Annotated in this window: 43 protein-coding genes (1 of these 43 cut by a window edge); 19 read left to right on the top strand and 24 right to left on the bottom strand. The window is 68.5% G+C overall.

Features of this window, described 5'->3' with window-relative positions; genetic code table 11:
• The first annotated feature begins 175 nt into the window (after nt 1-175).
• The 3 genes from ACWF0M_RS16015 (at nt 176) to ACWF0M_RS16005 (ending at nt 2,574) form a co-directional block, all read left to right on the top strand.
• Nucleotides 176-700 carry an EXLDI protein gene (locus ACWF0M_RS16015; protein ID WP_452236412.1) on the top strand — a complete coding sequence of 175 codons (525 nt, stop codon included), beginning with the start codon at nt 176-178 and terminating at the stop codon, nt 698-700.
• Nucleotides 701-832: 132 nt separating this feature from the next.
• Entirely contained in the window at nt 833-1,777 is a 945-nt protein-coding gene (locus ACWF0M_RS16010) for an ATP-binding cassette domain-containing protein (RefSeq protein ID WP_452236411.1), read from the top strand.
• Entirely contained in the window at nt 1,774-2,574 is an 801-nt protein-coding gene (locus ACWF0M_RS16005; RefSeq protein WP_452236410.1) for an ABC transporter permease, read from the top strand. The genes ACWF0M_RS16010 and ACWF0M_RS16005 overlap by 4 nt, the downstream gene beginning before the upstream one ends.
• Here the strand turns inward: ACWF0M_RS16005 and ACWF0M_RS16000 are convergent.
• The 3 genes from ACWF0M_RS16000 to sigJ all read right to left on the bottom strand — a co-directional run bounded on the left by ACWF0M_RS16000 (nt 2,571) and on the right by sigJ (nt 5,522).
• Nucleotides 2,571-3,251, bottom strand: coding sequence for a pyridoxamine 5'-phosphate oxidase family protein (locus ACWF0M_RS16000; RefSeq protein WP_452236409.1), 681 nt, complete (start codon nt 3,249-3,251; stop codon nt 2,571-2,573). The two genes, ACWF0M_RS16005 and ACWF0M_RS16000, sit on opposite strands and share 4 nt — an antisense overlap.
• Nucleotides 3,252-3,304: 53 nt before the next feature.
• Nucleotides 3,305-4,495 (bottom strand): NAD(P)/FAD-dependent oxidoreductase, encoded by a 1,191-nt coding sequence (locus ACWF0M_RS15995; RefSeq protein WP_452236408.1) that lies wholly within the window; start codon nt 4,493-4,495, stop codon nt 3,305-3,307.
• Between the two features lie 82 nt (nt 4,496-4,577).
• A complete protein-coding gene (sigJ, locus tag ACWF0M_RS15990) occupies nt 4,578-5,522 on the bottom strand; it encodes an RNA polymerase sigma factor SigJ (RefSeq protein WP_452236407.1) in 945 nt (314 codons plus the stop codon).
• Nucleotides 5,523-5,540: 18 nt separating this feature from the next.
• Here sigJ and pdxR point away from each other — a divergent pair, with 18 nt between their 5' ends.
• Nucleotides 5,541-6,905 carry a MocR-like pyridoxine biosynthesis transcription factor PdxR gene (gene pdxR / locus ACWF0M_RS15985; protein ID WP_452236406.1) on the top strand — a complete coding sequence of 455 codons (1,365 nt, stop codon included), beginning with the start codon at nt 5,541-5,543 and terminating at the stop codon, nt 6,903-6,905.
• 825 nt (nt 6,906-7,730) lie between these two features.
• Here the strand turns inward: pdxR and ACWF0M_RS15980 are convergent.
• The 4 genes from ACWF0M_RS15980 to arfA all read right to left on the bottom strand — a co-directional run bounded on the left by ACWF0M_RS15980 (nt 7,731) and on the right by arfA (nt 13,295).
• A complete protein-coding gene (locus ACWF0M_RS15980) occupies nt 7,731-8,603 on the bottom strand; it encodes a hypothetical protein (protein ID WP_452236405.1) in 873 nt (290 codons plus the stop codon).
• Nucleotides 8,604-8,698: 95 nt separating this feature from the next.
• Entirely contained in the window at nt 8,699-9,583 is an 885-nt protein-coding gene (locus ACWF0M_RS15975) for a glycoside hydrolase family 43 protein (RefSeq protein ID WP_452236404.1), read from the bottom strand.
• Complete coding sequence (locus tag ACWF0M_RS15970; protein ID WP_452236403.1) at nt 9,584-11,788, bottom strand: family 43 glycosylhydrolase; 2,205 nt, start codon at nt 11,786-11,788, stop codon at nt 9,584-9,586. It abuts the gene before it with no gap.
• Between the two features lie 19 nt (nt 11,789-11,807).
• A complete protein-coding gene (arfA, locus tag ACWF0M_RS15965; protein ID WP_452236402.1) occupies nt 11,808-13,295 on the bottom strand; it encodes an arabinosylfuranosidase ArfA in 1,488 nt (495 codons plus the stop codon).
• Nucleotides 13,296-13,586: 291 nt separating this feature from the next.
• Here arfA and ACWF0M_RS15960 point away from each other — a divergent pair, with 291 nt between their 5' ends.
• Complete coding sequence (locus tag ACWF0M_RS15960; protein WP_452236401.1) at nt 13,587-14,585, top strand: LacI family DNA-binding transcriptional regulator; 999 nt, start codon at nt 13,587-13,589, stop codon at nt 14,583-14,585.
• Between the two features lie 233 nt (nt 14,586-14,818).
• Here the strand turns inward: ACWF0M_RS15960 and ACWF0M_RS15955 are convergent, their stop codons facing one another.
• Nucleotides 14,819-15,961, bottom strand: coding sequence for an FAD-dependent oxidoreductase (locus tag ACWF0M_RS15955; RefSeq protein WP_452236400.1), 1,143 nt, complete (start codon nt 15,959-15,961; stop codon nt 14,819-14,821).
• Nucleotides 15,962-16,079: 118 nt separating this feature from the next.
• On the opposite strand from ACWF0M_RS15955, the gene ACWF0M_RS15950 reads away from it, so the two are divergent.
• Nucleotides 16,080-16,640: a TetR/AcrR family transcriptional regulator gene (locus tag ACWF0M_RS15950; protein ID WP_452236399.1), complete on the top strand. Its 561-nt coding sequence runs from the start codon at nt 16,080-16,082 to the stop codon at nt 16,638-16,640.
• Here ACWF0M_RS15950 and ACWF0M_RS15945 read toward each other — a convergent pair.
• The 3 genes from ACWF0M_RS15945 to ACWF0M_RS15935 all read right to left on the bottom strand — a co-directional run bounded on the left by ACWF0M_RS15945 (nt 16,607) and on the right by ACWF0M_RS15935 (nt 20,423).
• On the bottom strand, nt 16,607-17,389 hold the full coding sequence (locus ACWF0M_RS15945) for a sugar phosphate isomerase/epimerase family protein (RefSeq protein ID WP_452236398.1): 783 nt from the start codon (nt 17,387-17,389) through the stop codon (nt 16,607-16,609). The genes ACWF0M_RS15950 and ACWF0M_RS15945 overlap by 34 nt on opposite strands.
• A gap of 12 nt (nt 17,390-17,401) precedes the next feature.
• Nucleotides 17,402-19,468 carry a DUF4328 domain-containing protein gene (locus ACWF0M_RS15940; protein ID WP_452236397.1) on the bottom strand — a complete coding sequence of 689 codons (2,067 nt, stop codon included), beginning with the start codon at nt 19,466-19,468 and terminating at the stop codon, nt 17,402-17,404.
• A 229-nt stretch (nt 19,469-19,697) separates the two neighbouring features.
• Entirely contained in the window at nt 19,698-20,423 is a 726-nt protein-coding gene (locus ACWF0M_RS15935; protein WP_452236396.1) for a DUF4328 domain-containing protein, read from the bottom strand.
• 109 nt (nt 20,424-20,532) lie between these two features.
• On the opposite strand from ACWF0M_RS15935, the gene ACWF0M_RS15930 reads away from it, so the two are divergent.
• Together ACWF0M_RS15930 and ACWF0M_RS15925 are read left to right on the top strand one after the other, a co-directional pair.
• On the top strand, nt 20,533-21,006 hold the full coding sequence (locus ACWF0M_RS15930) for a methylated-DNA--[protein]-cysteine S-methyltransferase (protein WP_452236395.1): 474 nt from the start codon (nt 20,533-20,535) through the stop codon (nt 21,004-21,006).
• 130 nt (nt 21,007-21,136) lie between these two features.
• Nucleotides 21,137-21,451, top strand: coding sequence for a hypothetical protein (locus ACWF0M_RS15925; RefSeq protein ID WP_452236394.1), 315 nt, complete (start codon nt 21,137-21,139; stop codon nt 21,449-21,451).
• A 98-nt stretch (nt 21,452-21,549) separates the two neighbouring features.
• On the opposite strand, the gene ACWF0M_RS15920 is transcribed toward ACWF0M_RS15925, so the two are convergent.
• Nucleotides 21,550-22,407, bottom strand: a complete 858-nt coding sequence (locus tag ACWF0M_RS15920) for a hypothetical protein (RefSeq protein WP_452236393.1) — start codon at nt 22,405-22,407, stop codon at nt 21,550-21,552.
• Between the two features lie 238 nt (nt 22,408-22,645).
• Here ACWF0M_RS15920 and ACWF0M_RS15915 point away from each other — a divergent pair, with 238 nt between their 5' ends.
• The 3 genes from ACWF0M_RS15915 (at nt 22,646) to ACWF0M_RS15905 (ending at nt 25,483) form a co-directional block, all read left to right on the top strand.
• A complete protein-coding gene (locus ACWF0M_RS15915; protein WP_452236392.1) occupies nt 22,646-23,188 on the top strand; it encodes a peptidylprolyl isomerase in 543 nt (180 codons plus the stop codon).
• 60 nt (nt 23,189-23,248) lie between these two features.
• Entirely contained in the window at nt 23,249-23,992 is a 744-nt protein-coding gene (locus ACWF0M_RS15910; protein ID WP_452236391.1) for a rhomboid family intramembrane serine protease, read from the top strand.
• A 972-nt stretch (nt 23,993-24,964) separates the two neighbouring features.
• Nucleotides 24,965-25,483 (top strand): GNAT family N-acetyltransferase, encoded by a 519-nt coding sequence (locus ACWF0M_RS15905; RefSeq protein WP_452236390.1) that lies wholly within the window; start codon nt 24,965-24,967, stop codon nt 25,481-25,483.
• Nucleotides 25,484-25,787: 304 nt separating this feature from the next.
• Here the strand turns inward: ACWF0M_RS15905 and ACWF0M_RS15900 are convergent, their stop codons facing one another.
• From ACWF0M_RS15900 to ACWF0M_RS15890, 3 genes are all read right to left on the bottom strand, one after another.
• Entirely contained in the window at nt 25,788-26,789 is a 1,002-nt protein-coding gene (locus ACWF0M_RS15900; protein ID WP_452236421.1) for an S-adenosylmethionine:tRNA ribosyltransferase-isomerase, read from the bottom strand.
• On the bottom strand, nt 26,789-27,508 hold the full coding sequence (locus ACWF0M_RS15895) for an SDR family NAD(P)-dependent oxidoreductase (protein WP_452236389.1): 720 nt from the start codon (nt 27,506-27,508) through the stop codon (nt 26,789-26,791). Before ACWF0M_RS15895 ends, ACWF0M_RS15900 begins: the two co-directional genes overlap by 1 nt.
• A gap of 118 nt (nt 27,509-27,626) precedes the next feature.
• Complete coding sequence (locus ACWF0M_RS15890) at nt 27,627-29,204, bottom strand: FAD-binding oxidoreductase (RefSeq protein WP_452236388.1); 1,578 nt, start codon at nt 29,202-29,204, stop codon at nt 27,627-27,629.
• 118 nt (nt 29,205-29,322) lie between these two features.
• Here ACWF0M_RS15890 and ACWF0M_RS15885 point away from each other — a divergent pair, with 118 nt between their 5' ends.
• Genes ACWF0M_RS15885 through ACWF0M_RS15875 form a run of 3 tightly spaced genes read left to right on the top strand, consistent with a single transcriptional unit; the run spans nt 29,323 to nt 32,454 of the window.
• Nucleotides 29,323-29,943 carry a TetR/AcrR family transcriptional regulator gene (locus ACWF0M_RS15885; protein ID WP_452236420.1) on the top strand — a complete coding sequence of 207 codons (621 nt, stop codon included), beginning with the start codon at nt 29,323-29,325 and terminating at the stop codon, nt 29,941-29,943.
• Nucleotides 29,940-31,472, top strand: a complete 1,533-nt coding sequence (locus ACWF0M_RS15880) for a glycerol-3-phosphate dehydrogenase/oxidase (protein WP_452236387.1) — start codon at nt 29,940-29,942, stop codon at nt 31,470-31,472. The genes ACWF0M_RS15885 and ACWF0M_RS15880 overlap by 4 nt, the downstream gene beginning before the upstream one ends.
• Nucleotides 31,473-31,503: 31 nt before the next feature.
• Complete coding sequence (locus ACWF0M_RS15875; protein ID WP_452236386.1) at nt 31,504-32,454, top strand: DUF4328 domain-containing protein; 951 nt, start codon at nt 31,504-31,506, stop codon at nt 32,452-32,454.
• Here the strand turns inward: ACWF0M_RS15875 and ACWF0M_RS15870 are convergent.
• Both ACWF0M_RS15870 and ACWF0M_RS15865 read right to left on the bottom strand, forming a co-directional pair.
• Nucleotides 32,442-33,197 carry a protein phosphatase 2C domain-containing protein gene (locus tag ACWF0M_RS15870; RefSeq protein WP_452236385.1) on the bottom strand — a complete coding sequence of 252 codons (756 nt, stop codon included), beginning with the start codon at nt 33,195-33,197 and terminating at the stop codon, nt 32,442-32,444. The genes ACWF0M_RS15875 and ACWF0M_RS15870 overlap by 13 nt on opposite strands.
• Nucleotides 33,175-34,086 (bottom strand): NAD-dependent epimerase/dehydratase family protein, encoded by a 912-nt coding sequence (locus ACWF0M_RS15865; RefSeq protein WP_452236384.1) that lies wholly within the window; start codon nt 34,084-34,086, stop codon nt 33,175-33,177. The genes ACWF0M_RS15870 and ACWF0M_RS15865 overlap by 23 nt, the downstream gene beginning before the upstream one ends.
• Before the next feature lie 92 nt (nt 34,087-34,178).
• Here ACWF0M_RS15865 and ACWF0M_RS15860 point away from each other — a divergent pair, with 92 nt between their 5' ends.
• Nucleotides 34,179-34,790 (top strand): pentapeptide repeat-containing protein, encoded by a 612-nt coding sequence (locus tag ACWF0M_RS15860; protein ID WP_452236383.1) that lies wholly within the window; start codon nt 34,179-34,181, stop codon nt 34,788-34,790.
• A 61-nt stretch (nt 34,791-34,851) separates the two neighbouring features.
• Here the strand turns inward: ACWF0M_RS15860 and ACWF0M_RS15855 are convergent, their stop codons facing one another.
• The 4 genes from ACWF0M_RS15855 to ACWF0M_RS15840 form a co-directional block, all read right to left on the bottom strand.
• Nucleotides 34,852-35,505 carry a VanZ family protein gene (locus ACWF0M_RS15855; RefSeq protein ID WP_452236382.1) on the bottom strand — a complete coding sequence of 218 codons (654 nt, stop codon included), beginning with the start codon at nt 35,503-35,505 and terminating at the stop codon, nt 34,852-34,854.
• Between the two features lie 261 nt (nt 35,506-35,766).
• Nucleotides 35,767-36,378, bottom strand: a complete 612-nt coding sequence (locus ACWF0M_RS15850; protein ID WP_452236381.1) for an FMN-binding negative transcriptional regulator — start codon at nt 36,376-36,378, stop codon at nt 35,767-35,769.
• A 68-nt stretch (nt 36,379-36,446) separates the two neighbouring features.
• Nucleotides 36,447-37,238: an LLM class flavin-dependent oxidoreductase gene (locus tag ACWF0M_RS15845; protein WP_452236380.1), complete on the bottom strand. Its 792-nt coding sequence runs from the start codon at nt 37,236-37,238 to the stop codon at nt 36,447-36,449.
• An 87-nt stretch (nt 37,239-37,325) separates the two neighbouring features.
• On the bottom strand, nt 37,326-37,976 hold the full coding sequence (locus ACWF0M_RS15840; RefSeq protein WP_452236379.1) for a cutinase family protein: 651 nt from the start codon (nt 37,974-37,976) through the stop codon (nt 37,326-37,328).
• Between the two features lie 179 nt (nt 37,977-38,155).
• On the opposite strand from ACWF0M_RS15840, the gene ACWF0M_RS15835 reads away from it, so the two are divergent.
• Nucleotides 38,156-38,632 (top strand): NUDIX hydrolase, encoded by a 477-nt coding sequence (locus ACWF0M_RS15835; RefSeq protein ID WP_452236378.1) that lies wholly within the window; start codon nt 38,156-38,158, stop codon nt 38,630-38,632.
• A gap of 39 nt (nt 38,633-38,671) precedes the next feature.
• Nucleotides 38,672-39,208: a DinB family protein gene (locus tag ACWF0M_RS15830; protein ID WP_452236377.1), complete on the top strand. Its 537-nt coding sequence runs from the start codon at nt 38,672-38,674 to the stop codon at nt 39,206-39,208.
• Between the two features lie 137 nt (nt 39,209-39,345).
• On the opposite strand, the gene ACWF0M_RS15825 is transcribed toward ACWF0M_RS15830, so the two are convergent.
• On the bottom strand, nt 39,346-39,684 hold the full coding sequence (locus tag ACWF0M_RS15825; protein ID WP_452236376.1) for a nucleoside triphosphate pyrophosphohydrolase family protein: 339 nt from the start codon (nt 39,682-39,684) through the stop codon (nt 39,346-39,348).
• 19 nt (nt 39,685-39,703) lie between these two features.
• Between ACWF0M_RS15825 and ACWF0M_RS15820 the strand changes: the two genes are divergently transcribed.
• Entirely contained in the window at nt 39,704-40,198 is a 495-nt protein-coding gene (locus ACWF0M_RS15820) for an NUDIX hydrolase (RefSeq protein ID WP_452236375.1), read from the top strand.
• A 5-nt stretch (nt 40,199-40,203) separates the two neighbouring features.
• Nucleotides 40,204-40,851 carry an alpha/beta hydrolase-fold protein gene (locus ACWF0M_RS15815; protein ID WP_452236374.1) on the top strand — a complete coding sequence of 216 codons (648 nt, stop codon included), beginning with the start codon at nt 40,204-40,206 and terminating at the stop codon, nt 40,849-40,851.
• A 3-nt stretch (nt 40,852-40,854) separates the two neighbouring features.
• On the opposite strand, the gene ACWF0M_RS15810 is transcribed toward ACWF0M_RS15815, so the two are convergent.
• Together ACWF0M_RS15810 and ACWF0M_RS15805 are read right to left on the bottom strand one after the other, a co-directional pair.
• Nucleotides 40,855-41,358, bottom strand: coding sequence for a DinB family protein (locus tag ACWF0M_RS15810; protein WP_452236373.1), 504 nt, complete (start codon nt 41,356-41,358; stop codon nt 40,855-40,857).
• 96 nt (nt 41,359-41,454) lie between these two features.
• Nucleotides 41,455-41,669, bottom strand: partial view of a YciI family protein gene (locus ACWF0M_RS15805; RefSeq protein ID WP_452236372.1) — the 3' portion only. It continues 160 nt past the right edge of the window; 215 of the gene's 375 nt are visible here — the last part of the coding sequence; the start codon falls outside the window, past its right edge — the gene reads right to left on this strand; its stop codon occupies nt 41,455-41,457.

The raw sequence follows: 41,669 nt of genomic DNA, 5'->3' as shown, positions 1-41,669 counted from the left end.
TGGGCTGTCTCTTTTTTTAAAATGCGCCGGGGCCTCACACCCCCAAATAACCACCCCCCCCCCCCGCGCCGCCCCCCCGGCCCCCCCGCCCCCCCCTTCTCCACTTCTACGTAGGGATATACGTAGACATGTGCGCACCCGTGTGCGTATAGTTCTACGTAGGAGGAGACAAGCGATGCCGAACAAGACGATCTACGTGTCCGACGACGACCTACCGCTGTACAAGCGGGCCCAGGAGCTGGCCGGGAACCTGTCCTCGGCGATCTCGATCGCACTTCGCAAGTACGTCGAGATGGAGGAAGGCCGGTTCGAGGGGTACGAGGAGATCACCGTGCGGGTGGGCCGGGGCACCGGCCGCAAGCAACGGTTCTCCGGCGTACTGCTCGCCGAAGGCGGCCGGTCGAGCAGTTCCGGGTACGAGGCCTTCAAGGTCTACCGCAGCCGGACCGGAAAGTTCGTCCTGCACGCCGACCGCCGCAGCCAGTTCAAGCAGAACGCCGACGACGAGCGCTTCCTCACCGGGTGGCGCTCCTGGGTCGGCAACTGGAGCAGCGACCAGTCCTGGAGCATGGCGCAGGGCGAGGCCACCCTGCACGTCGTGGACACGGTCGACGAACTCCGCGAACTGATCCCCGAGGACCTCTACCAACTCGTCGAGGAGGCCGCTGATCAGCCCGCGGTCGAGGATCTCGACATCTAACTGAACCCCACCCCACCACCGGGCACCGACAGTTGGCCGTCCGGCTGGTGCCGCACGCCCAAATCCTCCTTGCAGACCCGTCAACCACCCCGGGTCAGGTCCGCCCTGCCCGAAATCACCCAAGGATCACTCATGTCAGCAGCGATCGACGTCCGCGGACTGCGCAAGTCCTACGGCGAGAAACTCGTGCTCGACGGCATCGACCTGAACGTTGCCGAAGGCACCATCTTTTCCCTGCTCGGCCCGAACGGCGCCGGCAAGACCACCGCGGTGCAGATCCTGTCCACGCTGGTCGCCGCCGACGCCGGCGAGATCCGGGTGGCCGGCCACGACCTGCACCGGTCGCCCGAAGCGGTTCGTGCCGCGATCGGCGTCACCGGGCAGTTCTCCGCGGTCGACGGTCTGATGACCGGCCGCGAGAACCTCATCCTGATGGCCGATCTGCACCATCTCGGCAAGCAGGAGGCGCGGCGCCGGGCGGACGAGCTGCTCGAACAGTTCGACCTGGCCGACGCGGGCAAGAAGCTCGCGTCGACGTACTCGGGCGGTATGAAGCGCCGGCTCGACCTGGCCATGACGCTGGTCGGCAGCCCGCAGATCATCTTCCTGGACGAACCGACCACCGGTCTCGACCCGCGCAGCCGGCACCGCATGTGGACGTTGATCCGCGAACTGGTCGCCGGCGGCGTGACGGTCCTGCTCACCACGCAGTACCTGGAGGAGGCCGATCAGCTCGCCGACCGGATCGCGGTCCTCGACCACGGCCGACTGGTCGCCCAGGGTACGGCGGAAGAACTCAAGCGGCTCGCGCCGGGCGGGCACATCCGGTTGCGGTTCACGTCTCCGGAGGAGTTCAACCTCGCGGGTCAGGTGCTGCCGACCGCCGTACCGAATCCCGAAGCACTGGTTCTGCAGGTGCCGAACGACGGCAGCGTGCACGCGCTGCGCGACCTGCTGGCCCGGATCGACGACGCCTCGCTCGAGGTCGACGAACTGACTGTCCACACCCCCGACCTGGACGACGTGTTCTTCGCCGTCACCGGTCAGCCCAAATCCGAAGAGGTGACCGCACGATGAGCACTTCCGCAACCGTCCGCCCGATGGCCGACATCGGCACCATGCTGCGCCGCAACCTGCGGCACGCCCAGCGGTACCCGGGCCTGTCGCTCGGTGCCCTCGGGATGCCGGTGATCATGATCCTGCTGTTCGGTCTGGTCTTCGGCGACACCTTCTCGGCCGGGCTCGGCGGCGGAGGCGGGAGGGGCGAGTACATCAACTTCCTGACCCCGGGCATTCTGCTGATGTCGATCGCGTCCGGGACGATGTCGCCCGCGGTCGCCGTCTGCATGGACATGTCCGCGGGCATCGTGGCCAGGTTCCGGACGATGGCGATCTTCCGGCCGGCCGTGCTGACCGGACACGTGCTGGGCAACGTGCTCGTGACGATCGTCAGCCTCGCCCTGGTGGTCGGCTTCGCGGTCCTGATCGGGTTCCGCCCGAACGCGTCGATCGGAGAATGGCTGCTGGCGGCTGTGCTGCTGATCGGGCTGACCGTCGGCCTCACCTGGTTCGCGATCGCGCTGGGGCTGACCAGCAAGACACCGGAAGGCGCGAGCAACGTCGTACTGCCGATCAGCCTGTTGCTGCCCTTCCTGAGCAACACGTTCATCCCGCTGGAGGCGATGCCGAGCGGAATCCGGTGGTTCGCCGAGTACCAGCCGTTCACCCCGATCATCGACAGCCTGCGCCACCTGCTGCTGGGTACGCCGATGGACAGCAGCAGCGGCTGGCTCGCCGCCGCCTGGTGTGTGGTGATCGCGGTGGTCGGGTACTTCTGGGCCCAGTCCAGCTACAACAAGGGGACCGTGGCCTAGGAAGGTGCGCCCAGGAGGTTCGCTCGGGTACGGATGTGGGCGGGGACCAGTAGGTCGCAGTCAGGGTTGTTCTCCGGTTCGCCGGCGACGACGTGGAGCGGGATCACGCCTGTCCAGTAGGGCAGGTCGAGGTCCTGCTCCTCGTCGTTGGCGGGTCCGGAGCGGGTCTTCACCGAGGCCTCGGTGAGTGACAGCGCCAGCACCGATGTCTTCGCCAACTCCTTGCGGTTCGGTGGGCGGACGGCGAGCGACCGGCCGGGGACGAGGTGGTCGACGATCCGGTTGAGGGCGTGCAGCTTCTCGTCCGGATCGGTGAGCAGCCGCGGTACGCCGAACACGACCGCGGACCGGTAGTTCACCGAGTGGTGGAACGCGGACCGGGCCAGCACCAGCCCGTCGGTGTGCGTGATGGTGACGCACACGGTCTGCTGCGGCGCCGCGACCACGCTCCTGGCCGCGACCGAGCCGTGCAGGTACAGCTCCCCGTCCGGTCCGCGGTCCAGGTCCACGCCGTACGCCGTCGGCAGCACGAGCGGATCGCCGTCGACCACGACACCGAGGTGGCAGAACATGCCGTCGAGCAGTACGTCGTACAGCGCTTGCCGCTCGGTGGCGGCACGTTCCTTCGAACGACGCAACGAGGTCCGGGCAGTCGACTGCAACGGCGTAGTGGTCATGTAACTAGGTTCAACCGTGAGTGGACTGGCGGCACGGGCCATTCCGCATCGAATCAGCTAGTCCATTCGCGCAGTGGGACGGGCTGGCTGATCACGTGGCGGCGCCGGGTCGGCAGGCCCAGCGTCGGGTTCTCCGTGCCCCAGGCGGCGCCCTTGCAGATCAGCTCCTTGTAGACGGCGGCCACGTGCCCCCGCAGAGTCGCGTTGACGGCGCGGTCGTCGCTGGTGACGTACTGGATCAGTCCGTCCTTGCGCCCCAGCGAGATGCACTGGTTGAAGTAGGCCAGCGGCGCGTGCGGGAGCTTGCCACCGGTCAGCCGGGCCGCGATCGAGTCCGCGGCCTGCCACGCCATCGGCTGACCCGAGGCACACGACATCCGCAGCGGCTTGTTCTTCGAACCCATCGCGTACGCCGCGTCGCCGACGGCGTACACGTCCTGGTGCGAGACGGACCGCATGGTCCCGTCGACCGCGATCCGCCCGGTGTCGCTGACCTCCAGCGAGGTCGCCTGCACGATCGGGTGTACGGCGAACCCGGCCGTCCACACCGTCACCGCAGCGGGGATCGCGCCGCCATCGGCCGTCAGCAGCTGATCCGCGTCGACGCGCGTCACCGCCGCGTTCTCGTGCACGGTGATACCCAGCCGGTCGACGACCTTCCGGAGGTGCCGGCGTCCCTTGGGCGACAGCCAGTCGCCCAGCTCGCCGCGGACGGCGAACGCGACGTCGAGATCCGGCCGCGACTCGGCGAGCTCGGTCACGAACTCCACGCCCGTGAGGCCGCCACCGACGACCGTCACGGTCTGTCCGGCAGTCAGCGACGTCAGGCGCTCACGCAGCCGAAGCGCACCGGGACGACTCGCGATCTCGTAGGCGTGCTCCGCGACACCCGGAACGCCCTGCGGGTTCCAGCGGCTGCCGAGCGCGTACACGAGGGTGTCGTACTCCAGCTCTTCCATGTCCAGCTCTTCTGTGTCCAGCGCGACCGTCTTGCGGTCGACGTCCACCCCGGTGACGTGGGCCAGCTTCAGTACGACGCCAGTGCCGGCGTACATCTTCTCGAACGGACGCAGCTTGAGGTCCCGGCCGGTGGCCACCTCGTGCATGCGGACCCGCTCCACGAAGTCGGCTTCGCCGTTCACGAGCGTGATGCTGACCTCGTCGCGGTACAGCCGGGCGGCGAGGCGGCCGGCGGCGACGGCTCCGGAGTACCCGGCGCCGAGAACTACGATGCGGTGCGTCATCTTCGGACTCCTGTCTGATGCGTTGTCGCCCTTTGAACCGGGCAGGCAGGCGTTTCATGACAGGAACGCGTTGTGAAGCAGGTCACAGGATGGTCGTCAGCGGTTCCCCGTGATCGGACGCGGCGAACAGTTCGGTCGCGCGCGCCAGCTTGTCCGGGTTCGCCTGGGTGCGCACGGCGGTCACACCGTCGGCGGTGACCTCGAGGCACATGACACCGATGACCTCGCCGTTCACGACCACCACGAGGGCGGGCTCGCTGTTGGCCGGCCAGGCGTAGACGTCCGCCGGACCGCCGACGTACACACGCTTCGCCTCGGTCGGTTTGAACAGGCCGCGCAGGAAGCGGGCGACCGCGAGCGCGCCTTCGACCGCGGTGGTCCGGGCCGGGACCTTGCCGCCGCCGTCGCCGACCGAGATCGCGTCGGCGGTGAGCAGCCGCACGATCGAGTCGGTCTGGCCGCTGGTGGCCGCGGCGAGGAACTCGTCCACGATCCGCCGCGCCACGGCCTCGTCGACCTCGGTGCGCGCCCGGCCGTCCGCGAGGTGCTGCTTGGCGCGGCGGAAGATCTGCTGGCTGGATGATTCGCTGATCTCGAGGATCTCCGCGATCTCCCGGTGCGCGTAGTCGAACGCCTCCCGCAGTACGTAGACCGCCCGCTCGTTCGGCGACAGGCGCTCCATCAGCGTGAGTACGGCGTACGACACCGACTCGCGCTGTTCCGCGGTGTCCGCCGGGCCGAGCATCGGGTCACCGTCGAGGAGCGGCTCGGGCAGCCACTGGCCGACGTACGTCTCCCGCCGCGCGCGTGCGGACGCGAGTTGGTTGAGGCAGAGGTTGGTGAGCACCTTCGTCAGCCACGCCTCGGGGACCTCGATCCGGGCGATGTCCGCGGCCTGCCAGCGCAGGAACGTCTCCTGTACGGCGTCCTCGGCCTCACCCGCCGAGCCGAGCAGACGGTACGCGATGGCCTCGAGCCGACGCCTGGACGCCTCGAACCGAGACACGTCCTCCGCGGTCATGACCATGCTGCGATCCTAGTGTGCGTGCAGAGTTCGCTGCCGCTGACGATCGACCGGGACGCGGGACTGCCGTTGCACCTGCAGCTCGCGGAACAGTTCCGTGCGGCAGTGCTGGACGGGCGGCTCCAGGCCGGTCATCGGCTGCCGTCGACGCGCGATCTCGCGCGGGAGCTCGGCGTCTCGCGGTCCGTGACGCAGGCGGCGTACGACCAACTGCATGCGGAGGGGTGGATCGAGGGGCGCACGGGCGCCGGCACCTTCGTCACGGACGTGGTCCCGTTGCAACCCGCCGTACGACGTCGCGCGCCGCACCGACCCAACGCCGACGCGGAACTCCTGACGCTGCGTCCCGGCATCCCGTACATCGCCCCGACGCCTGACCCGGGCTGGCGGCGAGCGTGGCGTGAGGTGTCCACCCAGTCACCACCGCGCGGGTACGACGACGCAGCCGGGCTTCCCGCACTGCGCGCCGCGCTCGCGGACCACGTCGCCCGGGTCCGCGGAATCGCGTGCGGCCCGGAGAACGTGCTCGTCACCAACGGCACCGTCCACGGGCTGCGGCTGCTGCTCACGGTCACGCGGGAACCCGGCGACCGGATCGCCATCGAGGATCCCGGGTACCTGAACGCGGTCGTCGCCGCCCGCGACCACCGGCTCGAGATCGTCGACGTACCGGTCGACGAGGACGGCCTGCAGGTCGACGCGCTGACCGACGCCGCGGCCGTCTACGTCACGCCGTCACACCAGTACCCGCTCGGCGGCCGGCTGCCCGTTGCCCGACGCAACGAGTTGGTCCGCTGGGCACGCCGTACCGGGAGCCTGCTGATCGAGGACGACTACGACAGCGAGTTCCGGTACGACGTCGCGCCGTTGCCCGCTCTCGCGCAGCTGGACCTGGAGCGGGTCGTCCACCTGGGGACGCTGTCGAAGACGCTGAGTCCGGCGCTCCGACTCGGCTGGCTGGTCGCGTCCGAGGCGATGGTGGATCGGCTCGCCGCGTTCCGGGCCGACTCCGGCGACTGGCCCGGCTGGCCGATGCAGGCCGCAATGCTCGCCATGCTCCGCGACGGGTACCTCGACCAGGCCGTTCGCCGCGGACGCCGGCTGTACGCGGACCGTCGTACCCACACGTGTGCGGTCCTGTCGCCGTACGGTCAGATCGTCGGGCAGGACGCGGGGCTGCACATCACGCTGCTGCTGCCCGACGACGCCGACGATCTACGGATCGCCGCCGCGGCCCGCGAGGCCGGCGTCGTGGTCGCCCCGCTGTCCGAGTACCGCCGTACCGTCCCGGGCCCACCAGGCCTCGTGATCGGCTACGCGACCCCGTCAACATCCGACCTGCACCGAGCCCTAACAATCCTGACCAAAATCCTCACCCGCCCCTAAGGACCACCCCACCACACACGAGCGGATATCCGGCTCTTGTGACTGCTGTGTGGGTGGTCGACGAGTTCCAGGGCGGCGGCGGGGCTTGGTGTGATGTGCACGCTCGACAGGAGGTGTCGAGTGGACGGGTAGTGCACCTGAGCGTGAACGCGCCCGTGCGTACACCGTCTCACCGGTGCACTACCTGTCGAGCGTGCACATAACCCCCGGCGCGAGCACCCGTTCCGCCACCGGCCCGATCACCCAGCCACCCGTCCGCCAGAAGAACGGATATCCCATGGTGTTGTGGGTTCTCCCCTCTAGCACCAACGGAGAACCCACAACGCCGTCGGATATCCCCTCGTATGCGGGGCCTCCGGTCGTGCTTGGTCGGGCCCGGCCGGCGGGATGGACCGTGCGGTGCGTGCGGTGGTGCGGTGCGGCGGACGAGCGGTGGTGTGGTGCGGCGGGGGCTGGAGACAGGAGCTGGTGGGGGAAGGCAGGGAATGTCGGGTTCCAGGTCTCCACGGTCTGTTGCGAGTCACCGGATGCCGCCACCGACGCCCACGCATCTGACCGGAGCGGCGGATATCCGGTCTTCTGCCGGATGGGTGGGTGTTGTGGTGCCGGCTGGGTGATCGGGCTGGTGGTGGCACGGGTGCTCGCGGCGGGGTGGTGTGCACGCTCGACAGGTAGTGCACCGGTGAGACGGTGTACGCACGGGCGCGTTCGCGCTCAGGTGCACTACCCAGACGACCGACACATCCTGTCGAGCTGCAGACCACACCAGGCCTGGCACCCGTCGACCACCGCGCACCGGCCACGGCAGCGAAGATCCGCATCACGTCAGTCGCCGTTGAGAGGGTCGAGGTACCAGACGACGCCCCAGCGGTATTTGACGGGGTTCGGGAAGGTGCCGTTGAGCTTGCCGAGGCTGTTGATCACGGTTGACGTGCCGTTCGTGTGGCCGACGGCGTACACATAGCCGGAGCCGGTGTCCTTGTCGATGCCGAGCAGCAGCGTGCCGTAGTTGCCGCACTTGCTCGTGACCATCGCTTCGAAGCCCTGCCACGTCTTCGTGCGGACCGGCGTGACGATCGGCTTCATCGGCGACGTGATCGGGATCCGGATCGTGTAGAGCGCACCGCCGCGGGTGTTCGCGAGGAACGTGTCGTACGTCGGGGTCTTGCTGATCAGCACCATCGACTTGACCGCCGCGAACCCGGGCGCCGACCCGGCATTGCGCCACCCGCCGCCGACCGTCCAGCGGAACAACGTGCCGTCGTTGCGCAACCCGTACGCCATCCAATGCCAGATCTTGCTGTTGGGCTGCTCGAAATGCGACACCTCGAACGCGGTGAAGTTCGCCCAGCCGCCGCCGATCCGGCTGGTCTCGTCGATCCCCGCGTTCAAGTTGTAGGACCGGAAGTACAACGCGTCGCCTTGCACCACGTAGCCGGAGCGGTCCACGCCGGCGACGTTGGGCTCGGCCTCGAACGTGGAGCTCAGCCGAACCTGGCCCGCCGGGAAGACGGACGGGCCGACCGCGCCCGGGGTGGTCATCGTCGGCGGCGTACCAGCCGTGACCGTGGCGCCCGTCTGCGCACCGGACGGCGCGACCGAGCCGGCACCGATCCGGCACGCCTCGCTTGCAGCTCCTGACGCGGTGACCGCCGCTTGGGCCGGAGGTACGAACGCGGCGGCGGTCAGTGCCACCACCCCCGCAATGCTCGAGACAACGCTGCGTCGGTTCACGGGGGTCCCTCCCAGATCCGGTGCTTCCACAGACCTTGATGCGGGCCGGACCGGGAAGGTTATGGATTCAGCGGATTCTCTGCGAGTGGCGGTTGGACGACCGGGGTGTCGCCGTCCCAGGTCAGGTGCGAGAGCCACATCGTGCGGCCCTTCGGATCGGTGCCGACCTGCGCGGGATCCCATGCGTGGTAGACGAACCAGTTGCCGAGGACCATGTTGTGGCCGGGGCCGGCTGCGTCGGGGGAGGACTTCAGGATCGGATCACCCGTCTTCATACAAGGACCGATCGGCGATTCGCACAGCGCATGACCGACGGCGTACGTCGCCTTGTCGAACGCGTTGCCGGAGTAGAACAGGTGGAACTTCCCGTTCCGTTCGACCATGTACGGCGCCTCGACCAGACTGCCCTCCCACGGCAGGTCCTGCTTGATCATCCGATGCACCGGACCGGTCAGCCTGAGACCGTCCGTGGACAGCTCGGACACGTAGATCCAGGTGTCGACGCCGATCGCGTTGCCGTCGTTCTTCCAGTACAGCCAGCGCCGGCCGGTCGAGTCCTGGAACGGCGACGCGTCGATGGAGCCGCCCTCGTCGGGCTGACTGATGAGCGGCTTCATCGATTTGTCGACATATGGACCTGTGGGGGTGGACGCCACCGCGACGCCGACGGCCTGCCGATCCGCCGCCCGTGAGGTGTAGTACATGACGTACCGGTCGGGCGTGTGGACCGCGACCTCCGGCGCCCACACCCGTCCGGGGGACGTCCAATCCGGTAACGACGGCAGCGCGTCACCCACCGGTTCCCACGACACCAGGTCGCGAGAGGTCAGCGTTTGCACGTTACCCAGCGGACCGTTGGTCGCGAAGGCGTAGTAGTCGTTGCCGACCGCAATGATCTGCGGATCGGCGAAGTTGCCGTCGTACACCGGATTGGAGAATGCCATCTACTTGCTCTCGTAGAACTTCAGGTAGTCGAAGGTCGCGACCGGCGGCGGGTTCGCGCCGGTGAACTCGCCGTGTGCGTAGAGGCCGATGCGAGCCGCGTCCGGCAGCACCCACGACGCGCCCCAGGTCCAGTTCTTCCCGTCCACCGACGTACCGGCTCGGTAGACATGCTCACCGGCAGCGTTCTGGTGGTACGCGAGCCGCATCCACAAGGTCGGAGCGGAGCGCCCGATCGCGGCCGCGCCGTACGACGTCGCGCCGTCCGACGGCCGTGCCACGAGTTCCCGCCCGTACTCCGTTTGGCGGGTCTTCCAGATCGCCACGCTGCCGAGTCGCGCGAAGTCGCTGTCATTCAGGTACGCGATCATCCCGGCCTGCTGGTAGTTGCGGACGTCGCCCTGCCCCGTGTCGAGGTGGAGCTTGGTCTCCGCGATCCAGCTGGTACCGGCCGGTGTGGTGTGGAACAGCAACCCGGCGTTGTTCGACGTACCAGTCATATCGGCGTTCTCCAGCGGCCACGACAACTTGCCGTCAGCAACGGTCGCCTTGTCGTCCTGGCGCACCCACGACCAGTCCGCACCGAGCGGACCGTTGAAGTCGTCACTGGACAACAGATCCCCGGTCCGCGGTACGTCGGCCAGCTTCGTGACCGGCTTCGCCACCGGGCGGACGGTCAGGTTGTCCACCTCCGCCGACCCGATCCACCGCACCGGCGCCGCCTTCAACTGCACCCCGGGCAGTTGCGCCTCCGCGTAAACATCGCCTAGCCCCGCGTCGTTCAATCGTGCCGTGACAGTTGATTCAGAGGCTTGCACGGACAGCTTGTTCCACTGGGTGCGATCGAAGTCGGGCGGCAGGTTGACCGACGTCGTACGGCGACCGACCGTCAGCGTCACGCGGTTGTTCGCGACCGTCGCCACCACCTGATTGCCCAGGACCGTGGTGAACGAGCTGCCGAGTCGGACGTCCGCCTCCACCCGGAGCGAGCCGGCGGGTGCCGCGGCGCGGGTCTGGGCCGCTCCGTTGATGCTCGCGGTCCGGCCGCCGAGCGAGTCGCCCGGTTGTCTGATGGCGCCTTGGAGCCCCGACGCCGGGTCGGTCGAGTCGATGCCGAGGGACGAGCCTGTGGTCGGCGCGGGGACCGGGCCCTCGGACGGGCCGAGGCCGGCGCGGGTGCGCGGCCAGCCGTTGACCCAGTCGATCTTGTCGATCAGCATCGGGCGCCGGTTGATCCCGAACGGGTTCGTCAACCACGGCGTACCGCGGTCGATCGCGTGATAGACGATGTGGTCCTGTCCGGCCGCGTCGGTGATGAACGCGTGGTGGCCGGGGCCGATCCACTTGTTGCCGTTCTGCGTGATGACCGTCGTACCGCCGACGCGGGAGTCGGTCAGCGCCGCGCCGTCGGCGTCGACGAACGGGCCGCGTGGGGAGCGCGAGCGGCCCGCGAAGACGGAGTACCCGGTGGTCGGGCCGGCGCAGCAGTTCATCGACGAGCCCATGAAGTAGTACCAGCCGTCGCGGTAGACGACGTACGAGCCCTCGTAGCGGTCGCCGATCGTGACCTGCGTCGGCTCACCGACCGCGTGCATTCCGTCGGCGCTCAGTTCGGTGACGGAGATGCCGCCGTAGAAGCCGCCGTAGTACAGGTACCGCTTGCCGTCCGCGGCGGTGAGCATCGCCGGGTCGATGGTGCCGAAGAAGCCGCCGTTGCCGTCCGGTTTCGGGGCGACGACCGGGCCGCCGGTCGCGGTCCACGGTCCCGCCGGGGTCGAGGCGGTGGCCACACCGATCGCGGGATCGCCACCGGGGTTGGCCGCGGTGTCGGTGACGGTGAAGTACATGACGTAGTGACCGTCGAAGTACCGGATGTCGGGTGCCCAGAAGAACGAGCCGGGCGCGGCCCAGGCCGGCTTGGTCTGGTCGTCGAAGACCGTGCCGAGGTACTCCCAGGAGCTGAAGTCCTTGGTCCGGGCCATGTGCATCAGGCCGAACGCGCCGTTCGCCACCAGTGGATCGGAGGTCGCGTACGCGTACCAGTAGCCGTCGCGGCCCTGGATGATCGACGGGTCGGCGAACGTGTCGGCGAAGCTGGAGCTGATCGGGTTGGTCGTGGTCGCCACAGGTGCGGCGGTCGCAGCGGAGGTGCCGGCTGCCACGGCAGCCACAGTCAGGACTGCGGCAAGGAGTCGTTTCGAAGGCACGGGCGGGTCCCCTCTCGAATCAACTGCTGAGTTGAATCACGTGCCACGATGCGGGCGGCAGCGTGGCACGGCAGACACCGTCGACGACCTCGGTGGCGTCGACGGTCCGGGGCTGGACCCGGTCCGGATCGTCCGCGGTGTTCACGGCGGAGCGATCCTCGTCGTACAGGGCAAGGTGCCGGATCACTCGCCCGGACACCGGGATTTCCAGGTCGATCTTGTCCGTCTCGCTCCGGTTCACCACGAAGATCGCGGTCTCCCCGGTGCTTTCGTCGTACGTCGCTGTGCTCCACAGCGCCGGGATCCGGCCGAAGGCGGCCGTGTCGATCTCGGGACCGCCGCTCACGCCGGTCCGCAGCACGGTCGGACCGGCGTACTGCGCGGTCAAGGCGAACGGGTAGAAGATCGTCTGCCGCCACGCGCGCCCACCGGGCTCGGTGCGGATCGGTCCGATCACGTTCACCAGTTGCGCGAGGCAAGCGATCTTCACCCGGTCGGCGTGCCGGAGCAGCGTGATCAGCAGGCTGCCGACGACCACCGCGTCGTCGACCGTGTAGGTGTCCTCGATCAGCGGACCGACCTCGCGGATCGGCAGGCCGAGCTCGCCGGGGAAGTGCTGCTGGTACCAGACGTTCCACTCGTCGAAGGACAGCGTCAGCTCCTTGTCGCTGCGCTTGAGCGCCTTCACGTGGTCGGCGGTCGCGATCACCGCGGAGATCATCCGGTCCATCTCCTCGGCGGCCGCCAGGAAACTCGCCTGGTCGCCGTCGCGCGGCTCGTAGTACGCGTGCAGGCTGATGTGGTCGACCAGGTCGTAGGTGCGCTCCAGGACGACGCGTTCCCAGTCGCCGAACGTCGGCATCCCGGCGTTGCTCGATCCGCAGGCGACCAGTTCGAGGCCGGGATCGACGCGGCGCATCGCGTTCGCGGTCTCCTCGGCGAGTCGCGCGTACTCCTCGGCGGTCTTGTGGCCGATCTGCCACGGGCCGTCCATTTCGTTGCCCAGGCACCAGATCCGGATGTCGTGCGGCTCCGGGCTGCCGTTCGCGACCCGGCGATCGGCCGGCGCGGTGCCGGCCGGCAGGTTGCAGTACTCGAGCAGGTCGACGGCCTCGCGGATCCCGCGGGTGCCGAGATTGACCGCCCAGATCGGCTGTACGCCGGCCTTGCGCGACCAGGCGACGAACTCGTCGGTGCCGAACTGGTTCGGCTCGATCGCCCGCCAGGCCAGGTCGAGCCGCCGCGGCCGCTCGTCCTTCGGCCCGACGCCGTCCTCCCAGTCGTAGTTCGAGACGAAGTTCCCGCCCGGGTAGCGGATCGCGGTCACGCCGAGCTCCCGAACCAGCTCGAGCACGTCCTGCCGGAACCCGTCCGCATCGGCGGTCGGATGCCCTGGCTCGTAGATCCCCGTGTAGACGCAACGTCCCATGTGCTCGACGAACGATCCGAACACGCGACGGTCCAGGTCGCCAACGACGAACGCAGGGTCAACCACGAGCCGCGCCACAGGGCCTCCCCAGAGTCGTTTACAACGTTTAACGTGGATGTCTACAACGATTGACATCCCCTGTAAAGACCTCACCACCTCACCCCATTTCCCCGGCCGACCCACCAACTCGCGGGTTCCACACCCTGAGTGCGGCTCACAAACCCCCCGAACTGATGGGTCAGCCAGGCAAATCGGCACGGGACTCGGCGCGGTGGATCGGCGCGGTGGATCGGCGCGGCTGGTGGTCGGGCGGGAGGGGTGCTGGGCGTGGCACACTCGGGCGACGGGACGGTGACTGGAGGTTCTGCGATGGCGACCAGGCTGAGTGACGTGGCCGCGCGGGCCGGTGTGTCGGTGAAGACCGTCTCGAACGTGATCAACGACTACCCGCACATCACCGCGCGCACCCGCGCCAAGGTCGAGGACGCGATCGCCGCGCTGGACTACAAGCCGAACGTCAGCGCCCGCTCGCTGCGCAAGGGCCGCTCGGACTTCATCGCGCTGGCGATCCCGGAGATGGGTTCGCCGTACTTCGCCGAACTCGGAGCCGAGATCAGCCGGGCCGCGAAACGTCGCGGGATCACGGTGCTGATCGACCAGACCGAGGGCGAGTCGGCCGCCGAGCGGTTCGTCCTGGACGGCATGCGTGGACAGCTGATCGACGGCATCATCTTCTCCCCACTCGCCACCGCCCCGGCCAAGCTCACCTCGGCGGATACCGGGAAGCCGCTGGTCCTGCTCGGTGAACGACCGGCCGGCGGCCAGTTCGACCGCGTCGCGGTCGACTCGGTGCAGGCGTCGTACGACGCGACCACGCATCTGATCTCACTCGGCAAGCATCGGATCGCGGCGATCGGCGTCGGCGGGACGAGCACCGGTGCGGTACGGCGGAAGGGGTACCGGAAGGCGCTGAAGGTAGCCGGGATGCCGCACGACACTGCGCTCGAGCTCGCCGGCACCGGGTACCACCGGCTCGACGGAGCCGCGTCGATGCGCGAACTGCTCGCGCTGCCGGAGCCGCCGGACGCGGTGTTCTGCTTCAACGACCTGCTCGCCCTGGGCGCCCTGCGGACGCTGGCCGACGCGGGCCTGCGCGTACCGCAGGACGTCGCTGTGGTCGGCTTCGACGACATCGAGGACGGCCGGTACCACTCGCCGTCCCTCACCACGATCTCACCCGACAAGGAGTGGCTCGCCGACAACGCAGTAGCTCTCCTCCTCGACCGAATCGCCGGCAACGCCGAATCAACCCACCGCGACCTCACCGTCCCGTACACCCTGAAGATCCGCGAGTCGACCGCCGGCTGACACTCCGTACTCCGGTCTCCTGCCGCGGAGCACCACCCACACATCAGTGGATATCCCCTCGCGTTGTGGGTTCTCCGGTGGTGTACGAGGGGAGAACCCCCAACACGAGCGGATATCCACTCGCGTAGGAGAGGCGCGGGTCGTACTCCGCCCAGCGCAGCCAGCAGGTTGTCGTGCAACCGGCGGGTTTGTGCAGCCGGTGGGTTGTTGTGCGGCTGGATGGGTTGAATGCGTCAGCGGTTTGGGAAGCCGGCTAGTTGTTTGGCTAGGGCGGTTTGGGGCTTGGTGACTCGGCCGATGAGGGTGAGTACGGCGTTGCGGAGCGGGCGGATCGCGGGTGGGACGTTCGCGAGGCGCGTGAGGCGGTGGGCTAGGCCGATCACCCGGACCGCCTCGGCGCGGCAGTTCGTGGCGTACGCGTCGAGGCCCGACTCGTCTCCGGCCAGCGCGGTCGAGACTGCGTCCGCCAGGGTGACCGCGTCGCGCAGACCGAGGTTCATGCCCTGACCGCCGGCGGGGCTGTGCGTGTGGGCGGCGTCGCCGGCCAGCAGCACGCGGCCGGCGCGGTAGTTGTCCGCCACGCGCTCGTGGATGCGGAACCGGGAGCCCCAGACCACCTCGGTGACCTTCGGGTGCGCCTTCCGCGGACCGCGGTCGGCCAGCAACCGCTGCGCGTAGGCGAGATCGGGGTGCTCCGGTGCGTCGTGCACCTCGGCGACCAGGCGGAAGCTTCCGTCCGGCAACGGCGCCACCACGAGCAGTCCGGCAGAGGCGAAGTACAGCGCGACCTCGTCGACCGGCAGGCCGCCGTCGACGCGTACATCAACCAGGCTGCACGAGATCTGCAGGGTGTTGCCCGGCATCCGCAGTCCGGCGAGTTCGCGGATCGTGCTGTTCATTCCGTCGGCTGCCACGACGTACTGCGCCTTGATCACGTCGCCGTTGTCGAGCGTGACCTCGGCACCGTCGGCGGTCTGGGTCAGGCCGGTTGCGGCGTACGGACGGAGCACCGAGCCGCCGAGCTCCTCGAGGCGTTCGAGTAGTACCTGCTCGGTGACCGGCTGGGGGATCATCGTCACGAACGGGTAGTCGGTCGGTAGGTCCGCGAAGCCGACCGGGATCAGCTTGCGGTCGCCGGCGCGGATCGCGAAGTTCTCGAGCTCCAGGCCGAGGTCGACGAGCCTCTTGGTGACGCCGAGCTGCTCCAGCACCTCCAGCGTCCGCGGGTGGATCACGCATGCCCGCGAGGTGTTCGCCCCAGCCGCCTGCTGATCGACCACCACCACGTCATGTCCGTGCAGCCGGAGCCCGACTGCCACGGCGAGCCCGACCGGACCCGCACCCACCACCACAACCTCTGTTTGCTGCGGAGTCATCGTCGCTCCTCTCCCCACCCCGACTGAAGCGGGGGCTTGTTGTTTATCAACGCTTGTTGACTTTTACGCTAAGCCTGCTGCCGGCGAAAGTCAACAGGTGTTGGCATATGCTGGGGACATGGCGGAGAAGAAGTCCGATCGGACCCGGGCGGCGATCCTCGCGGCCGCACGTGAGCGATTCGGCGCGGACGGGTACGAGCGGGCGACGATCCGGGCGATCGCGGCGGATGCGGCGATCGACCCGGCGATGGTGATGCGGTACTACGGCAGCAAGGAGAAGCTGTTCGCGGCGGCAGCCGAGTTCGACATCACGCTGCCGGACTTCGGCGACGTACCGCTGGAGTCGCTGGGGGAGGTGCTCGCGCGGCACTTCCTGGAGCGCTGGGAGGCGGACGACTCACTCCGGGTGCTGCTGCGGACCGCGGTCACCAACGAGGTAGCAGTCGAGCGCATGCGCGGAATCTTCGCGGCGCAGCTCGCGCCGACGTTGCGGATGCAGGCAGTCGACCAACCCGACGTACGGGCCGGCCTGGTCGCGAGTCAGGTGCTCGGCTTCGCGCTCTGCCGGTACATCCTCGGCATCCCGCCGATCGCGACCATGCCCGACGACGAGGTGGTCGCCTGGCTCGGACCAACGCTGGCCCGCTACTTGACCTCGCCGGCTCCCAGCCAGGTGTGAACAGCCGGCAGCGTCTCGGCCAGTGACGGCAACTGCGGGTGCCACTTGAGCTCCCACTCGAGTGAGAGCGGGTAGTCGGTTCCGGCGAGCACAGTCAGCAACTCCCGGATCGGGAAGTCGCCGGCATCGATCGCGACCGGGCGGTAGTCCTGCGCCGAGTCAGCCTGCTTGAACTGGACGAGCTCGAGCCACGGGCGCAGCAGGTCGAACGACTCCGCCAGGGTCTCGCCGTGCGACCACGTGTGCGACGTGTCCCAGAGCGCCTTCACGTTGTGGCCGGGGACGTCGTTGTCGAGCAGCACACAGAACGCAGCGACCTGTCGCGCGGTCGAGTGCGAGTCGTGCGTCTCCAGCAGGATCGGGACGTCCTTCGGTGCGGTCGTCACGCGGTCGAGCGCGCGGATCTCACCGGCGCTCGGGCCATCCGTCGTACCCACGCCGGGATCGTCGCCGGGGAACACGCGAACGCCTCGGGCGCCGAGATCCGCGGCGAGTTCGAGGTGCGCCTCGAGTGGCTGCTCCTCGACCGCGCAGAGCTTCACGTAGCTGCTGACCGCGAAGATCTCCAGGCCGGCGTCCTCGATCCGGGTCCGTACATCCCGGCGCTGCGTCGCCGACAGGCCCGTGTTCGTGAACTCGTCCGGCGCGGCCCGCAACTCCAGACCGGTGAAGTTGTTGCCCTGAGCAAGATCTAGGACGTCGTCGAGTGCAGCTCCGGGACAGCCGAGGGTGGCGAAACCTAGACGCATACAGCTATCTGATCAGATCCAGCGGCCACGGCGCGGCTGGGTCCGCGGACTGGTCGGCTGCTCCGGGTCCGTCGGCTGCTCCTGCTCAGAGGCGTACGGCGTCTGCTGCTGGTACTCGGCCTGCTCCGGCTCTGGCGAGTACTGCGTCCCGTACGACTCAGTGGCGTAGTTCGGGCTGTAGGTCTCGTACGACTCAGTGCTGCTGTACTCCGAGCCGCCATTGTTGCCGTACGCGTCGTACTCGTAGTTGCCCGAGCTGTAGGACTCAGAGTTGTACGAGGACGAGTAGTCCGAGGTGTACGACGTCTCCTGGCTCGAGTAACCGTCACCGGACGAGTACGTCGGCTCCGGACCGTACGACGGCACCGGCGGGAGCGGCTTCGACGGAGTCAGGAAGTCGTCCGGCTCCTGGTAGCTCGTCGGGGCCGGCGCCGGCTCGTAGTACCCGGACGACGCGGACACGTGCGACGACGGCTGCGCGTGCTCGGACTGGCCGTAGACGTTGTGGTCCGAGTACGACGAGTACGTGTCGTGCGACTCGGCCTGGGTGTCCTGCGTCGAGTGGCTAGGCACCGCCGGCTGGATCGCCGACGGGCTGTCGACCGCGACCCGAGCGGCCCGGCGGCCAGCGCGCGCAACGGGCGCGGGCTCAGGCTCGGGTGCGGTCTGTGCCTCCACTGGGGAGGCCGTCGAGGTGAGGTAGTCGGACTCGTACGAGTACGGCTCGGAGGAGTAGCGCGCCGCCCACGGCTCCTCCGCCGGCTGCGGTTCCGGCTCGGGCTGGTAGGCGTACGGGTCGGGCTGCACAACAGTCATCGGAGTCGCCTCGTCGCGCCAGCTGCTCGTCGTACCGAGCACGTCCGCGGTGACCGAGCTCCGGTAGTCCTCCCAGCTCTGCTGCTGCGGCGCCTCGTACGTCGTCTCTGCGACCGGCTTCTCGTCCCGCCAGGTCTCGATCGGGTTGAACTGCTCGGTCGCCGGACCGGCCTCGTCGTCCTGCCAGCTCTCGGCAACCGGAGCGAACGGGCTCCATTTCGGCGCATCGCCGGACTGCTGACCGCCGGCGAACGCTGCCGCGCCGTCACCCGGGAAGCTCTGCGGCGCGAACGGACTCTGCACAGGCGCCTGCTCGTACGGCGCCGCCGGAGCATATGCGGCCGGGGCCTGCGGTGCCGGGGTCGGCGCGAACGGGCTACCCGCCTGCGGGCCACCACCAGCCATCTCCAACTGCGGCTGGCGGACCAGACCCAGCGCGGGCCCGGCGGCGATCGGCTCGGAGATCGCGGGCTGCTCATCGGTGTCGTCGTTCGCGTACGACGGAACCTGTGTCACCTCGTACGACGGGACGGCGCTGAGCTTCGGGCCCTGGTCCCACCACGGCACCCACGGGCGCGTGGTCTGCATGTGGTTGATCTTGCGGATCACCATCGTCGCGGCGACCGCGGACACGACCGTCAGCACGAGCGACGCCGAACCGGCCAGGGCGATACCGCGCAACGATCCGACGGTGGCTTCCATCCACATCAGGAACCGGCGGACCACCACGTCGAACGCGAGAGCGCCGATCCAGGCGACCCACCACACGGACGTGAGGGTCGGCGTCCTGAACCGGCGCAGGTCGTCGCTGTACACAGGGGTCTTCGGGTCGCTGGCGATCCAGACGTCGTCGACGATCTGTTTCGGGTACCAGAGGTTGGGGCCGGGGACGAACCAACTGGCCAGCACCCAGCCGTGGCTGCGGCGGTGGTCGGCCTGGCTGAACACCTCGGAGTTGACCCGGGCCCGCCACAACCAGATGACGAAGACGACCGCGGCGGCGACCGAGATGATCACGTTCGGAATCGCAGTGACCTTGGCGATCGCGTCGGCGCGGTTCAGATCCGCGTCGTCGACGTTCGGCATCCCGCCGAGGTAGCGGTGCACGACGGAGTACGTGTTCCAGTCAGACCAGGTGGACAGCAGGTGGGTGACCGTTGACGCGCCCAGCAGTCCGATCGCGATCTTGCCGACCGTCCCGACTTGCTGGAAGTCCTCAGCCGCGTGCGGCTGCCACTCTTCCTGGTCCTCGACAGCAGTCATCAATGCCTGCGGGTGGCTCACGTCTCGCGTCCCTCGCGTTGCTGGAACTCCGTCGTCTGTTCGGCGTCTCTGCCTGGCCCTGCCCCCGCGTGACCGAGCCACATTGATACCACGAAGTAGGTACGCCAGGGCAGTCGGCCCCAGCACAGAGGGTGTCGACTTAACGTGTTCTTTTCGTACGCCCATCACCAAAGGTAACGAGGCACCGGACGGGGCGTGACGCTTTGGTTTACCGCGCAGGTGGTTGGAAGCCACTCTGCGGTGTCCCGACCGCCCACCACGGCACCCACGGACGCATGCTCTGAAGCTCGTCGATCCGCTGGATCAGGATGACTGCGAGCACCGCCGCGCCGGTGGTGAACAGCGCCGAGACGGAGGAAAGTATGACGTTCGTGCGCAGATCTCCCAGCTCCGACGCGCCGACGAGAACACCTCTTTGCACGATGTTCCCGGTGACCAGGCCGGCCACCCAGGTCAGCCACCACGCCCAGACCAGTTGCGTGCCCGGAACGTCCTTGAGCATCGGGATCAACGGATCGGTCCGCGGGTCGCTGGCCGCGACGACATCGTCGACGACCTGCTTCGGGTACCAGAGGTTCACCACCGGGACGAGCCAGCACCCGAGCACCCAGCCGCGGGTGAACCGGTGCTCGCCGCGGCAGAACATCTCCGCGTTCCAGCGGACCCGCCACAGCCAGACGATGAACACCACCGCGGCCGCGAGCAGCGCCAGCGCGGCGACGATCCCGAGCGAGCCGGAGATCAGGTCCGCCTCGGCCAGTTTGTCCGGGTCGCCGCCGTACACCTTGCGGGTCCGGTACAGGTTCCAGTCCGACCACGCGGTCGACCACGTGGTGACGGTGACAACCCCGATCAGGATCGACGCACCGATACCCATCGCCCGCTCGGAACTGAACCACCGGTCCAGCGGTACTTGCGACGCCCGGCTCGGCATGGATCAGACATAGCACAACAGGCCGTGACCGAGCGAGAACATCCGGTTGCGGCCGCTCCGTGGCGCATTCCTGCCAGAAACTGTCGGTGGGGATGTGGAGGATGGTCGTATGGAATGGTCCGTGGTCGATTCTCCGATCGGCGACCTCACGCTCGCGGTCGACGAGACCGGGCTGTGCCGTCTGCACTTCGGGGCGACCGACCGACCGCTCGGCGCCGATCCGCTGCTCACCGAGGCCGCCGAGCAGTTGAAGGCGTACTTCGCCGGCGAGCTCCAGGAGTTCACGCTGCCGCTGTCGGTCCGCAACGGCTCCGACTTCGAGCGCGCGGTCTGGACCCAACTCACCCGGATCCCGTACGGCGAGATGCAGACGTACGGCGACGTCGCGAAGGTCGTCGGCGACGCGGGTGCCGCCCGCGCGGTCGGTACGGCGTGCAACCGCAACCCGATCGCGATCGTCGTGCCCTGCCACCGGGTCGTCGGCGCCGGCGGCAAGATGGTCGGCTTCGGCGGTGGCATCCCGACCAAGCGGCACCTGCTCGAACTCGAGGCCCGCGTCACCCTCGAGACGCTCTGGACCTGACCCGACCGCAGACCTGACGAAGATCTGACACTCGGTGCGGGCTAATCGAGGCGCGGTGACCAGCTATGGGCACTAACGTTTGAAGCGAGTGATTCACGCGTCCTCCCACCTGCTTGGAAGACACATATAAATGAACAAAGCCCGCACCACTGACCACCACCACCCCGACCTCAGTGCCCTGATGAACAAGAGCGCCGAGGAATGGTCCGCCCCCGAGATCCAGGACGCCGCCCGCGCGGCACTGAAGATGCACGCTCCGGACCGGGAGCCACTGACCTGGACCAAGCGGCTCAAGGTCGTCCCCTGGCTGCACCGCAACAACGCGGTCTGCCTGAGCTGCGGCGGCACCTACCCGTGCATCACGCACCGGTACGCCACTCAACTCCTGTCCGCCGGCCGCTACACAATCGCGAAGTCCGACGACCCGGAACCGCAGGTCAACTGACGTCGTTCGCGCAAGGCGACGTCCGGACAGACGAAGGTCCCGAATCCCAGCCGGGGTTCGGGACCTTCGCCGTTGCGGTGGTGTCAGTTGCGGTGGTGTCAGGAGTCGCTGGGCCTGGAATCGCCCGAGCCCGTCGACTTCCTGGTCGTGGTCTTCTTCGTGGCGCCGTTCGAGGCGGCCTTCACCTCGTCCTTGGCCGCTTCCGGCCGAGCCTCGGCCTTCGGCGCCTCGGCCTTGGGACCGTCCGCCGGACCATCGGTCTTCGGACCATCGGTCTTGGGCGCGTCAGTCTTTGCGGTGTCGGTCTTCGCGGTGTCGGCCTCCGGCTTGGCGTCGGACTTGCCGTTGGACGACGTGGTGTCGGTCGGGCGCGACGACGTACCCGCCGGGGCGGAGCTGTAGTCGCGACCGCTGGTCGGCGTGGACTGCCAGGCCGGCTCCGGCGGGGTCAGCAGCTTCTTCACCGCTGCCGCGGCCAGCGCGCCGAGACCCAGGAACAGCACCACGTTACGGAGCTTGTGGCTCTTCTTCGGCACCTCGAGCTCACCCTTCAGGGCGGCCTTGGTGGCCTTGCCGCGGCGGGCGGTCTCCTCGACGACCGGTTCGGCGGCGGCTGCCAGGGTCGCCAGCGCAGCGGTGACCTTCGGCAGTACGTCGTCGTTCAGCCGCTCGCGGGCCTTCTCGGCCGCGTGCTCGGTGGCCGGACCGACCTTGGAGAGCGCGTCATCGAGCACCGGACCGGCCTTCTCCACCGCCTGGTGGGCGAGGTGCGCGCCCCGCTCGACAGCCTTCTCGGCGTACGGCGACACCTTCTCCCGTGCGGTGCCCATAGCCGGTGCGAGATGGTCGCGGACCTGGCCGACGGCCGGTCCGAGCTTCTCCGACGCCGACTCGGCGAGCGGCCGGACGCGGCCCCTTGCGGCCTCGACCCGGTCCTTGGACTTCCTCAAACCCACGGTTCCCTCCTCGGTGCCGCCCGCGCCGCGGACAGCTCTCCCGCCCATCGGCGACATGGGCTTTTCTGGTGACGACTCTGGACAAACCCGGCTTCATCTGCATCGTACGACGTCCCAAGCCGATAACCCTGTGCCCCCACCGCACTCTGCGTACACATCCGCGTCAATGCCAGGGTTCTTGAACCGACATGACAGGATCGAGGGGTAAGCCGTAGTAATCCGACTAGGAGTGACTCCCGTGGCCGAAGAGCTGTACGCGACCCTGCAGACGAACAAGGGCGACGTCGTCATCAGGTTGTTCCCCAACCACGCGCCGAAGACGGTGAGCAACTTCGTCGGCCTGGCCGAGGGCACCAAGGAGTGGACCGACCCGGAGACCGGGGAGCAGGTCACCAAGCCGTTCTACGACGGCCTCGGGTTCCACCGGGTGATCGACGGGTTCATGATCCAGGGCGGCTGCCCGCTCGGTACCGGCACCGGCACGCCCGGGTACCAGTTCGACGACGAGATCCACCCGGAGCTCCAGTTCGACCGTCCGTACCTGCTCGCGATGGCGAACGCCGGCATCCAGTTCGGCCACGGCACCAACGGTTCGCAGTTCTTCGTGACCGTGGTCCCGACGCCGCACCTGAACCGCAAGCACACGATCTTCGGTGAGGTCGTCGACGACGACTCGAAGAAGGTCGTGGACGCGATCGCGACCGCCGACACCGCACCCGGCGACCGGCCGCTCGAGCCGATCGTCATCAACAAGGTCGTCGTCGAGCGCAAGAACGCCTGATTTTTCGGAGCGGGGCCGGGCACACCCGGTCCCGTTCTTTCACAGGAGGACGCAACCCGCGTGACCGAGACCGTCTGCTACCGGCACCCGGATCGGCCGGCCGGGGTGCGCTGCCAGCGCTGCGACCGGCCGATCTGCCCCGCGTGCATGAACAGCGCCGCCGTCGGCTTCCAGTGCCCGAACTGTTTCAACGAGGGCGTCCGATCGGTCCCGCGGACCCGTACGTCGCTCGGCGGCATCCAGCGCGCCGGTAGCCAGCAGGTCGTCACCTACACGCTGCTCGCGCTGAACGTCCTGGTCTTCATCGGTGTCCGCACCGGCAGCCCGCAGCTCCTCGGCGACCTGGTGATGGTCCCGGTGCTCGCCGAGAGTGAGCCGTGGCGCCTGCTCACGTCGGCGTTCACCCACGTGCAGTTCTTCCACATCTTCTCGAACCTGTTCATGCTCTGGCAGCTCGGCCCGATCCTCGAGCAGATGCTCGGCCGGCTCCGGTTCACGATCCTCTACCTGCTGTCCGCGCTAGGCGGCAGCATCGCGGTCTGGATCCTGTCGCCCCCCGGCGGCGCAACCCTCGGCGCGTCCGGAGCAGTCCTAGGCCTGGTCGGCGCCCTCCTGGTGATCAACCGCGCCCGCGGCCAGGACATCACCTGGATCATCATGTACGTCGCCGTCACCGCCTTCCTGTCCTTCGCCATCCCGAACGTCTCCTGGGAAGGCCACCTAGGCGGTTTCGTAGTAGGCGCCGCGGTCGCCTGGATCTACCTACAACTCTCCAACCACCGCCGCAACAAACAATCCGCCTAAACCGCGCCGGAAGACCCCCCGACCCGGTGCTCCCCCCACCCAACTGCGCGCGGCTACCGCCGCTCAGCGTGCGGCTACCGCCGCCATTCGACCGATACGTACACCGCCCCACCGCACCGCCCGGACTGGCTGCCCTACCTCAATCCGAACTCAGATACCCGAACCACCCCAGGCGCTGGCGCGCACCAACTCTGCGTCCGCAGGTCCGCGGAGGCGCTACTGGGGTTAATGGGCTCATGTGACAGATGTGTGGGTGGTCGACGAGTTCCAGGGCGGCGGCGGGGCTTGGTGTGATGTGCACGCTCGACAGGAGGTGTCGAGTGAACGGGTAGTGCACCTGAGCGTGAACGCGCCCGCGCGTACACCGTCTCGCCGGTGCACTACCTGTCGAGCGCGCACACCACCCCGCCCCGAGCACCCGTCCCGCCACCAACCCCATCACCCAGCCACCCACCCAGCACAAGAACGGATATCCCCTGGCGTTGTGGGTTCTCCCCTCTAACACCACCGGAGAAGCCACAACACCGACGGATATCCCCTCGTGTGCGAGGGCTCTCGTCGCGCCCGACCTCGGGGCCGGCCGACGGCATGGACCGGGCGGTGCATGAGGTGGTGCGGTGCATGTGGCGGTGCGGGCGGGCGGTGGTGCGGTGCATGGGGGTAGTGCGGTGTATGCGGGTGGTGCGGTGCATGCAGCGGTGCATGTTGCGGGCGGGCGGTGGTGCGGTGGTGCGGTGGTGCGGTGGTGCGGTGCGGGGCGGTGGTGCGGTGCATGCGGCGGTGCGGGCGGGCGGTGGTGTGGTGCGGTGGGAGTGGAGACAGGAACTGGTGGGCGGAGACAGGGTGTGTCGGGTTCCGGGCCTCCACGGCTTGTCTCACGTCTCCGGATGCGGCAGCCAACACCCACACATCGGACCGGAGGGCCGGTTAATGGTTCGTCTGGCGGGCCGGCTCGGGCTGAAGATGAGGGTGATGACTACTACTTCCTCCCGGGCGGTTCGCTTCGTCGAGATGACCGGTAGCGCGCTGAGCGCGTTGCTGGCCGACGACCGTCCCGCGGCACAGACCGAGCTCGGTTTCCCACTCGGCGACGAGTTCCTCACCGACAGGGCCAAGTGGCTCTGGCAGTACCGGCTCGATCAGCTGACCCGCGATCCCAGCACCTTCGGGTGGCTCGTCAAGCTCGCCGTGGCCGACGGGATCGTGGTCGGCTATGCCGGTTTCCACGGTCCACCCGACGAGGCCGGCATGGTGGAGATCGGCTACACAGTCGACCCGCTGCACCGGCGCCAGGGTTTCGCCAAGGCGATCGTGACCGCGCTCCTTGAACGTGCCGCGGCCGAACCCGCCGTACGGACCGTCCGGGCCACGATCAGCCCCACCAACGAGGCATCGCTGGCCACCATCGCCGGCTTCGGCTTCGTCGAGAACGGCGAACAGTGGGACGAGGAAGACGGCCTGGAACTCATCTTCGAACGCCCCAGCCGCTGACAAGTTGCGCGTGGTGCGGGTGGGGCTGTAGGGACAAGCGGCCTAGGCCACAACTTTTGCTCAGTTGGATAAAAGCTGGTGACAAGCGGGGTGGCGGGCTCGTCTAATCGAGTGACGTCCCGACGGGGGACCGAAGTGGTTAGGACATCCGTATGAGCCCACGCGCAGTGGACAAACGAGCCCGCCCGGGAAACGAACACCAGGTAGTGCGGCCCGCCCCACCGGAATCTCCGAGCGCGGTCACCGCCCTACAGACCACCAACCGCATCTCACAGCAGAAACACCCCGCCAAGGCCTCCTGAAGTCAGCGCAGTAGAAGGCAGCTGTCGCCGAATTCGTGCCAGAGGTAGTGCTCTTGGATGGCGGCGTCGTAGGCGCGTTGGACCTGGTCGGGGGTGGCCACGGACTCGAGGAGGAGTAGGTGGGACGCCTCGGGGGCGTGCCAGCCGGTGATGAGCCCGTCGACTACGTACGGCGGGCGGTCCGGGCCGAGGATGAGGTCGGTCCAGCCGTGGGACGGGGTGACGGTGCCGTCGGGGGTCGTGGCTGATTCGATGGCGCGTACGGCGGTGGTGCCGACCGCGATCACCCGGCCGCCGTTGGCCTTGACCCAGTTGACGAGACGAGCCGTGTGCGCGGGTACGTCGTACCGCTCGGGTTGGGGTGGCTCGTGGCTCTCCAGTGAGGACACGCCGCAGTGCAGCAGGATCGGTGCGATCAGTACGCCCTGCGACGCCAGGTAGCTCACCAGCTCGAAGCTGAACGGTCTGGCGGCGCTCGGCATCTCCGCACTACCAGGGTCGCGAGCAAAGACGGTCTGGTACGACGCCAGCGGCCACTGCTTGCCGACGTAGTTGTAGGTGATCGGCCGCCCGTGCCGCTGCAAGTACCCGAGTACGTCGGCAACCGGCGGCTCGGCGATCCACAGGCGACGCGAGTCACGGTATGGCGCCAGCAACGTCAGCGCGCCTCCCGGCAGCTCCACCCGGTCGCCCGCCGTACCGTCGAACATCGGTGCACCGCCGTTGCGTAGCTCGACGATCCAGGTGCCGTCGTCGAGCGGTGCCGAGAAGTGCACGGTGTACGACGAGCTGTCGACCGCGGCGGCCAACGTGCTGGACGTGTTCACCAGCAGGAGGTCACCGGGCCGCAGGTGTTCACCGATGCGGTCGAAGCGGGTGTGCGTGACGGTCGACCCCTCCGCGACCAGCAGCTTCACCTGATCCCGCGAGAGCCCGCGGGCCTCCGGTGGTTCGCCGGCGTTCAACGCCTCCGGCAGCTCGAACCTGGTGTGTGGGTGCACCATCACGGGGCCACCGCAGGCGCGAACTCGGCCGCTCGGTACCTGCCACTCGCCGGCCGGCTGTCCAGCAACTGCAGGAACGCCGGTACGACGGTTGCGGGCTCGGGCCGGTCGGAGATGTCCTCACCAGGGAACGCGGCCTGGTGCATCGCAGTACGCAGGTCACCCGGGTCAACTGCGTACACCGCCAGTGCTGGGTGCTCAGCGGCGAGGACTCGAGTCGCGTGATCCAGTGCGGCCTTGGCGGAGCCGTAGCCACCCCAGGTCTCGTAGGCCTCCACTGCGGCGTCTGAGCTGATGTTGATCAGCACACCGGACGCTGCGGTGAGTGCGGGGAGCAGGGCCTGCGTCAGTGCGATTGGTGCGAGTACGTCGACCTCGTACACGCGACTGAGCTCGTAGAGGTCGGTTGCGGCCAGTGTCTGCAGCGGGCTCTGCCCGAGGTAGCTGGCGTTGTTGATGAGCAGGTCGAGCCGACCGAGCTCGGTGATCGCGTCCACCAGGTCGGCGCGGTGGTCGGGGTCGGTGACGTCGCCGGCCAGCGGTACGACGTCGGTGCGGTCAGCCAGTGCGTCGGCTGCGTCCTTGAGCGCTTCGGCGCCGCGAGCGTCGATCACGAGCGCCCAGCCGCGATCGGCCAGCCCGTGCGCGAGTGCGAGCCCGAGCCCGGCGGACGCGCCGGTGATGAGAGCAACAGGACGGTCGGACGGTTCAGGAGTCATACCGGCACCGTCCTACCTCAAGTGAACTTGAGGTCAACCCCCCGGACTTCCGCCACTCACCAACCGTCTCCCCGCGGTCGCGGCTACGTCTGCAGCCACCGCCATCACGGCGGAATCCTCAGGTTGGTGAGTGGCGGGGGTCCGCAGCCAACAGCACGCCTGGGTTCAACACACCGACGGGATCGAAGGTGTGCTTGACCGCCTGGAGCGCTTCGACGGCGAGGGGGCCGATCTCGGTGGCGTAGGCGTCGCGGTGGTCGGTGCCGACGCCGTGGTGGTGCGAGATCGTGCCGCCCGCGTCGGCGATCGCCTGGTTGGCGGCGCGTTTCGCGGTCCGCCACTGCTCGATCGGGTCGTCGGACTGGGCGCAGATCACCGTGAAGTAGAGCGAGGCGCCGGTCTCGTACACATGGGAGATGTGGCAGAGGACCAGCGGCGGCGTGCCGCTCAAGGCGCCGACGAGCGCTTCGGTGACTGCTGTCTTCAGGGCCGGGATGCGCGACCAGAACGCGGCTGTCTCGAGGGTCTCGACGAGCGCGCCCTCGTCGAGCAGGGGATCGCGGAGGTACGGCGCCCGGTAGCGACCGACCCGCCACGTCTCACCCGGGCCTGCGCCGAGGTTCGTCCCGCCCGCGGCCGTCAGCACGTCCGCGGTCGCCTGGTTGTACGGGCCGTCGAAGCCGATGATCGCGAGGACGCCGCCGGATCCGCCGCCGAGGACGTCCGGGTCGGCCAGGTTCACGGCGGTCTCGACCTCGTCCGACAGCCGGAGCACCGTCGGCAACGGTCCGTCCTGTGCGAGTCGTCGTACGGCGGCCAGCCCGGTGTCGAAGCTCTCGAACCGCCAACCCTCGAAGTGCCGCTCGGTCGGTCGCGGCCGGATCCGTACGACGACCGACGTGATGATCCCGAACGCGCCCTCGGACCCGAGTACGAGCTGACGCAGATCCGGGCCGGCCGCGGACATCGGCGCGCGTCCGAGCTCGATCGTGCCGCGTGGAGTGGCGAGCGTCAGGCCGACCACCATCTGGTCGAACCGGCCGTACCCGGCTGACGACTGCCCGCTGGACCGCGCCGCCGCGTATCCGCCGATCGACGCGCCCTCGTACGACTGCGGGAAATGCCCCAGCGTGTAGCCGCGCTCGGCCAGCAACGCCTCAGCCGCAGTACCGCGGACACCGGCCTGCAGCGTCGCCGTACGTGAAACCTCGTCGAGCTCGACCAGTTGATCGAGTCGTCGCAGGTCCACGGTCACGAACCGGCGGGACGGTGCGAGGCCGCCGACAACCGACGTACCGCCGGAGTACGGGACGACGGCGAGGCCGTGCTCGGCGCAACCGGTCAGCAGTTCCTGCACTTCGTCGTGTGAGGCGGCGTAGACGACCGCGTCCGGAAGGTCCGAGGTGTCGCCGGCGCGATGTCGCAACAGGTCCGTCGTCGAGTAGCCGCGGGTGTGCGCCCAGCGCGAGTCCAAGTCGGAGGCCACGTGTTCGGCGCCGACGATCCCACCCAAGAACGACAGTTGGTCGGCCGTGAGCCCTGGTCGGTCGGTTGGCTCGACGGTCCCGGCGGCAGGTCGTCGTACGCCTAGATGTTTGAGGGCGTCGAGGGCCGCTGCCGGAAGTTCGACCGGGTGGGTGGGATCGCCCCAGCGGCCGGGCGTGAGTTGCACCACCGGAAGGTCGGATTCGGTCATCGCTGACTCCCTTTCGGTGGACTTGAGAGGTAGCGTCCAGGGGAGGTGGAACCCCCTGGCTCCCACCTCCCCTGGACAGTTCCGGGATCACCGAGTCGCTGATACACTTTGACTCGTGATGTCTCAGCGTAGCAGCGAATCGGAGCAGGAAACCAGCCCGCGTCCCGCGCCGGCGAACGCGATCGGCGAGGAGCGGATCCTGGACGCGGCCTACGAGCTGTTGCTCGCGATCGGGATGCGCCGGATGACGATGGCCGATATCGCCCGGCACGCGGAGGTCTCCCGCGCGACTCTGTACCGGCGCTGGCCGAACGTGCAGGCCGTGGTCGCCGCGTTGATGACCCGGGAGTGGACGATCGCGCTGGTGTCCGCGTTCCATCCGGATGCCGCCGACGGCCGGGCGCGCCTGGTCGAGGGTGTCGTCGAGGTGGTCGCGAAGACCCGGGTGCACCCGTTGATGCGGAAGATCATCGAGCTCGACCCCGAGTTCCTCACGCCGTACCTGCTGGAGCGCCGCGGCAGCAGCACGGTCGCTCACCTCGCGCTCGTCGAGGAGGGCCTTCGCCAGGGGCAGGCCGACGGCTCGATCCGCGACGGCGACCCGGTCTGGCTCGCGCGGCAGATCATCCTGGTCTCGCTGGCGTCGGCGGTGTCGGGTCCGGTGATGGCGGAGAAGGACGAGTACCCGAAGCTGGACGAGGAGCTGCGGGTGATGCTCACCAGGTACCTCACGCCATGATCAGCGTGGGCAACGCGAGTCTCAATGCGGCACGGCGTACCCGAGAGCTCAATGAGCTGAGGGCGGTCGACGTGCTCGTCATCGGCGGCGGAGTCACCGGCGCCGGCGTCGCGCTGGATGCGGCCGCGCGTGGACTGACCGTTGCCCTGGTGGAGAAGCACGATCTGGCGTTCGGGACCAGCCGGTGGAGCTCCAAGCTCGTGCACGGCGGCCTGCGCTACCTGGCGTCCGGGCACGTCGGGATCGCGTACGAGAGCGCCGTCGAGCGTGGCATCCTGATGAAGACCACCGCGCCGCATCTGGTGCATCCGATCCCGCAGATCGCGCCGTGGCTGCCACAGGCAAGGTTCGTGCAGGCCGCGCTGCTGCGGTCGGCGTTCCTCGGCGGCGACGTCCTGCGCACGTTCGCGCGGACCAGCGACGACTACCTGCCGCACTCCCGCCGGGTCAGCTCGGCCGAGATCCTGCGCTACGCGCCGACGCTCAAGCCCGAGGGGATGCGCGGCGGCTTCCTGACCTGGGACGGACAGTTGTACGACGACGCGCGCCTGGTCGTCGCGATCGCCCGGACCGCAGCGCAGTACGGCGCTCGCATCCTGACCCATGTCGCCGCCACCGAGGTCACCGGCCGCGGCGCGGTCCTGGTCGACCAACTGACCGGCGACCGGTTGTCGGTGGATGCTCGGGTGGTGATCAACGCGGCCGGGATCTGGGCGGATCAAGTTGCCTCCGGCATCAAGCTCCGGCCGAGCCGCGGCACCCACCTGGTGCTGCCGCAGTCCGTCTTCGGCGGGCTGTCCGCCGTACTGACCGTGCCGGTGCCGGGGGAGCTGCGGCGTGTGGTGATGGCGATCCCAGCACCCGACGACCGGGTGTACGTCGGCCTCACCGACGAGGATGCGCCGGGACCGGTGAGCGACGTACCGCATGCGACCGACGCGGAGATCGACTTCCTGCTGAACACGATCAGCGCCGCGGTGCAGCAGCCGGTGACCCGCGCGGACCTGCTCGGCACGTACGCCGGGCTCCGGCCGCTCCTGGACACAGGCCACCGCAACGGCGAGGACAAGACCGCCGACATCTCCCGGCGGCACGCGGTGATCACCAGCCCGGACGGCGTGGTGACGATCGTCGGCGGCAAGCTCACGACCTATCGCCGGATGGCGCAGGACGCGCTCGACAAGGCGCTCGCACAGTCGTCGCTCGAGGTACGGCGTTCCTGTGAGACGCACCGGATCCCGCTCGTGGGCGCGGCGGATCGCGTGCACCTGGCCGCGGTCCGGGCGCCGGCGCGGTTCGTCCAGCGGTACGGCGTGGAGGCGCCGCAGGTGATCGCCGGCCCGCCCGAGTTGCAGGATCCGATCGCGCCGGGGCTGCGGACGACGTACGCGGAGGTGAAGTTCGCGGTCCGGCACGAGGGGGCGCTGACCGAGGACGACGTACTGGATCGACGGACCCGGATCGGGCTGTCGGCGGCGGATCGGGCGCTGGCGCTGCCCGCCGTACGGGAAGCCTTCGCGGCCGTTTGATGGGTTAACTTTGGCTGCGGGGAGGTAGAAGGTGACGCAGCCGTACCAAGGGCCGGGGCCGTATCAGGGACCGGGACCGTACCAGCCGATGCCGTACCAGCCGATGCCGGTGGTGCCGCAGTACCGGCCGTTGCGAGCGCTCGCGATCGTCAGCATCGTGCTGATGGGGGTGACCGTGCTCTGTGCCGTGATCCAGTGCGTGCTGCTCTGGCGGTCCTACGGCGAGGTCAAACGGTTCGTGTACGGGCTGCTCTCCGACGAGGAGATCGAGAGCGGCATCGAGTCGATCGCCGGCACCGGCCCGCTGCTCAACCTGGTCAGCTACCTGCTGATCGGGACCGGGATCGCGTTCCTGATCTGGTTGTGGCGCGCCCGCGACAACGTCGACTTCCTGTACTCGCCGTTCGCCCCGCAGCCGACCGTCCAGACCCACGGCGCGCACCGCCGGGCGCCCGGGTGGGTCGTCGGCTCGTGGATCTGCCCGATCGTGCAGTTCTGGTACCCGCTGCAGGTCGTCGAGGACGTCGCCCGCGCCAGCGAGCCGCCCGACAGGCCAGGGGTCGCGCGGTCCGGCCGGATCCGCGGCTTGCTCTACACGTGGTGGGTGGCCTGGAGCGGTTTCTGGGTGATCATTGTCGGCGGCGGATCGGTCGCGGTGATCGGGTTCATCGTCTGGATCGTCCGGCTCGTCCAGGTGTCGGAAAGCGATCCCAACGGTCCGTATGTCGATATCTACGACCTGCAGGACTTCATGGTCCGGGTCGCGCTGGCCGTCGACATCGGGTTCACGGTCGCGACGGTTCTCCTGGTCGTCGCGGCGATCACGGCGTCACTGCTGATGCTCCAGGTCGGCGGCTGGCAGCTGTCGCGGCTCGCTCCGCCGCCGCCACCGGTCCAGGACTTCGTGCCGCCGCCCCAGACACCGCAGTACGCCCCGCGGCAGCAGCACCCGGGCCAGGGCTTCCCGACCTACGGCCCCTGAAGCAGTACGACGCTCGCATCGTCGTACCGCTTCCAGCCGGGTTGGGTCGACGCGGCGTCGTGCTCGCGCACGAGGTCGATCAGCCGTCGCGGCCCGTCGGTCGTGAGTACGTCGAGGAGCTCGTCCCACGAGTGCCCGTAGCGTTCGGTGAAGCGGGAGGCGCCGTCGGAGAGGATCGCGATCACGTCGACGTCAGCGCGGTCCGTGGTCCCGACGACTGCCTCGTACGCCGCTTGCGGTTCGGTGCTCGCTGCCCAGAAGCCACCCGGCTGGTTGCGCAACCGGCGTACGGCCTCGAGGGTCCGCTCCGGGAGAAGCTCGAGCCGGTCGTCGCTGTGGACGGTGATCTGACCGTCCGGCGAGCGCATGACGACGGGTGAGTCAGCCAGCACGAGATGCTCGGCGCGATCCGGATGGAGCCGAACCATCGAGACTGTGGACGACGGACTGTCGGGATTGCTGACGTCGCAGGTGTCTGCGTGGCTCGCGCGGACCGCGGCGATCGCCTCCGCGAGCAGTTCGGGCAGCGACGCGGACGACCGGGTGAGAAGCGGCGGGGCCAACTGCCGTGTGAGCTGCATGACCAGCCACGGAACGTCGTGCCGGCAGCCGGAATCGACGCCCGCCGGAGCGGTTGCCCCGTCCAGTACGACGGCGAAGTCGGGCCCGGTGAGGACGAGATCCTCGTTGACGGACGGCGGTCGCCGATCGGGCGCAGCCTCACTCAGAGCTCGGATCTCCACAGGGCGATTGTGCCCAACTGTCGGCGAGGGACTGCTCGAGGGCGAGTTTGGGGGACCAGCCGAGCGCGTTGCCGATCAGGGTGGTGTCGGCCTGCTGCCACGGCGCGCCGAGCGCAGTCTCCTGCACGGTGTCGTCGACGATCGTCGCCGGCTGACCACTGAGCTCGAACAACTGTCCGGCGACATCCCGCGCGAGCGTCGCCCGGCCGGTCCCGACGTTCAGCACCGGCGGCAGCTTCCCGTCGGCGAGTGCGACCGCGAGCACTGCCTCGGCCACGTCCCGTACGTCGACGAAGTCGCGCCACACGTCCAGCGACCCGACCTCGATCAGCTGTCGCGACCGCAGGTCCCGGATCACCCGCCCGGTCAGTGTGCTGTCCGGCGCCCCCGGCCCGATCACGTCGAAGATCCGCAGTACGACGGCGTCCGCACCGGCCCGTTGCGCCCGGAGAACGAGCTCCGATCCGGCCAGCTTGGTGATCCCGTACGGACCGAGCGGCCGCGGCGCACTCTCCTCGGACAGGCTGGTGCCGTGCGGACCCCCGCCGTACTCCGCCGCGGAGCCGAGCTGGACGAACCGGGCATGGCCGGCGTGGTCGCGAACCGAGCCGAGCAGGGCCTCGACGGCGATCACGTTCGCCCGGACCAGGTCGGCCGGCTCGCCGAGCGTGGCGCCGACCGCGTTGACGATCACGGTCGGCTTGTACATCCCGATCTGGGTGTCCAGCGCGTACGGGTGCATCGCGGCCAGGTCGCAGCGCCGGTACGGCTCGCTCCGGGTCCGGCTCAGCCCCCGGTACTCGATCCCCCGATCGGCGAGCAGCGCGCAGATCCTGGCGCCGAGGAAACCTCCCGCGCCGAACACCATCACCCGCTCAGTTCCGGTCACTCCTCCATCGTGCGGTCGTTTCTTGTCGGTCCGCCGTACGTTCTCCGTCGTCAGCATCACAACTGTCCGTACGGCGTGGCACTGTGAGGCGCATGGCTGATCGAGTGGGCGGGCGTCCGGCGGCGCGGACCGAGTCGACGATCCGGGACTGGGACGACGCGGACCCGTCCGGGCAGACGTACCGCCGGGTGCTGTTCGTGGACTCCGACCTGACCGAGGTGGAGAACCGCGGCGGCGTGTTCGAGGAGTGCACGTTCCGTGGGGTCCGGTTCAACGCGTCGACGCACACCGACGCCGCGTTCGTGAACTGCACGTTCGTCCGGTGCTCGCTGTTCGACACGACGTTCACCCGGTGCAAGCTGGTCGGCAGCCTGTTCGACGACTGCGCCCACAGCCTGATGAAGGTGACCGGCGGCGACTGGTCTTTCACCGGGCTGCCCGGAGCGGATCTGAAGGGCGCCGAGTTCACCGGCGTGAAGCTGCGCGAGGCGGACCTGACCGGTCTGCGGGCCCAGAAGGCCGTGCTCCGGGACCTCGACCTGTCCGGCGCGTCCCTGCAGAAGGCCGATTTCACCGGCGCCGACCTGCGCGGCTCCGACCTGTCGACACTCGATCCGCTGACCGTCACCCTCAAGGACGCCCGCATCGACATCACCCAGGCGATGGTCGTCGCCGCCGCGCTCGGCCTCGACGTCAGGCCGTGACTGTGGATATCCCCAGGTAATCACGCGGTCATCCACGGTCTCATCCACAGCCTGTGGATAACTATCCGGATAACTGTGTATTCGTACTGTGATATCTCCCGGGGCGACCGGCCGGGGCCAGGTTTCCGCGCCGATGCCGTGCCGGATGCCGAGGCCGCCGTACGACGAGCATCGCGGCGTGCTCGACCACCGCCGGGCTGACCACCAGGAAGCCCGGCCGCGCGACCAGGCTCCGGGTCAGCGTCTGGACGCCGGCGGCCAGGCCGACCCCGCAGAACGCGCCGAGCGAGTTCGCGATCAGGTCGTGCAGTTGGCACGACCTGCCGAGTTGCGGCAGCAGCGCCTGCACCGCCTCGACCGCGGCCGACATCCCGATCCCGGCCGCGATGCCGTCGCCGGGTCGGCCGCTGGCCAGCGTGAGCATGCCCGCGGCCGGCACGAACAGCACGACGTTGAGCAGACCTTGCAGCGACGTCAGCCCACCGGTCGTGGTCAGGTGCGTGCCGCACTCGCCGATCTGGCCGAGGCGATGCGTCGTCGGGCTGAGCGTCGCCGCGATCACCAGCGCGAACGCGGCCGGCAGGCAGAACGCGGCCAGCCGGGGAACCAGGTCGCCCGGACGACGCAGCGAAGAGAGGGCGACCGGCAGGGTCATGCCGGTCAGGACGAGCCAGGTGTCCAACAGGTGTGGGATTCCGCGATAAGTCTCGAGCACGTGTCCGGACCCTCCCGTGGTCGACCTGACTCGAACTCCTCTGGACTTCGTGTTCCTCAGTCGACAATCTGCCGACGGCTCCCACCGCCGCCAGCCCTGTCCGGACATCTGCACGCAGCCGTAAACCTGCCGTGACAGTCCGTGACAGTCCGTGCGCAAACTGACACGTAAGAAAGGTGCTCAAGGCAACGATCGTGTGCGTGCGAACCGCGGAGACTAGGTCAGATGACGATCTCGTGGATCCATTCGGCCGGGGTCAAGTCAGCTGCGGTGCTGCGCGACTGCGGCGGCGGACCGGTCGTCGCCATCGGCTCGGAGACCGTCGATCACGCCGTCCACATCCGCGGCCGGGCGATTCTGGCTGAGCTTGAACTTGGCCTCGATCCGCTTGATCCCGATCTCCACGCCCACAATCGCCCGCAGTTGCCCAGCGACGTACTTCGGCGGCGCATCGTCCACCGACCACGGCTCCGTCCGGCCGGTCTCGTGATGGTCCGACAAGCGCCGTACGACGTTCTCGACCCAGGTCGCGTCGTCGTGCACGGTCATCGTTCCGTGGATGTGCGCGGTGACGTAGTTCCAGGTGGGGACGACGCGGCCGTGGTCGCGCTTCGAGGCGTACCAGGACGGGGAGACGTATGCGTCGGGTCCGTGCATGATCACCAGCGCATCGCCGATCACGGGGAGACGCCAGTGCCCGTTGTTCCGCGCCAGGTGCCCGAGCAGCACGTTCCGCTCGCGGTCGTGGATGAACGGCAACATCGTCGCCGTCAAACCGTCCGGCGTCATCGTCACCAGATCAGCGGCCCCGTGACTGGCGAGCAACTCCAGAACGGCGTCGTCATCGGGGGCAAAATGCGCAGGAACGTACATGAACCCCAGTCTTCCAACCGCCGCGAACCGTCGACAGGTCCAATCCGTGCGCCTTTCGTCAGCCCACTTCAGCTGTGATGGCTTGTTCGGAGGGCGGCGGCCCGGTCGTAGTCGTCGTGCCAGTTGCCGGTCGGCGGGAGGATGATGCGCTCGACGCCGGCGGCCTCGTACGCGGCAAGTTGTTCGAGCGGGTCGCCGTCGAGCTGCGGCGCGACCACGGTCGCCCTCAACTGCTTGCCGTCGGCAAGTTCGTTGATCCGTTCCAGGTTCGTCCGTACCTCCGCCGGCGAGGCCGCGATCGTCGCCCACCCATCGCCGTACGCCGCCGCTCGCCGATGCGCCCGTACACCGTTCCCGGCCACGAAGATCGGCGGCACCGGCGACCCGGGCGCGACCGTCACGTCGAGATCCGGAGAGAGCGTCGTGGGTTTGCCCGCGATGAGATCCGGGAGAACGGCGAGTGCCTCGTCGGTCAGCCGCCCGCGATCGGTGAACTCGACACCTGCCGCCCGCCAGCCGATGTCACCGTGCGCGGGATTGCCGGTCCCGACACCGAGCACGAGCCGGTTGTTCGACACCAGCTGCAACGTGCTGATCTGCTTCGCCGCCCACGCCACCGGCCGCAACGCCAGCAGCATCACGTTGTACCCGACCGTGATCCGCTCGGTCACCGCAGCCGCAGTCGCCAGTACGACGGAACTGTCCAGCATCGGCGCACTCGCGATCAGATGATCCGTCGACCACACCGAGTCCAGCCCGACCTCCTCGGCGTACCGAGCACTCTCCCGAACATCCCCGAGAATCGCCTGCGCCGGATCCGGCGACGACGTCGGCAGAATCACTCCGATTTCGACGGTCATACCCGGCCCAACCTCCCACCGCACCGAACCATTCCTCGCGACGGCGGGCTGCGGACATCTGGCTGATGTCCGCAGCCGCTGTGCTGCTTAGGGGATGAACACGCCGTTGAACCACTGCCCGCGGGCGTCGTCGGAGTAGGCGTCGACGTTGAAGTTGTAGTTGCCGTGCGCACCCCAGATGTATCCGGGCACTCCAGACCTCGCGTCGAGGTTGCAGATGATGTCGTCGGTGCACAGGGTGAGGACCGGGACGTTGCCGAAGAAGGCGTCGGCGCCGCCCAGCGGGGCACCGATGACCGGAGCGACGGCCGGGTGCCCGGCAACTCCGGCGTTCTCCGGACCCGCGGCCCGCTTCGGATCGGCGATCAGCACCGCGTTGACGTTGTCGAACGTCCCCCAGTTCTCCGTGACCCAGGTGTGCACCACCGCGGCGCCGAGCGAGAACCCGACCGCCTTCACGTGCTGGTCCGGGCACGCGTTGCGGTGATCCCGGACCAGCCGGTTCAGCTCGTTGACACCCTGCCGGGCGTTGTAGCCGATCGGCTGGGCCGGGTACCCGACGCGCTGGCTGATGTTCCCCTGCCAGTACGGCGCGTTGGAGTCGTTGTCGCCGGTGCCGCCGACCACGATCGTGTACGTGCCGCCACAGTCGTCCGCGTTCGCCGCCGGTGCCGCCACGACATAGACGCCGCCGGCGGCCGCGACCAGACCGGCCAGCAGTGCCGCAAGTTTCTTCATCAATTTCTCCCGATAGCTGGTTGCTCAACGTGACCCAACGACCACGCCGAGTCGAACCTAACAGCGCCCGCCCCCCAACGAACACCACAAGCAGATCCGGCCACCCCCTGTCCGCATGCGTCCACCGACTGAGGTTTTCTCACCTGACCGCAACCATCGGGGCGGGTTAGGGTCCGGGGATGAGTCGACGGGTGGCGGCGTACGCGGTGTGTGTCGAGGGTGGGCGGGTGCTGCTGGCGCGGTACGTCTCGCCGTACGGCGATGGGAGTTGGTGGACTCTGCCGGGTGGCGGTGTCGAGCCGTGCGAGGATCCGTTCGACACCGTGACGCGGGAGGTCGCCGAGGAGACGGGATACGAGTCGGTCGTCGAGTGTCTGCTGGGCGTGGACTCGCGCATCGTCCCGGCCGCCGTACGTCGTCGTCCCGGGCTCGACGACCATCAGAACATCGGGATCTTCTACGCCGTACGGATCACCGCCGGCACCACCCGCCCCGAACCCAACGGCGAGACCGCCGAGTCCGTCTGGACCCCGATCACCGACGTCCCGGCCCTCCGTCGCGCCGCCCTGGTCGACGTCGGCGTCGCCTTGGCCGAGTCGCGCCCGCCGACCGGTCACGTTCCGCCCGTCGAAGCAGGCCGCCTGATCGAGTACTAGCGCCTGTCGATCTGCCGGGGGCTCGGGCATCGGAGGGGTATGAACGACATCGTGATCGAGAAGATCGTCCGGCCCGCGCGCGTGCTCGCCGGCTCCTGGCAGGACGTCATCGCGTCGAACCTCGACTACCACCGCGCGACATTCCTGTGGAAATGCGAGGGCCTCTCGGATGCACAACTCCGACTACGCGCGGCGCCGGCGTCCGAGTTGAGTCTGCTCAGCCTGATGCGCCACCTGCAGGGCGTCGAGCGGTACTGGCTGCAGCACAAGCTCGCGGGTACGTCGCCACGGTTCTTCCCGTACCGGATGCGGATCACCGCCGACGGCGAGGAGTGGTTCGACGAGTCGGATCCGACGCCGGCGAAGGACGTGTACGCGGACTATCTCGCCGCGTGTCAGGACTCACGGGAGTTGTTTGCCAAGGGCACCGAAGATGTCGCGCGGATCGAGGCCAACCCGGAGTACGGCGACACCGACGTCCGGTTCGTCCTCACGCACGTGATCGAGGAATACGCGCGGCATGTGGGTCACGCCGACCTCCTTCGCGAGTGCATCGACGGCGCGACCGGCGAATAGACTCCGGTTCGTGGATCCGAAGGCCGAGCTGTTGCGGGCTTTGCAGGTCAGTCGCGGAGTGCTGCTCGACAAGCTGGACGGCTTGTCGGAGTACGTCGCGAGCTGAACAGTCCGGGGTACGTCGCGCAGATCCTGAGTCAACGCAGGTCGCCGTCACCTCCGAGGACACCGCGGGCCGCTCGATCGGCCAGCTTGGCGATGTTGTGCTCGGCAACGTCCTCGAGCCGGATCCCGAGCCTGGTGCACAGCTCGGACAGGTACCAGAGCACGTCGCCGAGCTCGAGCGTCAGCGCTTCCCGGTCCGCGTCGGTGATCACGCCCTGCCGATCCCGGAAGACCTTCTTCACCTTGCCGGCGACCTCGCCCGCCTCGTTCACCAGCCCCAAGGTCGGGTACACGATCGGATGATCGGTCGCGATCGGCGCCCCGGTCCGCGCCGCCGCCTCCTGATACGCGCTGAAGTCGAGTTCGTTCACGCCCGCCAGTCTCCCAGCCATGCAAGACTCGCACCCCATGTACGACCTCCCACTCCAGAACACCGACGGCTCGGTACTCCTCACCTTCGACCGCATCCGCGAAGAGGAACTCAGCGACCTGGATCCCTCCGTGCCGCTGACGGCCTCGCTCGTCGTGCTCTGGTCGAGTCACACGTGCTTGATGGTGTTCAACCGGTTCCGTCAAGCCTGGGAGCTGCCCGGCGGGATGATCGACCCGGGTGAGTCGGCTCGTGAGGCCGCCGTACGGGAGCTCGACGAGGAGAGCGGTCAGCGGGCGGACTCGCTCGACTTTGCTGGGGTGGCGACGATCCGGGTCGCTCCGGACGATCGGATGGAGTTTCTGGCGATTTACTGTGGGTACGTCGACACGCCCCGGACGTTCGCGGCCAACGACGAGATGTCGGAGGCTGTTTGGTGGAATCCAGGTGAGCCGCTGACCGATCTGTGTCCGATCGATGCGGCGCTCGCGACGCTTTGCCCACCGGAACGGTGAGATCAATGGGAGAACTCGTCATCGAGACCTTCGAGTACGACGGTGGGCGGCAGGTGGCCGTCTACGTGCCGGCGGACCCACCGGAGGCCATCGTGTTCGCGGGCGACGGGCAACTGATCACACGGTGGGGCAGGGATCTCGAGCAGGTCGACGTACCGGCGACGATGGTGGTCGGTGCGTACCGTACGGACGACGCGGACGAGATGGTGCGGATCGAGGAGTACTCGCCGTCGTTCAACGAGGAACGATTCGCAGCGCACGAGAAGTTCTTCGTCGAGGACGTCCGCGACTGGGTGCGCTCCCGCTTAGGGGTCGCGTTGCCGGCCGAGCGGACCGCGGTGTGTGGCGTGTCGGCGAGCGCAGAACTCGCGCTGGCCATGGGCGTTCGGCACCCGGACATCTACGGCTCGGTCTTCGCCGCGTCACCGGGCGGCGGCTACCGTCCGCCGCAGGTCCTGCCGAGCCCGCTCCCACGCGCCTATCTGGTCGCCGGCACGAAGGAGCCCTGGTTCATGGAGAACGCCGCCCGCTGGGCCGACGCCCTCCGAGACGCCGACGCAGACGTAGTCCTCACCGAACGCGAGGGCGACCACGGCGACCCCTTCTGGCAAGCCGAGTTCCCGTTGATGGCCTCCTGGGCCTTCAAGAACTGAAACCTATTCGCCCGTGGCCCCATCGATGCGCTCACGGAGAAGATCCGCGTGACCGTTGTGGCGCGCGTACTCCTCGATCATGTGCAGGTAGATCCACCGCAGCGTGTAGTCCTCACCAGGACTGGCTTCATCGAGCCCAAGACCCGCCACGGCGGCACGCGACCGAGCGACGCTCGCCTGATAGCTGGCCAGGTCGTCGTCGGCCCGCGTGACGTCGACGTCGAATCCGCGAGCCGATCCGGGCACGTAGTCCCAGAAGTACAGGTGATCCGGTTGGCCGTCGTACGTATGGAACCAGGCCTCGACTCCGGACAGATGCCGAACGAGGCCGAGCAGCGACATCGTTGACGGCGGCACCGACCGCAGCACCAACTGTTCCGGCGTCAACCCGCCGCATTTCAGCAGCAACGTCGTGCGCTGGAACTCGAGGCGGTCTTCGAGCGCGGTCCGCTCGTCGATCGGATCGTTCGGCGGCACAGCACGCTCAGGCACGGTCCAGGTCGACATTCCTGCGACCCTACCTACGGCCTGACCACCTGACCAGCGAGTTGCCTGACGGCTCCGCGCGGGGTGGGCGAGCGGGGTGGCTCGCCCACGCATGCGTCAGGGCGTTTCCGTCGGCTGGTGGCGTTTGCGGCCGGGGAAGCGGTGGATCTCCTGCGGCCAGTTGAGTACGACGGCGAGGCGGCCGGCCCAGTAGCGCGCCGTCTCGTCGTCCGGTACCTCGATGACGGCGAAGCCACCGAGATGCTCCTTGGTCTCGACGTACGGGCCGTCGCTGAAGATCGGCTCCCCGTCCTTCGCCTCGACGCTGCAGA

The sequence above is a fragment of the Kribbella sp. NPDC055110 genome (assembly GCF_053607525.1).
Note: the sequence above shows the minus strand (reverse complement) of the source record. Positions and strands in the feature narration are given on the sequence as shown.

Coding starts and splice junctions, on each gene's coding strand:
- ACWF0M_RS15950 (WP_452236399.1), top strand. CDS start 16,080: ATGGCGGAGAAGAAGTCCGATCGGACCCGGGCGGCGATCCTCGCGGCC.
- ACWF0M_RS15930 (WP_452236395.1), top strand. CDS start 20,533: ATGGAATGGTCCGTGGTCGATTCTCCGATCGGCGACCTCACGCTCGCG.
- ACWF0M_RS15880 (WP_452236387.1), top strand. CDS start 29,940: ATGATCAGCGTGGGCAACGCGAGTCTCAATGCGGCACGGCGTACCCGA.
- ACWF0M_RS15995 (WP_452236408.1), bottom strand. CDS start 4,495: ATGACGCACCGCATCGTAGTTCTCGGCGCCGGGTACTCCGGAGCCGTC.
- ACWF0M_RS15840 (WP_452236379.1), bottom strand. CDS start 37,976: ATGAAGAAACTTGCGGCACTGCTGGCCGGTCTGGTCGCGGCCGCCGGC.
- ACWF0M_RS15975 (WP_452236404.1), bottom strand. CDS start 9,583: ATGGCATTCTCCAATCCGGTGTACGACGGCAACTTCGCCGATCCGCAG.
- sigJ (WP_452236407.1), bottom strand. CDS start 5,522: ATGGTCATGACCGCGGAGGACGTGTCTCGGTTCGAGGCGTCCAGGCGT.
- ACWF0M_RS15860 (WP_452236383.1), top strand. CDS start 34,179: ATGGCTGATCGAGTGGGCGGGCGTCCGGCGGCGCGGACCGAGTCGACG.
- ACWF0M_RS15890 (WP_452236388.1), bottom strand. CDS start 29,204: ATGACCGAATCCGACCTTCCGGTGGTGCAACTCACGCCCGGCCGCTGG.
- ACWF0M_RS16005 (WP_452236410.1), top strand. CDS start 1,774: ATGAGCACTTCCGCAACCGTCCGCCCGATGGCCGACATCGGCACCATG.
- ACWF0M_RS15815 (WP_452236374.1), top strand. CDS start 40,204: ATGGGAGAACTCGTCATCGAGACCTTCGAGTACGACGGTGGGCGGCAG.
- ACWF0M_RS15810 (WP_452236373.1), bottom strand. CDS start 41,358: ATGTCGACCTGGACCGTGCCTGAGCGTGCTGTGCCGCCGAACGATCCG.
- ACWF0M_RS16015 (WP_452236412.1), top strand. CDS start 176: ATGCCGAACAAGACGATCTACGTGTCCGACGACGACCTACCGCTGTAC.
- ACWF0M_RS15900 (WP_452236421.1), bottom strand. CDS start 26,789: ATGGTGCACCCACACACCAGGTTCGAGCTGCCGGAGGCGTTGAACGCC.
- ACWF0M_RS15850 (WP_452236381.1), bottom strand. CDS start 36,378: ATGTACGTTCCTGCGCATTTTGCCCCCGATGACGACGCCGTTCTGGAG.
- ACWF0M_RS15895 (WP_452236389.1), bottom strand. CDS start 27,508: ATGACTCCTGAACCGTCCGACCGTCCTGTTGCTCTCATCACCGGCGCG.
- ACWF0M_RS15935 (WP_452236396.1), bottom strand. CDS start 20,423: ATGCCGAGCCGGGCGTCGCAAGTACCGCTGGACCGGTGGTTCAGTTCC.
- ACWF0M_RS16010 (WP_452236411.1), top strand. CDS start 833: ATGTCAGCAGCGATCGACGTCCGCGGACTGCGCAAGTCCTACGGCGAG.
- ACWF0M_RS15820 (WP_452236375.1), top strand. CDS start 39,704: ATGCAAGACTCGCACCCCATGTACGACCTCCCACTCCAGAACACCGAC.
- ACWF0M_RS15945 (WP_452236398.1), bottom strand. CDS start 17,389: ATGCGTCTAGGTTTCGCCACCCTCGGCTGTCCCGGAGCTGCACTCGAC.
- ACWF0M_RS16000 (WP_452236409.1), bottom strand. CDS start 3,251: ATGACCACTACGCCGTTGCAGTCGACTGCCCGGACCTCGTTGCGTCGT.
- ACWF0M_RS15835 (WP_452236378.1), top strand. CDS start 38,156: ATGAGTCGACGGGTGGCGGCGTACGCGGTGTGTGTCGAGGGTGGGCGG.
- ACWF0M_RS15905 (WP_452236390.1), top strand. CDS start 24,965: ATGACTACTACTTCCTCCCGGGCGGTTCGCTTCGTCGAGATGACCGGT.
- ACWF0M_RS15885 (WP_452236420.1), top strand. CDS start 29,323: ATGTCTCAGCGTAGCAGCGAATCGGAGCAGGAAACCAGCCCGCGTCCC.
- ACWF0M_RS15955 (WP_452236400.1), bottom strand. CDS start 15,961: ATGACTCCGCAGCAAACAGAGGTTGTGGTGGTGGGTGCGGGTCCGGTC.
- ACWF0M_RS15940 (WP_452236397.1), bottom strand. CDS start 19,468: ATGACTGCTGTCGAGGACCAGGAAGAGTGGCAGCCGCACGCGGCTGAG.
- ACWF0M_RS15960 (WP_452236401.1), top strand. CDS start 13,587: ATGGCGACCAGGCTGAGTGACGTGGCCGCGCGGGCCGGTGTGTCGGTG.
- ACWF0M_RS15830 (WP_452236377.1), top strand. CDS start 38,672: ATGAACGACATCGTGATCGAGAAGATCGTCCGGCCCGCGCGCGTGCTC.
- ACWF0M_RS15925 (WP_452236394.1), top strand. CDS start 21,137: ATGAACAAAGCCCGCACCACTGACCACCACCACCCCGACCTCAGTGCC.
- ACWF0M_RS15845 (WP_452236380.1), bottom strand. CDS start 37,238: ATGACCGTCGAAATCGGAGTGATTCTGCCGACGTCGTCGCCGGATCCG.